Origin of the sequence: Rhizobium sp. 18055, from assembly GCF_902706285.1 — a bacterium.
Classification (GTDB): domain Bacteria; phylum Pseudomonadota; class Alphaproteobacteria; order Rhizobiales; family Rhizobiaceae; genus Rhizobium.
Genome location: NZ_CACSKD010000017.1, coordinates 56,580 through 114,250 on the forward strand (window position 1 = coordinate 56,580; position 57,671 = coordinate 114,250).

Sequence of the window (57,671 nt, forward strand, 5' to 3'; positions counted from 1 at the left end):
GGCGTCGCAGACTGTGATGATCGATACGAATGATGCGAGCCGTGGCCTGCTCACGCAGACAGTCGATGCCAGCACCTTGAACTCGACCGGATCATCGACGCCGCGCAACTACTACCTGCTCGACGCCGGCTCACTCTCCGGCTCGGCCGGCGATGAAGTCAAGCTCGACAGCGACACAACGCCGGAGCAGGTGGCGGACATGATCAGCGTCGTCGACAGTCTCCTCTCGACACTGACGGCCGCCGCCGCCGGTTTCGGTACGATGAGCGCCCGCATCAACGACCGCATCGACTACACCGCTAACATGTCGGATCTGATTGACAAGGGCGTCGGCGCATTGGTCGATACTGACATGGACGAGGCATCGGTACGCCAGACGGCGTTGCAGACACAGCAGCAGATGGGCGTCCAGGCGATTTCCATTCTCAACACCGCCGCAAGCAAAGTGCTGATCCTGTTGCAGTGATCGACCAAGCCGCGATCGAGCGCCGCTTTGCCGGCGCCCTTCATTTTCGCACAAGTTTGGCCCCCTACGGTCGAAGCAGGCAGGCGCAGTCGCGAACCGTGCCGGATGAATTGTTTGTTGCAATGATGAGGCGCGGCATGTCGCATGCTTCTGCAGATACAAGGTGGTTTGAGTGAGTGCACTGCTGTCTCGTCTGAAAGACTTCGGCGAGCCTGTCGTCGTTCCACCACCTGTTGTCGAGAGCGTCTTTTCGGAGGACTTTGGCGGCTTCGACGATATCGCGCCGGAGCCGGTCGTCGATGTGGAAGCCGAACGCCGGGACGCCAACGCGCAAGGCGAGGCCAAGGCAACGGCCGAGCTGACGGAGAAATACGAGCAGGAAGCGGAAACCGTTGCCCTGGTCCATCAGCGCGAGATCGAGGAACTTCGCAATCGCTACGAGACCGAGATCGCCGAACTGGTTGCCGCACGTATCAACGCCATATCAGCCGAAGTGGCCGATATGGTCAGCGCCACCGTGGCGCGGGCGCTGGCACCTGTCTTGACGGATATGTTGGCGCAAAAGGCTGCAGTCGATCTGGCGGCAGCTCTGCGCGAAGCAATTCTGGAGGGCGAGGCAGGCACCGTCATCGTCAAGGGGCCGACAGCGCTTTTCGAAACGCTGAAAAGCGAGCTTGGCGGGCAGGCCGGCCTTTTGCGGCACCAGGAAACCGATGACATCGATCTGTCCGTCGAGTTCGGCGACGCGGTCCTCGTAACCCGCATGTCAGCCTGGGCTGCGAGCGTGAAGAAAGTTCTGGAATGAGTGACAGCGAAAATCATCACCACGGCAAGAACGAAGTCATCATCGTCAAGCGACACGGTGGTGGTGATCACGACGGTGCGCATGGTGGCGCCTGGAAGATTGCCTATGCCGACTTCATGACGGCATTGATGGCGTTCTTCCTTGTCATGTGGCTGGTCAATGCCTCCAACGAGGAAACCAAGGCCTCCGTTGCCACCTATTTCAATCCGATCAAGCTGTCCGATGAAAAGCCGACCGAAAAGGGGCTGAAAAAGCCCGTCGATCAGGCGGAGGGCGAAGAGAAGGCGGAGAAGTCGAAGGAAAAGGAAGACAATCCAAACGAGGGCGCATCTGCGGCCAGCGGCGAGGATGAAACGTCGACTTCAGGCGACCAGAAGAACTATTCCGAGGCTGATTTCTTCGAGAACCCGTATTCGGTCCTCGCCGAGATCGCCCAGGAAGTTGGCCAGCAGGCCAATGTCAGCGCCAAGGGCGAGGGCGGTGCAGCTGATTCCGGTCCTGCGACGGGCGCCGATGGCGGCGAGGCCTATCGCGATCCTTTCGATCCCGATTTCTGGACCAAGCAGGTCGAGGTGTCGCGCGCAGACAAGACGCAACCGGACGATCCCGCGAAGCAGACCATCGAGCTAGCCAACGCCGCAGAGCAGGTGAAGCAGGATAAGGCCGACGCCAAGCTGCAGCAAGACGCCGCTGACAAGGCCGCGGATAAGGCCAAAGACAAGACAAGCGACAAGACCGCCGATAAGGATGGTATTGCGCCTGAGACCAAGACGGAAGCCGAAAAGGCAGTCGAGCAACAGCAGGAGGCGAAAGACCTCCAGCAGCAGATCGCCAAGCAGATCGGCGGCGTGGCCGGTAAGCTTGCCGAGGGCCTGACCGTGACGCCGGCCGAAGGTGGTCTGCTGGTCAGCATCTCCGATCAGGGCGATGATTCGATGTTCAACGTCGGATCCGCTGTTCCGCGCAAGGAAATGGTCATGGCCATGCAGAAGATCGGCGAAGTGCTGAAGTCAAAGGGCGGCGTCGTTGCGATACGCGGCCATACCGATGGCCGCCAGTACAAGGGCGAAAACGAGAACTGGCGTCTTTCCATGGATCGCGCTCAGGCTGCCTATTACATGATGATGCGCGGTGGGCTCGACGAGAAGCGCATCTCGCAGGTCTCCGGCTTTGCCGACCGCAAGCTCAAGGATGCAGCCGACCCGTTCAATGCGTCGAACCGACGTATCGAAATCCTCGTTCAGGCGGATCAGGGGTAATCGATGGCGCGCAGGCAGCATCGGCATATTCTGCCTCTCGTTTTGAGCCTCGCGCTGCTGGCTCCGGCTGCCTCGCGCGCCGAAGAGGCAGCCCACGCGCCGGCACCTGCGGCAGAAGCGCCCGATGCCGAGGCCCACGCCGGTGCCCATGCGCCAGCGCCTGCTCCTGCAACAACGCACACCGAGGCGGCAGCTCCGGTTGCTGTGCCGCCGGAAGATCCTGCCGACACCGCGCCCTATAAAATGTTGCGGTCGCTCCAGTTCATCCAGGATTCTGTGGTGCTGGGAGACCATTCCGCCACCGAGATGCAGCGCTTCATGCTGGGCACGATCGACACGCGCTTGCGCGTCGTTGATCCTGCCGTGTTCGATGACGACCGCAATGTCGATGCCGCGCTCATCTACGCGATGAGCGGTGGCAATCCCCAGACCCTCGAATTTCTGGTTGCGCGCGACGTCAATGGCTACTTCGACAACCGTGTCACGGACATTCTGCGCAAGTATCTGAGCGGCAAGGGTCTGCTCGTCGCCAAGACGCTGGTGGAGACCGCCGAAGAATATAAGGACAAGAAGATCGGACCCTATCTTGCGCTGGTCGGCGGCAACGTCACCATCGCCAAGAGCCCGGAGGATGCGCTGAAGCTCTACGATCTGGCCCGGTTGAACGCACCCGGGACGATCATCGAGGAGGCGGCCCTGCGCCGCTCGGTGGCCATCTGCGTCGACAAGGGCATGATCGACAAGGGCCTCGACTATTCGCAGCGCTATATCCGTCGCTTCCTGCATTCGCCCTACGCCAGCCAATTCGCCGATCTCTTCGTGAAACTGGTCGTCGAGCATGACCATGATGTGAAGCCGGATGATGTGATCGCGATCCTGTCCTTCATGGATGAGCCGCGCCAGCGTGAAATCTACCTGCGGATAGCGCGCGCTGCGGCAATATCGGGTAAGGGCGACCTTGCGCGCATGGCCGCGGCCCGTGCCCAGTCGCTCTCGGGCGACGCCAAGAACGCGTTCGGTGCGCTTGCCGACTTCTATGGTGGGATGGCGGCCATTCCGACCGACAAGATCGACACCGCCGCCCGCGACATTTCCACCATCTCGGACAAGGAGTTGTCGCCGCGCGACCAGGTGCTGCGCGCCGCTGCGCGCTCGGTGGCAGAGCAGGTGCTTCGACAACCTGACCCTGCAAGCCTGACGCAAGGCTCTGCTCATACACCTGAAGGTCAGGAAATCAGTTCTGAACAGCCTGCCGCAGGGGGAGCGGCGGAGGAGGGGGCAGCGCCCGGTGCTGCACCGGGGCCTGTTGTCGGAGAGACCGCATCTGCGCCGCAATCCAATGGAGCAGGGCAACAAAATTCCGACCCTGCATTTAGCTCATTTGTGACGTCAAGCCGCTCTCAGTTGGATGAGATCGACGGCCTTTTGAACAAAGAAAGCAATTGATATGATGGACATCAGCGTTTCGACGGGAGCTTCTCCTGCTGAAGCTGCCTCGGGTGCAAAGTCTGGCCGTCCGGCCGGCAAGGGTGGCGATTCAGATGGCGGCGGCTTCTCGGACGTTCTGAACAAGGCCGGCAGCGGCTCCGACCGGCAGCAGGCGTCAGGCGGCGACGCTCAGCAGACGTCTGCCACCGACGGCAGCGGCGAAAGCGCCGTCGTCGGCGAGGCGCCCCAGCGATCAAATCCGAAAGCGGTCATAGACGTCAGCGACAAGTCTCTGCTGGCGCAGGCCGAAGCGGACGCCAAGGCGCTCAACGCCGACAAGAACGGCCAGAAGCCGGTGAAGATCGACGTCAAGGCCACCGGCAGCAAGACGGACGACAAAGCGCCTGTTGACGATGCCAGCCCGTTGCTCGACGAACTGGACGCCCACGCCACAAAGACTGATAAGCCAGCCAAGACCGACAAGGCGGATGCAAAGCCTGCTGTCGGCGATGATAGCGCTGTGTCCGATGTCCTGAGCCTGCTCGGGCAATTGCCGGTGGACGGCGCTTCCGTCGCGGCTGCCGCAGCACTCGGCGGTCAGAAGGCCGTCGATGCGGTGCCTGTCGATCCCAAGGACAAGTCATCTGCCAAGGCCAAGTCCAAGGACCCGGTCGCAGACGTTGCCAGTGCGCTTGCCGCGACGAGGACGTCCGAAACGGATGCCGAAGTGCCAGGCATGCCGACGACAGATACAAACGAAGGCCAGACATTCAGGTTGAGCCGCGCGGATAGCCGCAGCGTCTCGATGGAAATGCACCTTGGCATCGACAAGGACGCCGACAGCGGCGGCCAGTCGAACATCGAGACTGTGACCGTTCTCGACTCCAGGCGTTACATCGGCCTTGCGACGAATACCAACTCGGCAAGCGTCACAGCCGCGATCGCCGGCGATTCGGAATGGGCGCATGCCATGCAGGCAAGCTCGTCGCTGTCGAACGCGGCAGAGCTGAGCAGCACCGGCAAGGTTGTCAACACGCTGAAGATCCAGATGAACCCGATCGAGCTTGGCCTCGTCACAGCCACGCTGCGGCTCCAGGGCGATGCCTTGAGCGTCGATCTGAAGGTTGAGACGGCGGCGGCCTTCCGGCAGCTCAAGGAAGACCACAACAAGATGCTGGAGTCGCTGCGCAGCCAGGGCTATGCCGTGGACAGCGTGACGGTCAGCATGGCGCCGACGACAAGCTCGGACGCCGGCAGCCAATCCGGCGCCCAGAGCGACTCCAGGCAGAGCTTCGCGCAAAGCCAGGGCGGCGAGGCGCGGGAGCGTCAAAATCAATCAGGTCAGCGCAGTGCCGGAGGCTTCGATGTTACGGGTGAGAGCGACGTTTCGAGCGCTTCTTCTGGCGCCTCTGGCAGCAGCGGCAATGGTGACGTTTACCTCTGACGCATTCGCGTCGGACGGCGCCTGCGAGCAGGAAATCCAGTCGGCCGCACTGAAGTATGGAATCCCGGAAGGGATACTCTACTCGGTCGGCCTGACGGAGACCGGCCGCAAGGGCTCGCTCTATCCCTATGCCTTGAACATCGAGGGCAAACCCTTCTTCCCGCCTTCGGAGCGCGATGCGCTGAAGCAGTTCGATGCGGCGCACAGATCGGGCGCAAAGCTCATCGATATCGGCTGCATGCAGATCAACCAATACTACCATGGTGAGAATTTTCGGTCGCTGGAAGAGATGTTCGACCCGCGTTCCAACGTCGAATACGCGGCGAAATTTCTGAGAAATCTGCATGACCGGCATGAGACATGGACCATGGCGGTGGCTCGATATCATGCCGGACCCAACAATGACCCGGCGCAGAAGCAGTATGTCTGCCGCGTCATCGCCAATCTGGTCGCCACCGGCTACGGCAAGTGGACTCCCAATGCGAGCAATTTCTGCCGCGGTTAACTCGCCCAAAGATAGCAAAAATAGAACAAACCATAAATGTGTCATAATGTGGCAGGAATCTGTCCCAATGTGGCCGCGCAAGTCAAAATTTAGGAAGTGTTAACTTTTCCACGAAATATTTGTGTGCATAACGGCGGATACCCACTAAATGTAGACCAAATCGGGACCCAAAGGTTAAGCAACTATTAATTCCCGCCTGTGAGTTCCTACACCTTGTCCCAGAATCGTGCGATTCGTACCCATAGGTCATCGATGTGCCACAACTGATTCGGAGGCGGACGAATGATCGTAGTGGTTGATGAGCGTGAGCTCGTGAAGGATGGCTACACTTCCCTTTTTGGTCGAGAAGGCATTCCTTCGACCGGGTTTGATCCAAGCGAATTTGGTGAATGGGTACAGACGGCTGCAGATGCGGATATCGCAGCGGTCGAAGCGTTTTTGATCGGGCAGGGACAGCACACTTTTGAGCTGCCGCGCGCCATCCGTGATCGTTCCATGGCGCCTGTTATCGCGGTCAGCGATCAGCCGTCTCTGGAAAACACGCTTGCACTTTTTGATTGCGGCGTCGATGACGTCGTGCGCAAGCCGGTTCACCCCCGCGAAATTCTCGCAAGAGCAGCGGCCATCCGCCGTCGTCTCAAGGCAATCTCGACCCATACGGACATCGGCGCCATCCGCGTCTTCTCCGATGGTCGCGACCCCGAGATCCACGGCGAAGTGTTTGCGCTTCCGCGCCGCGAGCGCCGCATCCTGGAATATCTGATCGCAAACCGCGGTCGTCGCGTCACGAAGACCCAGATCTTCAACGCCATCTACGGCATCTTCGATGAAGAAGTCGAAGAGAACGTGGTTGAGAGCCACATCTCAAAACTCCGCAAGAAGCTGCGCGCCAAACTCGGCGTCGACCCGGTCGATTCCAAGCGTTTTCTTGGCTACTGCATTGATTGGGAATAGCTTTTCGCAGTCTGTCTACTGATTTTCTGCCTGGATCAAAATCTTTCGGCAGCTTCGTCAAAGCCAGACAGCTTCACGCAAGGCCCACCAAATACTGTCAGGTCTACTAAGGGAATCGAGGTTTTCAGATGAGCATTTTCGGCAGCATGAAGACGGCAGTGTCCGGCATGAACGCACAGGCAAACCGCCTGAGCACCGTCGCCGACAACATCGCCAACGTGAACACGACGGGCTACAAGTCGGTATCGACGGCCTTCTCTTCGCTTGTTCTGCCGTCGAGCTCGGGCAACTACAACTCCGGCGGCGTGCAGACCTCTGTCCGCCAGTCGGTGTCCGCCCAGGGTGATATCTCCTACACCACCTCCGGCTACGACCTGGCAATTTCGGGCGATGGCTTCTTCATCGTTGAGAGCCCCGATGGCGTTCCTGTTCTGACCCGCGCCGGTGACTTCACCACCGATGACGAGGGCAATCTGGTCAACGGCGCCGGCTTCAAGCTGATGGGTTACTCCTACGATTCCGGCGCGCCGGCTGTCGTCGTCAACGGTTTCTCCGGTCTCGTTCCGGTCAACGTCGCCCAGTCCGGCCTGACGGCGATCGCCTCGACATCGGGCACCTTCTCGGGCAACCTGGACTCCGGCGCTGAAATCGCGACGGGCAACCTGCCCGCCGACAATGCCACGCCGATGACAGCCGACACCAAGCAGATCTCGATGGTCGGCTACGACAAGCTCGGCAACACCGTTCAATACGACTTCTACTTCACCAAGACGGCAGTCACCACGCCGCCGCCTGCAACGCCCGATCCGGCCAGCACGTGGGACGTCACCGTCTACCGTCACGCCGACGCGGCTTCGGGCAGCAGCACATCGTTCCCATATTCGAGCGCAGCTGTTGGCGGCGGTACGATGGAATTCGATGCAGAGGGCAATCTGGTCAGCGGTGATTCCCTGACGCTCACGGACCCGATCACGACCGGCGTGATCGACATGGATCTGTCGGGCTTCACCCAGCTCGCTTCCGACTTTGCCGGCAAGGGCACGCCGAACGGCCAGGCAGCCAGCCCGGTCGATAGCGTCACCATCGGCAAGGACGGCACGGTTTCCGCCATGTACGCCGACGGCACCTCCAAGGCGCTCTACCGCATTCCGCTGGCGACCGTCGCCAGCCCTGACAACCTGACGCTGATGAGCGGCAACGTTTACAGCGCCAACGGCACATCGGGCGTCACGGTCACCGGCTTTCCGCAGACCAACGGCTTCGGCACCATCCAGTCTGGCGCCATCGAAAGCTCGAACGTCGATCTCGCCGGCGAGTTGACCGAAATGATCGAATCGCAGCGCAGCTACACCGCCAATTCCAAGGTGTTCCAGACGGGGTCCGACATCATGGACGTCCTCGTCAACCTCAAGAGATAAGTAGGGTACGGGTAAGCCATGTCGCTCACTTCCGCACTGAATACCGCGCAGAGCATATTCAACAATACCGGCACGCAAAGCAGTGTCGTATCGAACAATATCTCGAATTCCAGCAACAGCGACTACGTGCGCCGTCAGGCGATCATCTCCACGTCGCTGGATGGTGCGCAGGTTGTAAAGATCAGCAGGGCACAGGAAGATGCCCTGATGCGGCAGTGGCTGAAGGCCAGCGCGCAGGACAGCGGCCAGCAGACCCTGCTGAGCGGCCTGGCCGATCTCAAGTCCATTCTCGGTGGCAACGACTACGAAACGTCGCCTGCCAACTATCTGACGACGTTTCAGGAAAAGCTGCAGGCCTTCCGGACATCGCCGAGCAGCACGATCGCGGCACAGAGCGCGGTCACCGCAGCCCAGGACGTGGCCAATTCGCTGAACGATGCGTCGAATTCCGTTCAGGCCGTTCGCCAGGACGCAGACCAGAACATCGCGACGCAGGTCTCGACGCTCAACACCTTGCTCGGCCAGTTCAAGACGGCCAACGATGCCGTCAAGGGCATTACCGCAACAGGTGGCAACCCGGCCGACGCGCTCGACGAGCGCGACAAGATCCTCAAGCAGATCTCCTCGATCGTCGGCGTCAAGACGGCCGATCGCGCCAATGGCGACATGGCGCTCTACACCACCGACGGTACTGTTGTCTTCGACACGATCCCACGCTCCGTAACGTTCGTCTCGCAGGACACCTACACGCCGCAGACCAGCGGTAACGGCGTCTACATCGACGGCGTGGCACTGCCCGGCGGCGAAGGCTCGACGAGCACCTCGCAGGGCAGTCTCCAGGCGCTGCTGCAGATCCGCGACGAAGTCGCGCCGACCATGCAGGCACAGCTTGACGAAATCGCCAAGTCGCTGGTCACGACCTTCTCGGAAACCGGCGGAGCTCCGACCACGACCGAACCCGGCCTGTTCGTCTGGAAGACCTCGACCGGTATCGACGGCACGACGCCGACGACAACGGATGTGATCAACGGCATCGCCGGAACGATCACGGTCAATACCGCGGTCATCACCAGCCAGGGCGGCGATCCGATGAAGCTGCGCGACGGCTCCATCACCGGTCTCACCAATCTGAATACCGACGGTGCCGCAGGCTTCTCCGACAATCTCGATGCACTCTACGCAGCATTGGGCTCGGCACAGACCTTTTCGTCGGATGCCGGCATCTCGTCCAACGTCAGCGTCATCAGCTACGCACAGAATTCCGTGGGTTGGCTCGAACAGTACCGCAGCGACGCAAGTACCGCCTCGGAAAACACCTCCGCGGCACTCTCGCGCTCGACGGAAGCCTATTCCAACGAGACCGGCGTCAATCTCGACGAAGAACTGACGCTGCTGCTCGACATCGAGCAGTCCTACAAGGCGGCCACGAAAATTCTCAATGCCGTCGACGAAATGTTGAAGTCATTGCTGGACATAGCGAGTTAAGCCATGAAAAGTTCATTTATTTCGAGCTCAGCCATTCAGAATGCCATGCGGTTGACGATCCGTCAGTCGCAGGCCCAGCTGGTGAAGTCTTCGTTGGAGGCCACGACGGGCGTCTACGCCGACATCGGTGCTTCGCTTGGCTCAGGCGCAGCGAAAAGCGTGAACTTCTCCTCCGAGGTGAGCCGCATCACGGCGCTGCAGAGCAGCAATTCGGTCGTGTCAGGGCGTCTCGAAGCATCCCAGCTTGGACTGGACAGCATGAAGTCGGCCGGCGACGCGCTCGTATCCAAGCTGACAGCCCTTCAGGGCAGCCAGGACAAGACCAGCATCACCGTTGCGCTTCAGTCGGCCGGTGACGCGCTCTCGTCGCTGATGGACACCGGCAACTCGATGCTCAACGGCGAGTATCTGTTCTCCGGCATCAATACCGACGTGCAGCCGCTGACCGACCAGACCACAGCTGCGACCGACGCCATCCAGACCAACCTCGAAGCCTGGGCGAGCGGCCTCGGCAAGACGACGGCCGAGCTGACCGGCGACGACATGGATACGTTCATTACCAATTTCGTCGAGCCGATGTTCTCGCAGGACACGCTCAGCGCCACATCGACGCCGCTGCCGTTCCCACCGGTCGGCGCCGCGACACCGGTGCCGCCTTTGGCCTACGTGACGCCCCCGGCGTGGAGCGACTGGTCAAGCGCATCGTACCAGAACATGACGAGCCGGATCAGCAACTCCGAAGTGATTGAATCGTCGACCAACTCGAATTCCGAAGGCATGCGCTACTTCGCGCTGGCATCGATCACCGTTTCAGCCCTGGCCGGCATGGATATCGGTGGCGACGCTCTGGCAATGACGACGTCGAAGGCAATTGCCTACGCAGCGCAGGGAACAACCGGCATCGTCACGCAGGCAAGCCAGCTCGGCCTGTCTCAGGAGCGCGTCGAAAAGGCCAACGATACGCTCGATGCCCAGTCCAGCATCATTCAGAACAAGCTTGTCGATCTCCAGGGCGTCGACCAGTCAGAAGCATCGACACTGGTCAACACACTGCAGACACAGCTTGAGACCGCTTACACGATCGTTTCAAAAATTCAGCAGTTGAGCCTCGTGAATTACCTTTGATGATCAAAGGTACGAAGTACAAGTACAAAGAAGGATGCATGAATGTATCAGTTCTCTTACGCCGAGGTCATGCAAGACTCGGTGGCCGATGCGAAGGAGCGGGAACGTCAAGTTCTCGACCGTTCCATCGAGCTTCTGACGATTGCGCGGGACAAAGAGAAGTATAGCCGCGAGGCCATCGATGCATTGTTTTACACCCGGCGGGTCTGGGTGAGCTTTGTCGAGGACCTCAAGCATCCGGACAACCAGCTTGAAATCCAGTTGCGAGCCAATCTGATATCCATTGCCATTTGGGTGTTGAAGGAAAGCGATCGGATCCGGAAACGGCAGTCTACGAACTACCAGGGCATTATTGACGTTACCACCATCATCAGGGATGGACTTAAATGAAAAGCACGCTTCGTATCTCGCTTAAGGCCGGGGAAAAGATCTTCATCAACGGTGCGGTTTTGCGCGTCGACCGTAAGGTCGCGCTGGAATTCCTGAACGATGTAACGTTCCTTCTCGAAAACCACGTTCTGCAGCCGGAGGACGCAACAACGCCTCTGCGCCAGCTCTACTTCATCGCGCAGATGATTCTGATCAACCCGGAAGGCAAGGACCAGTCGACGGCGATGTTCCGCAAGTCGGTGACCATGCTGTTGACCTGCTTCAAGAACGAAGAAGTTCTTGCCGAGCTGAAACGCATTGACGGTCTTGTTTCGACCGGCCGTGCCTTCGACGCCCTGAAGGCCATCCGCGGCCTCTATGTCATCGAGGACAACATCCTGAACAACCAGGAAATGCATCCGGCGATGGTTGAACAGATTCGCAAGGAGATTGCACCATGGCGGTAACAGCAACGACCTCGGCAACCTCCACGTCGACCACCTCGACAACATCGACGGCGGAAAAGTCGGCAACGCTGAACTACGACAACTTCCTGCAGCTGCTCATCGCCCAGATGAAAAACCAGGATCCGACCGATCCGGTGGACGCCAGCGAGCAGATGTCGCAGCTGGCCAGCTTCTCGCAGGTCGAGCAGACGATCCAGACCAACACCAAGCTGGACACGTTGCTGTCCAGCTCGAGCCTGACGCAGGCCAGCAGCTACATCGGCAAGTACATGACCAGCGCCGATGGCACGTCGGCCGGTACGATTGCATCGGTAAAAGTCTACTCGGACGGAATTATCGCGACGACCACCGATGGGAAGAGTATCCTCGTCCAGGCGGGAATCACTCTCGCGGACCAGGCGCCGGCTACGACGACCAGCAGCTGAGCGACAAGAAACTGAACGACGGTCCGGCCATGTTGGGGCGGACCGAAAGGCGATATGAGGTTGCCTGGAATGAATGAAGCTGATGCACTCGATCTGTTCCAGGCGGCGATCTGGACGGTTCTCGTTTCCGCAGGACCAGCGGTGGCCGCGGCGATGATCGTCGGCCTCGTCATTGCGCTGTTCCAGGCGCTGACCCAGGTGCAGGAAGCAACGCTGACCTTCGTTCCGAAGATCGTCGCGGTGCTCGTGACCATCGGTATTTCTGCTCCCTTCGTCGGATCGCAGATTTCGATCTTCACCAATCTGGTCTTCTCGCGCATCCAGTCCGGCTTCTGAGCCACCCTCGCGCAAGCTTCGCCGTTTAACTGTCGATTCGAATTGGCGGGCATTATGCCTGCACCTCTCATGAAGAGACGGAATCGATATGGCGCAACCACCCGCACTCCCCCTTCCGAAAGCCGGCCCGAGCCTGCGCGATGTGGGCTTTGCCCTGGGCATTATGCTCATCATCTGCGTGCTGTTCCTGCCGATCCCGCCATTTCTGATCGATATGGGACTGGCTATCTCGATCGCGCTGTCGGTTCTGATCCTGATGGTTGCGCTGTGGATCCAGAAGCCGCTCGAATTCTCGTCCTTCCCGACCGTTCTTCTGATCGCCACGATGTTGCGCCTGTCGCTCAACATCGCGACGACGCGTGTGATTCTCTCGCACGGCAACGAAGGCCATGATGCAGCCGGCGGCGTCATCGCCGGCTTCGCCAGCCTCGTCATGTCCGGCGACTTCGTGATCGGTCTGATCGTCTTCCTGATCCTGATCACCATCAACTTCATCGTCATCACCAAGGGTGCCACGCGTATCGCGGAAGTCGGCGCCCGCTTCACCCTCGATGCCATTCCCGGCAAGCAGATGTCGATCGACGCCGATCTGTCGGCCGGTATCATCGACGAACGGGAAGCCCAGCGCCGTCGCAAGGAACTCGAAGAGGAAAGCTCCTTCTTCGGTGCGATGGACGGTGCCTCCAAGTTCGTACGCGGTGACGCCATCGCCGGCTTGCTGATCACCTGCATCAACGTCTTCGGCGGCATCATCATCGGCTACTTCCGCCACGGCATGCCGATCGGCGAAGCGGCCGACGTTTTCGTCAAGCTCTCGGTCGGCGACGGTCTCGTCTCGCAGATGCCGGCCCTGATCATCTCGCTTGCCGCCGGCCTTCTGGTCTCGCGTGGCGGCACCATCGGCTCGACCGACAAGGCCGTCATCGACCAGTTGAGCGGCTATCCGCGCGCGCTGTCTGTCTCCGCGGTGCTGATGGCGGTTCTCGGCCTGATGCCGGGCCTGCCCTTCATCCCATTCATGTTCCTTGGCGGCGTGCTTGCCTTTGGCGCCTGGTTCATCCCGCGCCAGATCGACGCCGAAAACAAGGTGCTGCGCGAAGCCGAGGAAAAGAAGGTCGTTCAGAACAAGGAACTGGAAAAGGACTCCGTCAAGTCGGTCCTGCGCACCTCGGAAATCGAGCTGGCGCTCGGCAAGATGGTCTCCAGCCGCCTGCTCGGCGCCCACCAGGAGCTCGCCTTCCGTGTCGGCAAGATGCGCAAGAAGTTCGCCACCCAGTATGGCTTCGTCGTCCCCGAGATCAAGGTCACCGACGACATCGCCATCCCGGAAAAGTCCTATCAGATCCGCATCCACGGCACGACGGTGGCCTCCAATGCGCTGCGCGTCGGCGAAGTGCTTGTCGTCACCGGCTCCGGCCGCAAGCCGCGCATTCCGGGCGACGAGATCCGCGAACCGGCCTTCGGCATGCCGGCCGTCTCCGTTCTCGAAGCCTTTACCGAGGATCTGAAGCGCGAAGGCTTCCAGCCGATCGACAACGTCTCCGTCGTCCTGACGCATATGAGCGAAGTCATCCGCAACAACCTGCCCGCGCTGCTGTCCTACAAGGACCTGAAGGTTCTGATCGACCGCCTCGATCCGGAATACAAGAAGCTCGCCGACGAAATCTGCTCGTCTCACATGTCCTATTCCGGCCTGCAGGCCGTCCTGAAGCTGCTGCTCGCCGAGCGCGTCTCGATCCGCAACCTGCATCTCATCCTCGAAGCGGTCGCCGAACTCGCACCACACGTCCGCAAGACCGAGCAGATCGTCGAGCACGTTCGTGTCCGCATGTCGCAGCAGCTTTGCGGCGACCTGGCCGACAATGGCGTGCTGCGCGTGCTGCGCCTCGGCAGCAAGTGGGACCTCGCCTTCCACCAGGCGCTGAAGCGCGACAACAAGGGCGAAGTCGTCGAATTCGATATCGATCCACGCATGCTGGAAGAGTTCAGCGAGCAGGCATCGAAAGTTATCCGTGAATTCATGGACCGCGGCCTGCCTTTCGCTCTTGTCACCTCGCCGGAAACACGGTCCTATGTGCGCATGATCATCGAACGCTTGTTCGCAACGCTCCCGGTTCTCTCGCATGTGGAACTGGCCAAGGGCATCGAGATAAAGATTCTAGGCTCCATTTCATGATAACTGACCCGCAAGGGACCGTGTTGGCAATGTTTCTGATTTTCTGCAGGATCGGCGGTTGCGTGCTGACAATGCCGGGCTTTTCATCCGCCCGGGTCCCTGCGATGCTTCGGGTTTTCATGGCCGCCGCCTTGTCCCTTGCGATCATGCCGGTGCTCTGGGACACGGTCTATCCGGCGGTCCGCACCTCGAGTGCCACCTATATCGGCTTCATCTTCAGCGAATCACTGATCGGCGTGATGTTTGGAATGCTGGCCCGGCTTTACACGCTGGGCCTTCAGTTTGCCGCCAACATCGCCGCCATGATGATCGGCTATTCGCAGCCGAGTGCTGCCGACATCTTCGAAGACGGCCAGGAAAGCGCGATTTCGGGTTTCATCATCTTCGCCGGCATGATGATCCTGTTCATGATGGATTTCCATCATATCGTCTTCCGGGCGCTGATCGATTCCTACACCTCGATGCCCTTCGGCGGCGTCATGGAGATGCGCAGCACCCTCATCTCGTTCACAGACACGCTGTCATCGACCACCTTCATCATGTTGCGGCTGGCAAGCCCCTTCGTGATCTACGGGCTGCTGTTCAACGTCGCCATCGGCTTCGTCAACAAGCTTGCGCCGCAGATCCCCGTCTACTTCATCTCGACGCCCTACCTGCTCTTCGGCGGGCTCTTCCTGTTCTATTTCGCGGTGGCGGCGATGATCAGCCAGTTCGGGCAATCCTTTGCCGGCGTTTTCCTCGGTAGGTAGAACAGATGGCTGAAAAAACCCGCTCGGAGAAGCTCAAGCGCCTGGTTGCCGTTCAACGCCATCTCGAGCAGATGGCCGAGTTCGATCTTGCCGAAACGACGCGCCAGCGCGCCGAGGTGAATGAGGATATGGACAGCGTCATCCATGCGCTCGGTTCCATGGACCCGGTACACCATGCCTTTTCGCAGGGCTATGCCGATCGCTTCAATAGACTGGGGATCAAGGACAAGCAGCTGAACGGCATGCAGGAAGTCCACCAGATGCGTGTCCAGCAGGAGCGCGCCAAGGGCGATCGGCTTGAAGATGGCATGCGCGAGGCCCGGGAAGCCGAGCGTCGCGAAGCCGACGACAACGCAATCTATGATATCATCGATCAAAAATACGGTACGCCAGCCTCCAGCAAGCTTCAAAAACCATAATCGCCTCGATCTTAAATCAAGAGGATTATGACGTGGCTATTTCACCTCCGAGTGATCTGGTTCTGGATGTTGTCAAGGCTGCCGACCCGACCGAGGTCCAGGCGGCGCAGGCAAAACTGAAGGCAAACCAGGCAGCTTTCGCGGCCAATAGCCTTGCCGAAGCAGGCAACGGCTTCACCTCTGCCGTGGACATCCTCGATCGTACGTCCGGCAAGGCCGGTCTCGACGACGTGAAGAACCGCAGCACCAGCACGGAAGAGATTCCGGAAACCTATCGCAAGTTCGAAGCGATGGTCCTGCAGAATTTCATCAAGAACATGCTGCCGAGCGAAAGCGAAGAGGTCTACGGCAAGGGCGCCGCCGGCGACATCTGGAAGGGCATGATGGCCGAACAGCTCGGCAACACCATGGCCAAGGGTGACGGCATCGGCGTTGCAAAACAGCTCTATCATGATGCCTTGAAGAAGCAGGAAGGCAAGCTCGTGAACGCGGCTGCCGATCAGGATGATCGTGGCGCCGCTGTGAGCATGATCAACGAGTTCCAGCGCAAGACATTTGGTACCATCACAGCGGACAATAAATCCGCCAACGACGCCTAAGGGAATCGAGGAAAAAAATGGAAATAATCTCGAACGAATACCGAATCAAATCGGTTCTTGGACGCCTTGAAATGATCATCGACAATGAGAACACGCGCATCGGCAGCGATCCGCAGTTCGATCTCAAAGTATCGAATACGCACAAGAGCCGTTGCCTCTATGAGCTGTCGATGCTTTTCAGCGATGCAGATCCAAAGGAACTTGCAGCCTCGCATCTCGACCAGCTGCATGGCCTGAAAAAGAAGCTTGCCCTCAACGCGCGCCGTGTCGAAGCCCATCTTGAAGCCGTTCGCACGGTTGCCGATCTGCTGAAGAATGCCGTGCAGGATGCCGATGCCGATGGCACATACTCGCAAGAGCAATTCATAGCGCGTGATGCCTGATGATTAAGCTCGTTCTCACTGGCGTCTGGGTTTGCGTGATCACGCTGGCATCGGTCTACATGTCGGTACATCTGGCGACGGCGCCCGCGCCGGCTCCCGATCAATCGAAGCAAAGCTTGGTCGAGCTTGTGAAGGGCGAGTCCATTACCATCCCTGTCGTCAAGGATGGCGCGGTCGGCGGTTACTTCCTCAGCAAGATATCCTTCATGATGAACAAGGACATGATGAAGGGCACAACGCTGCCGCTCACCGAGATGACGACGGACGAACTGTTTTCGCTGCTCGTCGGCAACAAGATGATCGACATCGCCAATATGAAGGCGTTCGATCCGAATGCCTTCCGCGACATGGTCAAGAAGGATCTGAACGAGCATCTGGGCGGTGAGTACATCGATCAGGTGCTGCTGGAACAACTCGACTATCTCTCCAAGGAGGAAGTCGCAGCCAACGCTTCTGGCCAGCCGAAGAAAACCAGCAAGCCCGTCAACGTCGTGCCCCCGGCACCGGTGAAAGAGGCCGCGGCCGCCGGCGAATAGCTCTCCAGCGGCAGGGGCGGTGCATCCGGCACTGCGCCCGGGCCTCGCCCATGGTTAACGATATCCTGAAATCATCCAACGAATTCAACGGATTTTCATAAAGGTTACTTGATCGGCGCCTGTTATACCGCTCCGTAATGGGCAGACATGCGCGCTGGCTTCCGATTTGAATGCAGCGCGCGATCCCAGGCAGACCTCTGTGTGACCGGGATCGCGAAGCCATGAAGCATTATCGCCAGGAAGCGGGCATGAACCTGATCGCGAATTTCGCGGTCCTCGCCTCACGCCGCGCCATTTTCGATCTCCCTGTTTGCGATCTCGGATGGGACGATGCGCTCGTTTTCATCAATGAGCTGCTGTCCATGCCGGTCGGGCAGACATCGATTTCCTTCGTCAATGCGCACAACATGCTGCAGGCGCTGAACGACGAGGAATATCGCGAGATCCTGTCTCAGAACCTTGTTCTGCCGGATGGCATCGGCCTCAACATTGCCTCGCAGATCGCGCACGGATCACCTTTTCCTGCCAATCTCAACGGCACCGATTTCGTGCCGGCGCTGCTGACCTTCATGGAGCTGCCGCGCCGCATCGGCCTGATCGGCGGTTCCCGTGCCGTCATCGAAGCTGCCGCCGCCAACTTCCGCAGGCATACGCCCTGGCACGAATTCATCGTCATCTCCGACGGCTATTTCGACAAGCAGGACCCGTCTGTCGTGGTCAGCGAGTTGTCGCGCCAGAAACTCGACATCGTCATCGTCGGCATGGGCACCCCGTTGCAGGAAAAATGGGCTCATCAGCATATTCGCGATGATCACGCGCGGCTGGTGCTGACGGTCGGTGCCCTGTTCGATTTCGTCTCCGGCTCGGTCCCCCGCGCGCCGCATCTGGTGCGCGCAATGCGCCTCGAATGGGCCTACCGGCTGGCGCATGAGCCGAGCCGCCTCTGGCGCCGCTATGCCGTCGGCATCCCGTTGTTTCTGTATAATGTCGCACGCTACCGGTTTAGCCGTCGGGCGCAGATCATGAAGCGCTCAGAAGTCGGCACGGCACGTCAGGATTGAGCAAAAATTAACCTTTTCTTTGCCAGCAATGTTTAGGCTCGGTTAACCATACGCGAACTGCGGTGGGGTTCGACCGTACCATGCACGAGACCTGGCGATGCGCGAAAACTATCAGAGACGTCCGACCCACTCTCGGCCCTTGCCTTTTGAGGAAGAGCACGATCTGAACGGCATCGCCTTAGGTCATCCTCCCGAAGACCTGCCCTTGCCGGAAGCGGAGCTGCTGCGGATCATCGAACGCACTTTGCAGGCGCAACGCATGCCGCAGCCCGAGCCCGCTGCCGCCCCCCTTGTCAGCCGAATCGAGACCATCCTTGGCAAAAGGCTCGAGGCCGCCAATGACGGCCAGGCGCCGATTGAAGCGTCGGTCGATCGTCTCGGCATGGACGATCTGATCGACGATCTGGCAGCCGAAGAATTCCACGTCGAACCGACCTCGGATATGGCTGCCGAGACCATGTCGAAGCCCGCGCCCGCTGCTGCACCGCGCCGCCGCCGGTCACTGATGGCTGCCGGTGCTCTTTGCGCGCTCGGTGCTGCCGGCGGAATGCTGATCCCGGCCGCCCCATCCGGCTTCCGCGCCGAAAGCGTTCTGGCCGTGCAGGGTTCCCGCCAAGACCGTCCGGCGCTGGTCACCGCAGCGCGCAATGCGCTTGTCTCTCAGCGAGCGATCGCGACGGCCGTCACCGCCCTCAAGCTGGATCAAGACAGCGCGTTTGCCGGTGGCAACGCCGGCGCCTTGAATGTCGTCGTTGATCTCCTGTCCGCAAGCGGCGCCGCTGCCGATCCCGTATCAAGGGCCGAGGCATCGCTGGCCGCTGCCATTCACGCGTCGGCAGACGCGAAAGCGGGAACCGTCGATTTCAGCGTGACCACCGGCAGCGCCGCGACATCGGCGCGCATCGCATCCTATCTCGTCTCCACCGTTGCCCGCCCGGCGGCAGCAACCGGCGTGGTTGATGGTGCGGTGGAAAAGGCGAGCACAGAGGCCGACGCCGAACTCGCAGCCTTTACCCAGCAGAACGGCGAGGGCAATGTTCAGGTGGCAACCCGCCTGCAGCAGCAGGTCACCGAAGCCAATGCGGCTCTGCAGAATGCCGAGCAAAGGGTCGTCTCGGCAAAGACTGAGGCGGACCTGCTCAAGGCCGCAACGGCAGACGACGTCCTGACGGGTGCGATTGCTGCACAGATCATTTCGCCAGCGCTCGAAGACCGTCGCGGCAAATATGCCGTCGCGAAATCGACGCTCGCCCAGCTCGCCGCCAGCCTCGGCCCGCGTCATCCGCGCCTGATCGCCCAGCAGGCGGAAGTCGATGGCCTGCGCGACAGTATCGCCCAGGAACTGGGCCGGCTATCGCGCGATGCCGGCGACGAACTCAAATCGGCTGTTGCCTCCAGGCGCCAGCTTGGCGATCAGCGCAATGCCCTGATCGCGCAAAGCAGGGACACCGGCGTCGATCTCGCCAGGTTGACCGAACTGCGCGACAAGTCTGCCGCCGCGCATCGCCGGCTGGAGGATGAGATCAGCACCGGTGCAATTCCGACCGATGGGCCTCATCTTCTCGTGCTGAGCGCACCGCAGGTGGCCACCGTCGCTCCGGGACGCAGTCCCTGGTTCACGCCTGCCCTGGGCGCGCTTGCCGGTCTCGTCTTCGGCCTTGCCGGCCTCTGGCGGCGGCGCGCTGACACGGGAGAGCCCGAGACCTTCGAACCGGTGGCCTTTGCGGAACCGGTCGTCGATATGCCGCCGGAGATCGCTGTGGAGCTGCCGGTCGAGGACGCCTCCGACGAGGTGGAAATCCTGCGCGCCGAGATCGCCGCCATGCGCGATCGACTGACGTCCTACGCCGCGACGGCCTGATCGTCGTTCACCTGCGACATGATTGTTCTTGCATTTCTCGTTTCAGGCAGGATAGGGCGTGGACAGGCAAATCATGTCGAACGCCACTGACTAGAATGGCGACGCAGGTGCAGGGAGACAGTCTTGGCGACAGTAATCGACGGCAAACAGGTTGCAGCTTCGGTCATTCAAACGGTGAAGGCCGCATCCGCAGCGCTCGAAAAGCAGAGCGGCGTTCAAACCGGCCTCGCGGTCATCATCGTCGGTGACGATCCGGCCAGCCACGCCTATGTCGGCTCGAAGAGCAAGATGGCCAAGGAATGCGGCTTCAAATCCGTGCAGCACACGCTGCCGGTCGAGACGACGCAGCAAGAGCTGGCTGCACTGGTCGCCTCGCTCAACGTCGATCCATCGATCCACGGCATCCTCGTGCAGCTGCCATTGCCCAAGCACCTGAATTCCGAAGCGATCATCCAGTCGATCCTGCCGGAGAAGGACGTCGATGGTCTCCATGTCGTCAACGCCGGCAAGCTGGCGATCGGCGATCTCGAGACCGGCCTCGTCTCCTGCACTCCCGCCGGCGCCATGGTCTTCGTGCGCCGCACCCATGGGGAGGATCTCTCGGGCCTCAATGCCGTGGTCATCGGCAGGTCCAATCTGTTCGGCAAGCCGATGGCGCAGCTCCTGCTCAATTCCAACGCCACCGTGACCATCGCCCATTCCCGCACCAAGGATCTGGCAGCCGTCTGCCGCAACGCCGATATCCTTGTCGCTGCGGTTGGTCGTCCGGAAATGGTAAAGGCGGATTGGGTCAAGCCCGGCGCCACCGTCATCGACGTCGGCATCAACCGCATTGCCGCGCCTGAAAAAGGCGAGGGCAAGACCCGCTTGGTCGGCGATGTCGCCTTTGCCGAGGCCGCGGACGTCGCCAGCGTCATCACCCCGGTTCCAGGTGGCGTCGGCCCGATGACCATCGCCATGCTGATGGCGAATTCCGTCATCGCAGCACACCGCTCCGCCGGTCAGACGCCGCCGAAGTTCTGATCCTCGCGCGGTGCGGCACCTGTCGATGCCCGCACGATCAGCTCCGTCTTCCAGAGTTCCTGTTCAGGGAAGGGGCCGTCCTGCTTGACGGTCCCGATCAGCCGCTGCGCGATCCTGACGCCTGCAGCCCGCAGCGAAGACCGCGTGGTCGTCAGCGGCACGGAAAAATTCTCGGGCTTCAGATGCGGCAGCACGTCGTCATGGGCAATCAGCGAAATGTCTTCGCCGAGCTTCAATCCCGCCTGCGTCACCGCCCGGATGGCGCCGAGCGCCAGCACCGTGCTCGAACAGAGGATCGCCGTCGGCCGCTCGGGCAGCTGCAGAAAACGCTCCATGGCAAACTGCCCATGTTCGTCGGTCATCGACATGTGGCTGATACAGGCCTCGGGGAGCGTAAGCCCACGCTCGGCGAGTGCCGAGACCACGCCATTCCGGCGCCGGATCGCGAAATCGAGATGGTCCGGACCGTTCAGCAATCCAAACCTGGTGTGCCCGAGTTGCAGCAGCAGCCGCGTGGCATCGTAGAACGCGCCCTCATTGTCGATGTCGAGATAGGGATAATCCGGCTCGGTGCCGAACGAACGCCCGTGCACCAGAAATGGCATCGACAGCGATTTCAGCAACGGCAGCCGCGGATCATGCCCGCGCATATAGGCGACGAACAGCGCATCGACATTGCCGCTGATGGCCAGCCGTCGCAGGGCGCCGACCTCGTCGTCAGGATCGGCAGGCATGATGACGAAATGAAAGTCGTGGCGCACCGCCTCTTCGCCGAGCCCGGTCAGGAATTCGCCGAAGTGTACATCCGAATAATGCCCCGGCGCCGACGGCATCACCAGTCCGATCGATCCGGCCTTGCCGGTCGCCAGCCGTTGCGCAGCCTTGTTCGGCCGGTAGCCAGTTTCCTGGACGGCTCTCAAAACCCGCTCGCGCGTTGCCTCGTTGACCTCGGGGTAGCCGTTCAATGCACGGCTCACCGTCGTCTGAGACAAGCCCAGCAATTCCGATAGCTGTTTGAGATTCACCTGCTGAACTTCCTCCACACGCCTTGGAGGTCATTCTCCCAAATGGCATCCAAAGCGCTTTTAATTATGTAGCAGTTGCACCGCTTGACTCAAGAAAAATCGCTCCATATTCGAACTCAACAGTTGCTGCACCGCGATATATCGATGCTGCCATGCGGCTCCTGCGAATTGCCTTGACTCTTTTGCGCCGAAAGTGAAATGAGTTGGTTGTCAAAGCGCTTTGGAATTTCGGTTGCAAGCGTGATTCAGATTGTGATGGGAGGATGATCACATGAAAAAGTCATTTTTGATGGGCGTTGCCGTGGCAGCGCTTTTGGCAGGTGGTGCATCTGCTGCTGATTTGAAGTTTGCACCGGGCGAGGACGCCAAATTCAACTGGAAGAGCTACGACGACTTCAAGGCGGCAAATGCCGACCTGAAAGGCCAGGAGCTGACGATCTTCGGACCGTGGCGTGGCGAGGACGAAGCCTTCTTCCGCAGCATTCTTGCCTACTTCACCGAAGCGACCGGCATTGATGCCAAGTACTCGTCGTCGGAAAACTACGAGCAGCAGATCGTCATCGATACGCAGGCCGGTTCGCCGCCGAATATCGCGATCCTGCCGCAGCCGGGTCTCCTGGCCGATCTCGCCAGCAAGGGCTTCCTTGCGCCGCTCGGCGACGACAATTCCAAGTGGGTGAAGGACAATTACGGCGCCGGCGACAGCTGGGTAGGTTACGGCACCTACAAGGGCAAGGACGGCAAGGACGCCTTCTACGCCTTCCCATACAAGGCCGACGTGAAGTCGCTGGTCTGGTACGTGCCTGAAAACTTCAAGGAAGCGGGCTACAAGGTCCCGACCACGATGGAAGAGCTGAAGGCCCTGACGGATCAGATCGTCAAGGACGGCGGCGTTCCCTGGTGCATCGGTCTGGGTTCAGGCGGCGCCACCGGCTGGCCGGCAACCGACTGGATCGAAGACCTGATGCTGCGCATGCAGCCGCCCGAGGCCTACGACAAGTGGACGACGAACGCTCTGAAGTTCGACGATCCGGCCGTTGTCTCGGTGATCGAGGAATTCGGCACCTTCGCCAAGAACGAGAAGTACGTCGATGGCGGCGTCAAGGCTGTGGCCTCGACCGACTTCCGCGACAGCCCCAAGGGCCTCTTCGCCGTTCCACCGAAGTGCTACATGCACCACCAGGCATCGTTCATCCCGTCCTTCTTCCCTGAGGGAACGAAGCTCGGGCAGGACGCCGACTTCTTCTACATGCCGACCTTTGCCTCGCATCCTGAACTCGGCAAGCCGGTTCTGGGCGCTGGCACGCTTGTCACCATCGCCAAGGACTCCAAGCCTGCGCGTGCCTTCGTCGAATTCCTGAAGACGCCGATCGCACATGAAGTCTGGATGGCCCAGTCGAGCTTCCTGACCCCTTACAAGGGCGTCAACACGGCAGCTTATGCCAACGAGCAGATGAAGCGCGAAGGCGAGATCCTGACGACGGCAACGACCTTCCGGTTTGACGGTTCCGACCTGATGCCCGGCAAGATCGGTGCCGGCGCCTTCTGGACCGGCATGGTCGATTTCGTCGGCGGCAAGTCCGCTCAGGACACCGCCAAGGAAATCCAGAGCGCCTGGGACGGCATCAAGTAACATCGCCCGGACACCATGCCGCCTGATCGGGCGGCGTGGCTGCAATGCCTGGCCGGACGCTGTCACCAGCGCCGGCCATCGCTGCCTCTTGGCGGCGTGATTTCAAAAAAGACATGCGCATCAGGGGAGGGATGAATGCTTTCGCAACTGGTTTCCGCTTTGGGGGTCGTGGTCGTCGCTGTCTTCGCATGCGCGGCCTATTTCTACTTCTCGAACAAGCTGCTCGATCTGGCGCTTCCGGTGAAGGATGGCGACATCATCGCCGCCTCGAAGAACCTCAACCGCCGCTCGGTGATCCGGCCTTGGCTGTTCCTGTTTCCGGCACTCTTCCTGCTCGTCGTCTATCTCGTCTACCCCGTGATCGCGACGCTGATCCTCTCCTTCTACGATCGCTCCGGCGTCGAGTTCGTTGGCTTCAACAATTACAAATGGGCCTTCGGCGACCGAGAATTCCGCCAGTCGATCTTCAACAACATTCTCTGGCTCGCCGTCGTTCCGGCTGCCTGCACCTTCTTCGGCCTGGTGATCGCCGTGATGACCGACCGCATCTGGTGGGGCAATATCGCCAAAAGCATCGTCTTCATGCCGATGGCGATCTCCTTCGTCGGCGCTTCGGTCATCTGGAAATTCATCTACGAATATCGCGGCTCCGGCACGCAGATCGGTCTCTTGAATGCCATCGTCCAGACCTTTGGCGGCACGCCGCAGGTGTGGATCTCGGTGCCCTTCTGGAACAGCTTCTTCCTGATGGTGATCCTCATCTGGATCCAGACCGGCTTTGCCATGGTCATCCTCTCGGCAGCCCTTCGCGGCATTCCCGAGGAAACCATCGAGGCCGCCGTCATCGATGGCGCCAATGGCTGGCAGATCTTCTGGCGCATCATGGTGCCGCAGGTCTGGGGCACGATCGCCGTCGTCTGGACCACCATCACCATCCTCGTTCTCAAGGTCTTCGACATCGTGCTGACCATGACCAACGGGCAGTGGGACACGATGGTTCTCGCCAATCTGATGTTCAACTGGATGTTCAGGGGCGGCGGGGATTCCGGCCGAAGTGCCGTTATCGCCTTGATCATCATGCTCGCCGTCACGCCGATCATGGTGTGGAACGTCCGCCGCGCCAACCGCGAAATGGGAGGCAAGTGACATGACCCTGTCCCGCAGCTTCCTCAAGATCGGCCCGGCCCGTCTCTTCGTCCACTTCGCAGTCCTGGTGATCGTCATCATCTGGCTGATCCCGACGCTCGGCATCTTCGTCAGCGCCCTGCGAGACAAGGACCAGATCGTCGTCTCCGGCTGGTGGACCGCCTTCTCCGGCTCCTCGCGCACCGTCGCCGCCCGCCTCGGCGCCGCCGATCTGCAGAAGCCTGACGGCCCGGCATTCGTCATCTCAGGCAATGTGCTCGACGGCCAGGAAGGCCGCTCGATCAATGCCTTCGGCACCAAGGTCGCCCAGCCATCCGCCTACAAGGCCGGCGAAACTGCCGATCTCGGCGATGGCGTGTCGCTGCTCGTCAATGCCGACGGCAGCTACCGCTACATGAAGAACGCCGCTTTCGGCCCGGATGATGGCGGCCGCCGCGTCTACATCTCGGTCGCCACGCCCCCCGAATTCACCATGCAGAACTACAAGACGGTTCTGACGGGCGAGGGGATCGGCCAGTCCTTCATCAACTCGCTGACGGTGACGATCCCGGCCACGATCATCCCGATCCTGATCGCCGCCTTTGCCGCCTATGCGCTGAGCTGGATGGAATTCCCCGGTCGCGGTCTGTTGATCGCGCTCGTCGTCGGCCTGATCGTCGTTCCCTTGCAGATGTCGCTGATCCCGCTGCTGCGGCTCTACAATCAGGTCGGCATGCTGCTGGACACGCCGTCCAAGACCTATCCCGGCATCTGGCTGGCGCACACCGCCTTCGGCATGCCGCTCGCGATCTATCTGCTGCGCTCCTATATTGCCGGCCTTCCCAAGGAGATCATCGAATCCGCCCGCGTCGATGGCGCCAGCGAGTTCGATATCTTCACCCGCATCGTTCTGCCTCTGTCCTTCCCGGCACTCGCCTCCTTCTCGATCTTCCAGTTCCTCTGGGTGTGGAACGACCTGCTCGTCGCCATGGTCTTCCTCGGCACCGACAGGGACCACCTCGTTCTGACCGGTGCGCTGAACGCGCTGCTGGGCTCGCGTGGCGGCAACTGGGAAATCCTGACGGCCTCCGCCTTCATCACGATCATAGTACCGCTGCTCGTCTTCTTCGCCTTGCAGCGCTATCTCGTACGCGGTCTGCTCTCGGGCTCGGTCAAGGGCGGCTAAAATATCCCAAGACGCTATCAAGACAATAATCCAACAGGACCACTTATGAGCATGGCTTCTCCATCGAACCTCACGGCTGACAAAGACTGGTGGCGTGGCGCGGTGATCTACCAGATCTATCCGCGCTCTTACCAGGACTCCAATGGCGACGGCATCGGCGATCTCAAGGGCATTACCGCCCGCCTGCCGCATGTCGCAAACCTCGGCGCCGACGCCATCTGGATTTCGCCGTTCTTCACCTCGCCGATGCGCGATTTCGGATACGACGTCTCCGATTACGAAAACGTCGATTCGATCTTCGGCACGCTTGTCGATTTCGACTCACTGATTGCAGAGGCCCATCGCCTCGGCATCCGGGTGATGATCGACCTGGTCATCTCGCACTCGTCCGACCAGCATCCCTGGTTCGTCGAAAGCCGTTCCAGCAAGACCAACGCCAAGTCTGACTGGTACGTCTGGGCCGATTCCAAGCCGGATGGCACGCCGCCCAGCAACTGGTTGTCGATCTTCGGCGGCTCGGCCTGGGCGTGGGACCCGACCCGCATGCAATACTACATGCACAACTTCCTGACCTCGCAGCCGGACCTCAACCTGCACAATCCCGAAGTGCAGAATCGGCTGCTGGAAGTGGCGCGTTTCTGGCTGAAGCGCGGCGTCGATGGCTTCCGTCTCGATACCATCAACTTCTATTTCCACGACAGGGAATTGCGCGACAACCCGGCACTGGCGCCGGCGCGGCGCAACGCCTCGACGGCACCGGCCGTCAATCCCTACAATTTCCAGGAACACCTCTACGACAAGAACCGCCCGGAGAATATCGCCTTCCTGAAGCGCTTCCGGGCCGTTCTCGAAGAATTCCAGGACATCGCTGCCGTCGGCGAGGTCGGCGACAGCCAGCGCGGCCTTGAGATCGTTGGCGAATACACCGCCGGCGACGACAAGATGCATATGTGCTACGCCTTCGAATTCCTGTCGCCCGATCCGCTATCTCCGGAGCGCATCGAAGACGTGATGAACGACTTCGCCGCCGCCGCCCCCGATGGCTGGGCCTGCTGGGCGCTCTCCAACCATGACGTCATGCGCCATGTCAGCCGCTGGGGCGCGCTGGTCGCCGATCGCGATGCTTTTGCCAAGCTTTATGCATCGATGCTGTTGACCATGCGCGGCTCGGTCTGCCTTTATCAGGGCGAAGAGCTCGGCCTTACCGAGGCGGACCTCGCCTATGAAGACCTGCAGGACCCCTACGGCATCCAGTTCTGGCCGGAGTTCAAGGGCCGTGACGGCTGCCGCACGCCGATGGTCTGGGACAGCCAGGTTGCCCAGGGTGGCTTCTCGACCGTCAAGCCATGGCTGCCGGTCCCCGTCGAGCACATCCTGCGGTCAGTCAGCGTCCAGCAGGGTGATGAGAACTCGGTGCTCGAGCACTACCGCCGCTTCATCGCATTCCGCAAACAGTACCCGGCCTTTGCCAAGGGCGAGATCAAATTCATGGAGCCGCAGGGCGACATACTGATCTTCCAGCGCGATTACGGCAATGAGCGATTGATCTGCGTCTTCAACATGAGCGCGACCGAAGCCAATGCCGTTCTACCTGCCGGCGACTGGCAGGCGTTGACGGGCCATGGCTTCGTCAGCAATAACTATGGTGACAAAATCGATATACCGGCGTGGGGCGCGTATTTCGCGCGGCTCGCGTAAGGGACTTCTGGAGGAGGAGAACTCGATGACTGGACTGACGCTCAAGGACATTCGCAAATCCTATGGTTCCGTGGACGTGCTCCACGGCATCGATCTGGAGATCAAGGAGGGCGAATTCGTTGTGTTCGTCGGTCCGTCGGGCTGCGGCAAGTCGACGCTGCTGCGCATGATCGCCGGTCTCGAAAACATCACCGGCGGCGACATGTATATCGACGGCCAGTTGGTCAACGACGTGCCGCCCTCCAAGCGCGGCATCGCCATGGTGTTCCAGTCATACGCGCTCTATCCGCATATGACCGTCTACGACAACATGGCCTTCGGCATGAAGATCGCCGGCGAGAACAAGCAGGAAATCGATCGCCGCGTCCGCGCGGCCGCCGATAGCCTGCAGCTCACCGCCTATCTTGATCGCCTGCCCAAGGCGCTCTCCGGTGGCCAGCGCCAGCGCGTTGCCATCGGTCGCGCCATCTGCCGCAATCCCAAGGTCTTCCTGTTCGACGAGCCGCTCTCGAACCTCGACGCGGCGCTGCGCGTCGCCACCCGCATCGAGATCGCCCGTCTGAACGAACAGATGGCCGACACCACGATGATCTACGTCACCCACGACCAGGTCGAGGCGATGACGCTGGCAGACCGCATCGTGGTGCTGTCGGCCGGCAACATCGAACAGGTCGGAGCCCCGCTCGAACTCTATGAGCGCCCGGCCAATCTCTTCGTTGCCAAGTTCATCGGCTCACCGGCCATGAACGTCATCCCGGCCACGATCACCGCTGCCGGCGCGACCACGACGGTCACCCTGACCGGCGGCAAGTCGGTGACGCTGGATATTCCGACGGCTGTCTCCGAAAAGGGCAAGACCGCAAGCTTCGGCGTTCGCCCCGAAGATCTGCGCCTTGCCGGTGCCACCGATGACTATCTGTTCGAAGGGGAAGTCTCGATCGTCGAGGCGCTCGGCGAAGTCACGCTTCTCTACATCGAAGGCCTCGTGCCCAATGAGCCGATCATCGTCAAGCTGCCCGGCACCCACGACGTGAAGCGCGGCCAGAAGATGCATTTCTCCGCCGAGCGCTCGAAGCTGCATCTCTTCGACGCCGAGGGCCGCACCTACCGCAGGTAGGTCTATCAACTATCTTTGGGCCGTTTGAATAAAACGGCCCAGGGAGCTGCGGGTCTCACTTTCTGTTAAAGATCACTTGCTAGACTTTCCCTATTGCACATCTAGGGGAATATTTCAGTGGCGACACCTAACCCACAGTCCGGCAGACATTTTCTGAGCAAGGAAGAATCCTTCATGTACGACCGCGAAGTGCGGTTCAAGATGGAGGACACCATGAACGCCGCGCGTCTCGAATATACCGAGAAGGGCGTCATGAACATGGCATCGCGCCGCTGCGACATTATTCGCATTTCCAAGAGCAGCGCGGTTCTCGCGATTCTGACGCAGTTCAACCTGCCAAAACAGTTTTACCTTGACCTTCCCGACGCCCGCATCACCAAGATCGGCTGCATGCTGACGCGCGTGAATGCCAACAACACTGTCGAAGTCCGCTTCCTGCGGATGCTGACCGACAAGGAACTCAACAAGATCTTCGTCTACAGCACCCATCCGTCGCATCGCGACCGCGTGCTCGACATTCGCGGCTGATCTGCCGCCGTCATAGTCTTCAACGACAAAGCCCGCGAGATCGTCTCGCGGGCCTTGCTGCTTCTATCGACAGTGCGAACGCTGCGGCCTAATGGAACAGCACGCTGGCGCCGCGGTCGGACGCGCCGACGGCACGGCGGAACGGGGCGAACAGCTCGCGGCCCATGCCGAACTCGTTGTCCGAGAGATCGACGACCACGGCCTCGCGCTCGGCCATATCGGCTGCATCGACCAGCACTTCAAGCGTGCCGGCGATGGCATCGAGGCGGATCATGTCGCCTTCGCGGATGCGGGCGATCGGGCCGCCATCGACGGCCTCGGGCGTGACGTGGATCGCCGCCGGCACCTTGCCCGACGCGCCGGACATGCGGCCATCTGTGAGCAACGCCACCCGGAAGCCGCGGTCCTGCAGCACGCCAAGCGGCGGGGTCAGCTTGTGCAACTCAGGCATGCCGTTGGCCTTCGGTCCCTGGAAGCGAACCACGGCGATGAAGTCGCGGTTCAGCTTGCCGTCCTTGAAGGCGTCCTGCAGTTCCTGCTGGCTGTGGAAGATCATTGCTGGCGCCTCGATGATGTGCCGGTCGGCCTTCACCGCCGAGATCTTGATGACCGCCTTGCCGAGATTGCCGCGCAGCATCTTCAGGCCGCCATTCGCCTGGAACGGCGTCTCGATGCTGGCCAGAACCTTCGGATCGACGCTTTTCTCCGGCGCCGGCTCGCGAACGATGTTGCCGTCGTCGCCAAGCCGCGGATCGATCGTGTAGGCCTGCAGGCCATGGCCGAACACGGTGCGCACATCGTCATGCACCAGACCGTGCTTCAGCAGTTCCTTGATCAGGAAGCCCATGCCGCCGGCCGCGTGGAAATGGTTCACGTCGGCAAGCCCGTTCGGATAGACGCGGGCGAGCAGCGGCACCACTTCCGACAGCTCGGCAATATCCTGCCACGTCAGCTGGATGCCGGCCGCGCGCGCCATGGCGACGATGTGCAGCGTGTGGTTGGTCGAGCCGCCGGTGGCATGCAGGCCGACGACGCCGTTGACGATCGAGCGTTCGTCGATCATCTCGCCGGCAGGCGTAAACTCGTTGCCCTGCGCGGTGATCGCCAGCGCCCGCTTGGTCGCCTCGCGGGTGAAGGCTTCGCGCAGCGGCGTGCCGGGGTTGATGAACGATGCGCCGGGCATGTGGAAGCCCATGATCTCCATCAGCATCTGGTTCGAATTGGCGGTGCCGTAGAACGTGCAGGTGCCGGGGCCGTGATAGGACTTCGACTCGGCCTCCAGCAGCTCGGCGCGGCCGACCTTGCCTTCGGCGTAGAGCTGGCGAACGCGCGATTTCTCGTCGTTCGGCAAGCCCGTCGTCATCGGTCCTGCCGGAATGAAGATCGCCGGCAGATGGCCGAAGGACAGCGCCGCAATGACGAGACCGGGCACGATCTTGTCGCAGACGCCGAGATAGAGTGCCGCATCGAACATGTTGTGCGACAGGCCGATGCCGGCCGCCATGGCGATCAGATCGCGCGAAAACAGCGACAGCTCCATGCCGGGCTGGCCCTGCGTCACGCCATCGCACATCGCAGGCACCGCACCCGCCACCTGCGCGATGCCGCCGGCCTGGGCCGCGGCCTCACGAATGATCGCCGGATAGGTCTCGAACGGCTGATGCGCCGAAAGCATGTCGTTGTAGGAGGTGATGATGCCGAGGTTGGAAACACGGTCGCCGGCCAGTGCTTCCTTCTCGGCGGGGGAACAGACGGCGAAGCCGTGTGCCAGGTTCGCGCAGCCGAGCGAGGAGCGCATCACGCCCTTGCTCGCCGCCGCTCGTAATCGCTCGAGATAAAGCTCGCGCGATGGTTTTGACCGTTCGACGATACGGGCTGTGATTGCGGCAACGCGCGAGTGAGCGGACATGGGAGATCCTTGTCTTTTCCTGGTCTACGATTGTCTGTTCGTCGGTTCCGTGCCCTGAGGCTTACGGAGCCCAGTAGATATCGAGTGGCGAAGCGGCGCGGCGCAAAATGGCGCGGATGGGCATCTCTGCCTCGTCGCCGGCACCCTCGGCTTTCGCCAGAACATCCTTCTTGCTCTCGCCTTCGATGTGAAGGATCAGCAGCTCTGCATCCTGCAGGCTGGAGAATGTGAAGGTAAGGCGGGGCTCGCCCGCACCTTCGGCATCCATGGTCATCACACCGCGCGGCGTCGCAGGATTCAGCGCAACGGCGAGATTGCTGCCGCCGGGGAAGAACGATGCCGTGTGGCCATCGCCGCCCATGCCGAGAATGACGACGTCGAACGGATTGCCGATCTTTGATGTCGCAGCAGTCGAGAGCTTTGCGGCTTCTTCGACGGAGGCCGCAGCCTGATAGAGCGGCTGGAACGTCGCTGCCTTGGCGCTGTTCTGCAAAAGGTTGCTCGCCACCAGCAGGTGGTTGGAGCGTGGATTGTCTGCCGGCACGAAACGCTCATCGACCAGCGTGATCGTCACCTTCGCCCAGTCGATGTCGCGTGTCGACAGCTCCTGAAAGAAAGCCTTTGGCGTCGAGCCGCCGGAAACGGCAATCACTGCCGTTCCCTTTGATGCGATAGCCATCGAAAGCGATGCAGCGACCTTGTCCGCAAGGTTGCGCGCCAGTTCCGCGGCGTTGGCAAAATTGTGCATTGTCGCTGTCATCGTGCTCTACCTCAGATGTCGTCGTGCCAGGTGCGGCCGTCGCGCTCGATCAGCGCGATCGACTGGCTTGGACCCCAGGTGCCGGCAGTATAGCCCTGCACCTTCTGGCCGGTGGATTCCCAACCCTTGAGGATCGGATCGACCCACTGCCACGCCGCTTCCACTTCGTCACGGCGCATGAACAGCGTCTGGTTCGAACGGATGACGTCCATCAGCAGGCGCTCATAGGCATCGGGATTGCGAACCGAGAAGGCTTCGGCAAAGCTCATGTCGAGCGAAACGTTGCGCAGGCGCATGCCACCCGGGCCCGGGTCCTTGATCATCAGCGACTGCTTGACGCCTTCGTCAGGCTGCAGGCGGATGATCAGCTGGTTCTGGTTGATGCGCCCGGCCGACTGGTCGAAGACCGAGTGCGGGATCGGCTTGAAGGTGATGACGATTTCCGACATGCGGCCGGCAAGACGCTTACCGGTGCGGATGTAGAAGGGCACGCCGGCCCAGCGCCAGTTGCCGATCTCGGCCTTGATGGCGACGAAGGTCTCGATGTTCGAAACGCCGCCTTCGAGTTCTTCCAGATAGCCCTTGACCGGACCGGTTCCCGAGGCGCCGGCGCGATACTGGCCGCGCACGGTGTTCTGCTCGACATTCGAAGCGTCGATCGGCTTCAGCGCCCGCAGCACCTTCAGCTTCTCGTCGCGAACGGCTTCGGAATCCATCGACGACGGAACTTCCATTGCCACCAGGCAAAGCAGTTGCAGGATGTGGTTCTGCACCATGTCGCGCAACGCGCCGGCGGTGTCGTAGTAACCGGCACGACCTTCCAGACCGACGGATTCGGCGACGGTGATCTGCACGTGGTCGATATGCTGGGCATTCCACAGCGGCTCATAGAGCGCGTTGGCAAAGCGCAGAGCCATCAGGTTCTGCACGGTTTCCTTGCCGAGATAGTGGTCGATGCGGAAGATCTGCTCTTCCTTGAAGACCTTGCCGATCGTGTCGTTGAGCGATAGAGCCGAGGCCAGGTCGCGGCCGATCGGCTTTTCGACGACGATGCGGGTCGTCTTGGTGATCAGCTTGTGATCGTGGATCTTCTGCGAGATATCGCCGAAAATGCCGGGTGCGACGGCGAGGTAGAAGGCGCGAACGCGATCCTTGCCTTCGTCGAGCAGCTTCTTCAGCTGGTCCCAGCCGGCGTCGGAGCGCGCATCGACCGGCACGTAATAGAGGCGCTGGCAGAACTTGGTGACCTCGGCTTCGTCGTACTCACCCTTTTTCAGATGCTCTTTCAGGGCATCCATCGCAAACTTGCGATACTCTTCGTGGGTCAGCGCGCTTCTGGAAGCGCCGATGATGCGGGTCGGCTCGGAGAACTGGCCTTCGATCTGGCGATGGTAAAGCGCAGGCAGCAACTTGCGCTCGGCAAGGTCGCCACTGCCGCCAAAGACGACATAATCGAAAGGTTCAACGGGAATGATTTGGCTGCTCATGAGGCTATCTCTCAATCAGACTGGTTCGTGGCTTGTTTAATCTAATCGATTTAAAAAAGCCAGTGTGCGCTGCAATGAATCTGTTCGGCACTGGTTTTAGATCGAATTTGCCGCCGAGGAAATCCGCAATCTGACTAAAACTTGTCGCGCAGTGCAAACCAGGAAAGCGCCAGGAAAAGCAGCGGCGCGCGTGCTGCCGAACCACCCGGAAATGCCGGCACCTTCAGCGATTTGAAAAGCTCGAGATCTTGCGAGCCGCCGATCACGGTTTCGGCATAGAGCTTGCCGCAATAGTTGGACAGCATGACGCCATGGCCGGAATACCCACCGATCGAGGTGACGCCCGGCATGACTTCGCGCACGAACGGCTGCCGCGGCATGGTGATGCCGACCGAACCGCCCCAGGCATGGGTGATCTCGACCTTGTCCAGTGAAGGATAGATCTCCGCAATCTGGCGGCGGATATGCTCGGAGATGTCGCGCGGATTATCGGAGGTATAGGCCTCGCGCCCGCCAAACAGCAGCCGCCCGTCGATCGACTTGCGGAAATACCGCACCACGAAGCGAGAATCGGCCACAGCCTCGCCGCCGGAGATCACGTCGGGATGATAGGTCAGGGGTGCCGTGGCGCCGATGAACGAGCGGATCGGCATCACATGGCTCGCCGTCACCGGTTCGAGATTGCCGATATAGCCGTTGCAGGCAATCAGCGCCTTGTCGGCAACGATCTGTCCGCGTGCCGTATCGATCGTCACCTTGCCGCCGCTCTGGCGAATGGCGGTGGCCTTGGTCATCTCATAGACCTGCGCACCGGCATTCGACGCCACCCGCGCCAGCCCGATCAGGAGCTTCAGCGGATGGATATGCCCGGTGCCGGTATCGCGGACGCCGCAGAAATAGCGCTTCGACCCGAGCCGCTCCTGCGTCTCCGCCTTGTCCATGAACTGGGCATGCTTGTAGTCATAGCGGCTGGCGGCAATCTCGGCATTGTCGCGGTAGTCCCGCTCGTATCCCGGCTTGTGCGCGACATTCATTTGGCCCGGCATGAAATCGATATCGATCTGGTGCTCGGTGGCAAAGTCCAGCAGATGCTGCTTGGCGCCCTCGGCCAGATCGAACAGCGCTTTCGACCGGGTGTAGCCGATCTGCTCTTCGAGCTCCTCCGGCCACGAGCGCTGCCCGGTGCCGAGCTGGCCGCCATTGCGCCCCGAAGCGCCGTCGCCGAAACGGCATGCCTCGATCAGGACCACCGAAACGCCGGCCTTCGCCAGATTGTAGGCCGCCTGCAGACCCGTATAGCCGCCGCCGATGATGGCGACGTCGCATGTCGTCGATCCGTCGAGCTCAGGGTAGAGAGGCCGCTCGCCCGCTGTCGCCTGATACCAGGAAAGGCCGGGCGCGATCGGGCTCTGCCACGTCTCTTGCGATGTCATGGCCGCCTCCTCACACGTTCAGCAGGAGGAATTCGCGCTCCCAGGGGCTGATCACCTGCATGAAGGTCTCGAACTCGCCGCGCTTGACGCCGGCATAAAGCCCGATGAATTCGCGGCCGAAGATCTCTTCGAAAGCCGGCTCGGCTTCCATCAGGGCCACGGCTTCCAGCAGCCCGCGCGGCAGGTCGATCGATCCTTCATTGGCCGAATCCTCGGTCGGCGCCGTCGGCTCGATTTCCTTCGTGATCCCGAGCAAGCCGCAGGCAAGCGATGCCGCCAGTGCCAGATACGGATTGGCATCCGAACTCGGCAGCCGGTTTTCGACGCGGCGTGCCTGCGGATCGGACACCGGCACGCGGAACGCCGTGGTGCGGTTGTCGTAGCCCCAGGCATTGTTGACAGGGCAGGACATGTCGGGCGTCAGGCGGCGGTAGGAGTTCACGTAGGGCGCCAGCATGCACAGCACGCTCGGCACGTATTTCTGCATGCCGCCGATGAAGTGGAAGAACTCCTTGGACGGCGATCCATCAGGATTGGAGAACACGTTCTTGCCGGTGTCCTCGTGGATCACCGACTGGTGGATATGCATCGCCGATCCGGCCTGGCCCTGCATCGGCTTGGCCATGAAGGTGGCATAGATGCCGTGCTTCATGGCCGCTTCGCGAATGGTCCGCTTGAACAGGAACACCTGGTCGGCAAGCTCGATCGGGTTGCCGTGGCGAAGGTTGATTTCCAGCTGCGCCGGCCCCTCCTCGTGGATCAGCGTGTCGATCTCCAGACCCTGCTTTTCCGAGAAGTGGTAGATGTCGTCGATCAACTCGTCGAACTCGTTGATGCCGGCGATCGAATAGCCCTGGCCACCCAGGATGGCGCGGCCGGATCTGCCCTTCGGCGGGTGCAGCGGATAGTCCGGGTCGTCGTTCTTGGCGACCAGATAGAACTCGATTTCAGGCGCCACGATCGGCTTCCAGCCGCGGTCGTGATAGAGCTTCATCACCCGCTTCAGCACGTTGCGCGGCGTGTAGGGCACCTCCTCGCCATCGACGCTGACGATATCGCAGATCACCTGCGCCGTCGGATCGGTTTCCCACGGCACGACCGAGAGTGTCGAAAGGTCCGGCACCAGCTTCAGGTCGCTGTCGCGCGGCTCGTAGCGGAAGCTTTCGGTTTCCTCCGGATATTCGCCCGAAATCGTATGCCGGTAGATGGCAGACGGCAGGGCCAGTGAGGTGTTCGAGGTGAATTTCGAACTCGGCATCATCTTGCCGCGCGGCACGCCGGCAAGATCAGGCGTGATGCATTCGATGTCTTCGATGCCGCGTGCCCGCAAGAACTGCGCTGCTTCCTTCCAGGATGCCACGCCACGCAGAGATCCCGGGTCAGGAGGGGATTTCTTCGAGGAAGGCACATTCTTGGCAGGCTTCAGCGTCGTCTTTTTTGGGGACATGACACACCGGTTTACGTTGATCTTGCAGCTATAATAGCCGGAGTTTGGCAATTGGCGAGAGGGAGACACGTTGACTTTCGCCCATTGATGGAAAAAGAAGGCGCCTTTCAGTGAAGGAACAGGCTGTGCAGCGAAAAAGCGATGTGATCGTCATAGGCGCTGGCGCAGCCGGCATGATGTGCGCCATTCGTGCCGCAGGCGGTGGTCGTCAGGTGATCGTTCTCGATCACGCCAGGACCCCCGGCGACAAGATCCGCATCTCCGGCGGCGGCCGCTGCAACTTCACCAACATCCACGCCAGCCCGAAGAATTTTCTCTCGGCCAACCCGCATTTCAGCAAGTCGGCGCTGGCCCGCTTCACGCCATCGGATTTCGTCGCCATGGTCGATCGCCACAGGATTGCCTGGCATGAGAAGACACTGGGCCAGCTGTTTTGCGACGACAGCGCCAAGGACATCATCCGCATGCTGCTGGACGAGATGGAAGCGGCGGGCGCCAAGCTGCACCTGCGTACCGAAATCATCGATGTCGAAAAGACCGAGACCGGGTTTCGTGTGGCCACCTCGGAAGGCGACTATCACTGCACCGCGCTGGTGATTGCCACCGGCGGCAAGTCGATCCCGAAAATGGGCGCCACCGGCTTTGCCTATCGCATCGCCGAACAGTTCGGCCTGCCGATGATCGAAACCCGCCCTGGCCTGGTGCCGCTGACGCTGGATCAGGGGCTGCTCGAAAGTGTTGCACCGCTTTCCGGCATCGCCGCCCCCGCGGAACTCCGCCACGGCAAGACCGCCTTTCGCGAAGCGCTGCTTTTCACCCACCGCGGTCTCAGTGGCCCGGCCATCCTGCAGATCTCGTCCTATTGGCGCGAAGGCGACGAGATCACCGTCGATATCGAGCCCGACATCGATCTGATGGCGCATCTGAAGGCCGCCAAGCAGGCCAACGGTCGCCAATCGGCGCAGACAGCACTTGGCGAAGTGCTGCCGAAGCGGCTTGCCCAATATCTGGTCGAACGCGCCGCCGTGACGGGCAATATGGCCGACATGTCGGACAAGGTGCTGACACGGCTGGTCGATGCCGCGCAGAGCTGGAAGCTCAAGCCATCGGGCTCGGAAGGGTATCGCACGGCCGAAGTCACGCTCGGCGGCATCGATACGGCAGCCCTCGATTCGAGGACCATGCAGGCAAAGACCGTGCCCGGTCTCTATTTCATCGGCGAATGCGTCGATGTGACCGGCTGGCTCGGCGGCTATAATTTCCAGTGGGCCTGGGCATCCGGCTTTGCCGCGGGCGAAGCTCTGCAGGGCAATGATTCTTTGTAGGGATGAAACCAGTCGGAGGATTCAAGAGTTCTTAAGCAGGGTGCGCCATCCTGTCTCAATGACGTGCTCAAAAGCGCTACCTAAATAAGGCTTTACCAGCAGATTTTTTTGTTGGATTGTTGTGTCAGAGAGAAGTGAGGTTCTGCAGATGAACAAGAACACACGACGCGCCCGCGCCATTGCAATCGCTGAGGCCAAGCCCGACAGCCGGGTGATTGCTATCCGCTATTTCGTGACTGTAGTGAGTGCTTCGGCGGCCGTGATGGCGCTCATCCTGGCGAGGGTGCTCTAAAGCACCTTCCGCAGCGGTGGAAAGATCGCTTGTGGCGCGTTGCCTGCGCCTGGAGCTTGTGCATGTGTGCCGAGCGTGCCTGTGTGCCGCGCATCTATTGGTACCGAGCGCCTTCGCCTAAAGTTTCCGCTACATAAGCTTATCCAAAAATTAACGCATCTTCTGCAAAGCTATGGACGATTTATGGGCGCCTCGGTTTTGTGAGGCGGCTAGGCAATGATTGCCGTCCGGGCTTCTGCTCGCGATACCCCATTGTTCCAAAATGTTTCGATGCACTCAGCCGATGCGCGATGACGCCGTCGGTGGGAGGAGTGGTGTATGGAAGGCCGGAACCCCCATGTTTATTGACAGGATTCTTTCCCGTTTTAGAATCAAGACCAAGGTCCTGATTTTTGTTTTGCCCTTTGTTGTCAGCATTTCCGCGGTTGGCTTTACCGGCCTTTATGCGTCCGGCCTGCTGCAGGGCCGTATGGAGATCTCCAACAGCGTGCTTCAGTCGCTGAGCGGGTTCAAGGACCTCTTCGGCTCGATGGACGATTTCCTGCGCACCACCAATGAACAGGCGCGCGACAAGCTCTATGCCGATGTCGCCACCCAGCAGACAACGCTGAACGCGACGCTGAAGCAGATCGGTGACAATGCCGGCCGCGACAATCTGCAGGCCGCAACCGATGGCACCTCGGGCATATCGGGCACCGTGGGCAAGCTCTGGACCCTGCACGAGCAGGAAGTGGCTCTCCGCAAGTCCATCGACGAAGCCCAGAAGGTGATGATTTCGAGCCGCTTCAACGTCAATTACGACGCCCAGCAGCTGCAGGAAAACATTCGCAACGACGAAGGCAATGCGACGGCAACCTTGCGCGCCGCCGATCGCCTCCTGAAGGGCGGCGATACGCTGGCAACCGTGATGGCCGATTTCGGCAAGGCGCAGGCCCCCGCTGACAAGCTCAAGGTCGTCACCGACGCGCTCCCCGGGATCATCAAGGCGCAGCGCCTGATCGAGATTTCTGTTCCGCAGAACCAGAAGAGCATGCTTCAGTCGCTGACGCAGACGATCAGCGACGTCAAGGCGCAGGCGACTGCCGCCGATGCCGGCACCGACGAGGCGATTGCCAACCTTGGTCGCCTGGTTTCCCGTTTCCGACAGATGTCGACCTACACCCAGCTCACGGCAACGCAGATGATGCGCGCTGCAACGACGACCTTCGTCGAGCTCGACAGCCGTATCGCCCAGACCAACTCCGTTCTGGAAGACACGCGCCGCCTGGAGAGCGCGATCTATTCGCTGCAGCTCGTCCTCGGCGAATTCGCTGCCAAGCCGGTCAAGGACAACCGCGTTCGCCTGCACCAGGAAATCGCCACGCTCGGCACCAACCTGAATACGCTGCTCGCCAGCGCCAAGGGCATGAATTTTGCCGAAGACATCGTCGCTGCCATGGCACCGGCACTTGCCTCGATGGACAAGGATGCGCAGAGCCTGGTCGATACCATAGAACAGCGCGTTACCGACTATGCCTCTGCCCGCCAGCAACTGAATGCCGTCTGGGGCCAGCTTACCGCCTTTGCCGAACTGCAGAAGCAGACCGCCGGTGCCGAACGCACCCAGGCCAACGGCATCTCGGTCCTCACCACCGGTCTCGGCATCCTCCTGTCGGTCGTCGGCGGCATCGCGCTTGTCCTGACGTTGCAACGCCCGATCGGTCAGATCACCGCCGCCATGCGCCGGATCGCCGATGGCGCGCTCGATACCAGCATCTCGGGCGAACAACGCTTTGACGAAATCGGCGACATGGCCCGCGCACTCGGCATCTTCAAGGAAAATGCCATCTCCAAGATCCGCATCGAGGAGCAGAGCGACGAAGAGCGCGCTGCCTCCGAGCATGAGCGCCAGCGCAACGATGCCGAAAAACGCGAGATGGACCGTCAGATCGAATTCGCGGTCAACTCGCTCGCATCCGGTCTCGAGCGCATGTCGCAGGGCGATATCTCGACCACCATCGACACGCCGTTCATCGGTCGCCTCGAGCAGCTTCGCCAGGACTTCAACGGTTCTATGCTGAACCTGCAGGCAACCATGGGCCAGATCCGCGACAACGTCGAGATGATCCAGGGCAACGGCAACCAGATGGCCCAGTCCGCCGAAGATCTCGCCAAGCGCACCGAACACCAGGCCGCCTCTCTGGAAGAGACAGCCGCTGCCGTGGACCAGATCACCGTCACTGTCCGCTCGTCGGCCGAGCGCGCCAAGGAGGCCGATCAGGTCGTTCGCCAGGCCAAGCGCAGCGCCGATGACTCGGCCACCGTCGTCAACAACGCCATCGACGCGATGACCCGCATCGAGGACGCGTCGCGCCAGATCGAACAGATCATCGGCGTCATCGACGAAATCGCCTTCCAGACCAACCTTCTGGCGCTCAACGCCGGTATCGAGGCGGCGCGCGCCGGTGAAGCCGGCAAGGGCTTCGCGGTGGTCGCCATGGAAGTCCGCGAACTCGCCCAGCGCTCCGCAGCGGCTGCACAGGAGATCAAGGGCCTGATCAACAAGTCGACCAACGAGGTCAGTTCCGGTTCGCAGTTCGTCCAGCAGACCGGCACGGTGCTGGCCAGGATCAGCACGCAGATCGTCGCCATCAGCGAACATGTCGAAGTGATCGCCCGCGCCAGCCACGATCAGTCCAGCGCGCTGCAGGAAGTCAACGCGACCGTCAACCAGATGGATCAGATGACCCAGCAGAACGCCGCAATGGTCGAGGAGACGACGGCCGCCAGCCGTGAACTGGCAACCGAAGCGGATGCGCTTCTGAGCCTCGTCAGGCAGTTCAAGATCGACAGCGACGTGCAAGCCAGGCTGCACCGCGCCGCCTGATCGACCCCACTGAAAAAGATGGCTCCGCGACGGAGCCATCTGCACATCCGGCAAATAAGCCGGCATGCAGGAAATCACCCATGCATTCTTGCCGTTACGGATATGACATCAGTCAATTTGGAAAATTTTTCTTAAAGCTTTTCCATTAGCTTGACCTGATTGTTCCGTGAGGGTGTTCCTATGCTTCGTTTATTCTCAGCGTCTATTGTCCGGCAGATCGTCGCGATTACACTTGCACTGTTGGTCTTCAGTACGGCTGCGATTGTTTCTGCGACTTACTACAATCTTAGCGCGTATGTCATGACCAGCGCGGTCACCGACGCCAAGGATGCCAGCCGGGCCATGGCCGTGCTTTATGCGGCCGGTGATCAGGCTGCGAAGATTGACGTCCGGAACAACGAGCTGACGGCCATCACCGAAGACAAGCTGCCGGCTCTTGGCGATCATGCCCTTGTCGATCGCACCGCAGCATCCATCGCCGGTTACGCGACGGTGTTCGAACGCCAGGGCAACGACTATGTCCGCGTCTCGACCAATGTGAAAAAGGAAAACGGCGAACGCGCCGTTGGCACCAAGCTCGCTGCCGATCATCCCGCCCAGGCCGCCCTTGCAAACGGCACGGCCTATTACGGCCCCGCCGATTTGTTCGGCAAGAAGTTCATGACTGGTTATTTCCCGGTCAAAAGCGCTGCCGGTTCGACGATCGGTGTCATGTTCATCGGCATCCCGATGGAGGTCTATTACAGCAGCCTGCAGACATTGCTGACCCTGGTTGTCGGCGTTGGCCTCGCTGTCCTGCTGATCGTCGGCGTCATTGCCTATTTCGCCATCCGCGCCACGGTCCGCCCGCTTGAGGCTCTGACCGCAGCCATCAACACCATCTCGTCCGGCAACCTTGATGCGCCGGTTCCCTGCGTCGACAAGCAGAACGAGTTCGGCGCAATCGGCCGTGCTCTGGCACTGTTCCAGGATGGCGCCCGTGCGCAGCTGAGCCTGGAAACCCAGGCCGCCGAACAACGCGCCTTGAGCGATGCCGAGCGTAATCGCAACGATGCCGACAAGCGCACGCTGGACGGCCAGATCGATTTCGCTGTCAACCAGCTCGCAGCCGGCCTCGGCCGCCTATCGCAGGGTGATGTCTCACAGACGATCGAAACGCCTTTTGTCGGCCGGCTCGAACAGCTTCGCGTCGATTTCAACGCATCGCTGGAGCGTCTGCAGGACACCCTGTCGCGCATTCGCGACAATGCCTCTTCGATCCACCACAATTCCGGTTCGATGCTGTCGTCCGCCGACGAACTCTCCAAGCGCACCGAGGCACAGGCTGCAAGCCTCGAAGAAACGGCCGCTGCCGTCGAGGAAATCACGGTAACCGTGCGCTCGTCGGCCGAACGTGCCCGCGAGGCCAACAACGCCGTCATCGTCACCAAGAAGACGGCCGACAGCTCCGGCACCGTGGTCAGCGATACCGTCGCCGCCATGGATCGGATCGAGCAAGCCTCCAAGCAGATCGAGCAGATCATCGAAGTCATCGACGACATCGCCTTCCAGACCAACCTGCTGGCGCTGAATGCCGGCATCGAGGCCGCGCGCGCCGGTGAAGCCGGCAAGGGCTTTGCGGTCGTCGCCCAGGAAGTTCGCGAACTGGCCCAGCGCTCGGCCGATGCCGCTCGCGAAATCAAGGGCCTGATCGAGAAGTCGACCAGGGAAGTCGCGGCAGGCTCCAGCCTCGTGCAGAAGACCGGGTCGGTCCTCGCCTCGATCAGCCACGAGATCATCGCGATCAGCAAGCATGTTGAAACGATCGCCACCGCCAGCCAGGACCAGTCCGCGGCCCTGCAGGAAGTCAACGGTTCCGTCAACGCGATGGACCAGATGACCCAGAAGAATGCCGCCATGGTCGAAGAAACCACCGAGCAGAGCCGTCAATTGGCCAACGAAGCCGATGCGCTCATGACGCTGATCCAGCAGTTCCGCATCGATGCGTCTCCGGCCGCAGGCCATGGCCGGATGCGCAACGCCGCCTGATTGGCATCTCCACCGTTTTCAAAGTCGAAGGGTCGCGCACGTCGCGGCCCTTTTTCGTTGGACGGTACGCCAGCAGGCGGGCTGCAAGACGCTCGATCCGCGACGTCCCGAAGCTCCTATAGAACTCGTCCTCCGCACGCGCCGACCGATGATCGCAACGTTGAGCGCCAAGCTCCAGCAGCTTGGTAAAGGCCAGCAATTCAATCATGACGATGTCCTTCCTGTAAGATCAAGACATCGACTTTTTATGCCCCAAAAATCGCTTCATAAACGGACGAAATCCCACTATGTTTTTCATTCATGAAAAGCACCCAATGGGATTCCTTCCAGCTCTTCCTGCAGGTCGCGCGCCTCGGCGGGCTGACCGGTGCCAGTGCGGCGAGCGCGCTCAGCCCTGCCACCATCGGCCGCCGCATGCTCGATCTTGAACAGGAGATCGGACGCACGCTGTTTTCCCGCAGCCAGACCGGCTACCGGCTGACGCCCGATGGCCAGGCGCTGCTCGATCATCTCCAGGAGATGGAGGTCGCCGCCCGCAAGGTGGATGCCTGGCGACAGGCCGGCAGTGTCGGTGCAACGGTCAGGGTCGCCGTCGGCACCTGGGTTGCCTGGCTGATGGCCGAGAACTTCGCCGCCATCCGCATGCCGGGCGATAATTTTGCCGTATCGCTGACGATCGGCGAGGCGCGGCCCACGCTCAACTACCGGGAAATCGATATCGCCATGCGTGCCTTCGAACCCGAGGAGAGCAATCTGGCTGCCCGGCTGCTGGGGGAGGTGGCCTATGCCGTCTACGCCAGGCGCAATGCCGGCGAGCAGGAAGAGCGCTGGCTCGCCGTCGGCGAGGAGGATGCGATCTCCAGTTATCTGCGCTGGCCGCATCGGAACGCTGCGGGCTCGATCGTCGTCACCGTGAACCGCCCGCGCTCACTGCCGGATCTGCTGCGCGCCGGCGCCGGCAAGGCGGTGCTGCCCTGCTTCGTCGGCGATCTCGATCCCGATCTGCAGCGCATCGGGCCGGAACTGCCGGAGCTGCGTCATCGCCAGTGGATCGTCATGAACAACGAGGATCGCCACCGCAGGGAAATCCGCACGGTGGCCGATCGCATGACGAAGCTGCTGAAAAGCTACGGCGATCTGTTCGCCGGCAAGCGCCCCAGCCGCAGTTGAGGCAAAGGGCAGCGCCCGAAGACGCCGCCCCCTTCGCAGATCAGTTGCGCCCGGCAACGATGACGGGGATGAGCAGGTCGCCCCAGTTCCCGTCACCGCCGTGGTGTCGTGCCGAGCGCACGATCTCGATCGAGACACCGGCATCGACCGCCTTCATGACCGATTGGTTCAGCCGATGCAGATCATTGGCGAGCATGCGGATCATGCTCTGCTGATCCGGCGTCATGCTGGTGGATTGTTCCTCGGCGCGTTCCTTGACGCGTGCAAGCGTAGGCATGGTCATCTCCTCCTTTGTTTGGTCGGGTGTGTCGTCATTCGGCTGCCGGCTTGAACTGCGCGTGCTCGGTCGAACCTCGCATCGCCACCGTCGAGGACCGCCCGCCGGTGATCGCCATCGACACGGCATCGAAATAACCGGTGCCGACTTCGCGCTGATGCTTGGTCGCGGTGTAGCCATTGACCTCGGCGGCAAACTCCGCCTGCTGCAGCTCCGAATAGGCGGCCATCTGCCGGTCCTTGTAGCCGCGGGCAAGCTCGTACATGCCGAAGTTCAGCTGGTGGAAACCGGCAAGCGTAATGAACTGGAACTTGTAGCCCATCGCCCCGAGCTCGCGCTGGAACCTGGCGATCGTTGCGTCGTCGAGGTTCTTTTTCCAGTTGAACGATGGCGAGCAGTTGTAGGCGAGCAGCTTTCCCGGATGCACCTTGTGCACGCCCTCGGCAAACCGCCGCGCCTGCGCCAGATCCGGCTTCGACGTTTCGCACCAGATCAGGTCGCAATGCGGCGCATAGGCGACAGCGCGCGCAATGCACGGCTCCAGCCCGTTGCGCACCTGGTAGAAGCCCTCGACGGTGCGCCCGGCATCGCAATCGACGAACGGCTGGTCGCGCTCGTCGATGTCTGAGGTCAGCAGCTTGGCGGCTTCCGCATCCGTGCGGGCAATCACCAGCGTCTGGACGCCCATGACATCGGCCGCCAGCCGCGCCGCATCGAGATTGCGGATATGGGCCGCCGTCGGGATCAGCACCTTGCCGCCGAGATGGCCGCATTTCTTTTCCGACGCCAGCTGGTCCTCGAAATGCACGCCTGCGACACCCGCCTCGATATAGGCTTTCATGATCTCGAAGGCATTCAGCGGTCCACCGAAGCCCGCTTCCGCATCGGCAACGATCGGCGCGAACCATGTCTCGACCGAAAGCCCCTTGTCCTCCGAGGTCTCGATCTGGTCGGCGCGCTGCAGTGTGCGGTTGATGCGCTTGGCAAGCTCCGGCCCGGCATTGGCGGGGTAGAGCGACTGGTCGGGATACATTGCCGATGCCGTGTTGGAATCTGCCGCCACCTGCCAGCCGGAGAGGTAGATCGCCTTCAGCCCGGCGCGCACCATCTGCATCGCCTGATTGCCGGACAGCGCCCCCAGCGCATTGGTGAACTCGTCCTGATGCAGCAGCTGCCACAGCCGGTTGGCGCCCATTTCCGCCAGCGTGTAGCGAAGCTCCACCGATCCGCGCAGCCGCCTGACATCGGCCGCCGAATATGGCCGCACGATGCCATCGAAGCGCTCTGCGGGAATGTTGCGGTGGAGCGTGTCAAACTCTGTCATGTGTTCCTCCATCATGATCCGGTTGCCGATTGGCTGATTGACAGGATTTACAAAATGGGAAGAAATGGCCAGAGTTATCGTGGAAAGCGCGCCGTAAAACGGGTCGTGATGCAAATACTTTGACAGGTTGGTGCAGTAAATTTGTCAATTTTTGTAAAAGCCTGCGCGGATCTATTCTGTAAAGGATTGTCAAATGGCTGAACGCAAGATATTCGCCGGCCCCAAGGTTCGCCGTATCCGCAACGGCCTCGGCGTCACCCAGACGGCGATGGCCGAGGCCCTGGAGATTTCTCCCTCCTATCTCAACCTGATCGAGCGCAACCAGCGGCCGCTGACGGTGCAGCTGCTGCTGAAGCTTGCCGCCGTCTACAAGGTCGATCTCGAAGAACTGCGCACAGAGAGCGGTGGCAGCCTCGGCCAGTTGAAGGAGGTCTTTGCCGATCCATTGCTGTCGGGGGAATTGCCGGGCGATCAGGAACTGGTCGAAGTTGCCGAAGCCGCTCCCAATGCCGCAAGCGGTGTCATCAAGCTCTATCGCGCCTATCGCGAGCAGGCCGCGCGCCTCTCCGATCTGACGATGCTGAGCAGCGGCGAGGGGCAAGCGCCGCTTTCCGGCGCACGCCTTCCAGCCGACGAGGTGCGCGACGTGCTGGAGCGCCGCTCAGCCTATTTCCCCGAGATCGAGCAGGCAGCCGAAGCCTTCCTGCGTCAGCTTTCCGATCCCCGCGATCCGGCCGCCGCCTTCAAGGAGTGGCTGCGGGCCGAACGCGGCATCGGCGTCCGCGTTCTTCCCGTTCACGTCATGCCCGATCTGCGCCGCCGCTTCGACCGCCACTCGATGCGCCTGTTCATCTCCGAGCGGTTGTCAGCGGCAGATCAGGCGCAGGAGATTGCCATCGAAGTGTCGACACTGGCGCTGCGGGAGCCGATCCTGTCCGAACTGGAAGGCCTCTCGCTCTCGACACCGGAAGCCAAGCGCATCGCCCGCTTCGAGCTTGCCCGCCATGCTGCCCTTGCCCTCACCATGCCTTACGCGGCCTTTCTCGCCGCCGCGCAGGCCGTGTCCTACGACATCGACATCCTCCGCGCCCGCTTCAACGTCTCCTTCGCCCAGGCAGCCACACGTCTCACCATGCTGCAACGTCCGGGTGCCCTGGCGATCCCGTTTTTCGCGATGGAGATCGATGCCGCCGGCCACCGGCTGCGGCGGGTCGGCGGGCAGGGGTTCCCGCATCGGCGTTTCGGCGGCGGCTGTCCCAAGCTCAATGTCCACGTCGCCTTCCTGCAGCCCGGGCAGATCCTGGCCGAAATGGTCGAGATGCCGGATGATGCCCGATACCTCACCATATCGAGAACGCTGGAGGGGCCGAATGCCCCGTTCGGCGAGCGCGTCCGCCGCACCGCGCTGCTGATCGGTTGTGATGCGGCGGCGGGCGAAAACACGGTTTACGGCAAGGCGGTGTCAGTGCATCAGGCGATCCCTGTCGGCTCGGGCTGTCGGCTCTGCGAGCGGCGCGGCTGTCTGTCGCGCGCCGAGCCACCGGTCACCCGGCCATTGGGACTGGATGAGATGGTAGCGGGTCTGAGCAGCTTCGATGTCTAGTCCTGACCAAATCCCGAACTTTGCGAAATCGAAGTCTTGGCGAAATACCAGTCTTGGCGAAATCATTGAGAGTGCAGGATTTTGCGCTTGTCGGCTCTGGAAATCCTTTCTAGTCTGCAACCAAAACCAGAGGGAAGGGCGTCCGCGGAAAACGAGGCCCGAACAAAAAACAGGAGATAGCATGAGGTCAACTCTCGCAAGGCTTGCAGCCACCGCGCTCGTGGCTGGGCTTTCGGCTACGCCGTCGATCGCCGAGGATCGCGTCGTCAACGTCTACAACTGGTCCGATTATATCGACAGTTCCATCCTCGAGGACTTCACCAAGGAAACCGGCATCAAGGTCGTTTACGACACCTTCGATTCCAACGAGACGCTGGAAGCCAAGCTTTTGGCCGGCGGCACCGGCTACGACGTCGTCGTGCCGACCGTTTCCTTCATGCAGCGCCAGATCGCTGCCGGCGTCTACCAGAAGCTCGACAAGTCGAAGCTGCCGAACCTTTCCAACATGTGGGACGTGGTCACCAAGGGCGTCGCCTCCTTCGACCCCGGCAACGAATACAGCGTCGACTACATGTGGGGCACCACAGGCATCGGCTACAACATCGACAAGGTGAAGGCCGCCCTCGGCTCCGACGAGAAGCCCAACTGGGATGTCCTGTTCGATCCGGCAAAGGCTGCCAAGCTCAAGGATTGCGGCATCTACATGCTGGATTCCCCGACCGACGTCATTCCGTCGGTTCTGGCCTATCTCGACCTGAACCCCAACAGCACCGACGCCGCCGATCTCAAGAAGGCGCAGGGCGTGCTGATGGCCATTCGCCCCTTCGTGCGCAAGTTCCACTCGTCGGAATACATCAGCGCGCTTGCCAATGGTGACATCTGCATCGCGCTCGGCTTCTCCGGCGATGTCTTCCAGGCACGCGACCGTGCAACGGAAGCCAATGCCGGGGTCAAGATCGGCTACTCCGTGCCGTCGCAGGGTGCGCAGATCTTCTTCGACGTCTTCGGTATCCCAGCCGATGCGCCGCATGTGGCCGAAGCGCATGAATTCATCAACTACATGATGAAGCCCGAAGTCGCCGCCAAGGCATCGAATTACGTGTTCTACGCCAACGGCAACAAGGCATCGCAGCCGCTGCTCGACAAGGAAGTGATCGACGACACGGCGATCTACCCGACGCCCGACGTCATGGCGAAACTCTTCACCGTTCCGCCGCTCGACGCCAAAGCGCAGCGCGTGGTGACGCGACTGTGGACCACGGTCGTCACCGGTCAGTAAAACGCACTGATCTGCCCGAACCGCGAGGTTCGGGCATTTCTTTTAGGCGCGCATAGGTCAGCTACGTTTTTCGGGGAAAAATCATGAAGTCACTCGGCAATATTCGCCGTTCCTTTGCGCCTTGGACCGATCCGGCTGCCAAGCCGTTCATCTCAGTCAACAACGTCACCAAGCGCTTTGGCGATTTTACCGCCGTCGATGACCTCTCCCTGAATATCTACCACCGCGAGTTCTTCGCCCTGCTCGGCGCGTCCGGCTGCGGCAAGTCCACGCTGCTGCGTATGCTGGCCGGTTTCGAGCAGCCGACCGCGGGCGAGATCGTTCTCGATGGCACCGATCTGGCCGGAACCCCGCCCTACAAGCGGCCTGTCAACATGATGTTCCAGTCCTACGCGCTGTTCCCGCATATGACGGTCGAAAAGAACATCGCCTTCGGCCTGCGCCAGGACGGCATGACCAAGGACGAGATCGGCGAGCGCGTTTTGCAGATGCTGAAGATGGTGAAGCTGGAAAAGTTCGCCGCCCGCAAGCCGAACCAGCTGTCCGGCGGTCAGCGCCAGCGCGTGGCACTCGCCCGTTCGCTCGCCAAGCGCCCCAAGGTGCTGCTGCTCGATGAGCCGCTCGGCGCGCTCGACAAGAAGCTGCGCGAGGAAACCCAGTTCGAGCTGATGGACCTGCAGCAGAACCTCGGCCTCACCTTCGTCGTCGTCACCCACGACCAGGAAGAGGCAATGACCATGGCCGATCGCATTGCGGTGATGAGCCACGGCAAGGTCGTCCAGGTGGCGACGCCTGCCGAAATCTACGAGGCGCCGAACTCCCGCTTCGTGGCCGATTTCATCGGCGACGTGAACATCTTCGACGGCAAGGTCACGGCTTCCAATGCCGGCAGCCTCGAGATCGCCATCGATAGCGACCTCACTATCAGGGTCTCCGGCGCCGAGCCATTGCCGGTCGGCAGCGCTGCAGGCTTCGCCATCCGCCCGGAAAAGCTGCGCGTCAGCCGCACGCCGCCGGCCAATCCCGGTATCAACGCCGCATCCGGCGAGCTCTGGGACATCGCCTATCTCGGCGACATGACGGTCTTCCATGTGAAGTTGAAGAGCGGTGCTGTGGTCAAGGCGTCGTCGCTGAATGCGCAGCGCTCCGTCGAAGATCCCTTCGTCTATGACCAGGAAGTCTGGGTCACCTTCGCCGAGGATGCCGGCGTCGTGCTGAAGGATTGACGCCATGGGCAAGCTCGGATCGTCAGTCTACAACCGCCTCGTCATCATCATCCCCTATGTCTGGCTGCTGCTGTTCTTCCTGGCGCCGTTCTTCATCGTCTTCCGCATCTCCCTGTCATCGACGGCGATCGCCATGCCGCCCTACGATCCGGCTTTCTCCTTTGCCGATAGCTGGGCCGACACCTGGGAGAAGATCGCCAGCTTCTCATTCGACAATTACCACTACCTGATCGACGACCCGCTCTATTTCAACGCCTACCTCTCCAGCGTCATCATCGCCGGCATCTCGACGCTGCTGACGCTGCTGATCGCCTATCCGGTTGCCTATGGCATGGCCAATGCCCCGCGCAGCATCCGGCCGACGCTGCTGATGCTGGTCATCCTGCCGTTCTGGACCAGCTTCCTGATCCGCGTCTACGCCTGGATCGCCATCCTCAAGCCCGAGGGCCTGCTGAACCAGCTGCTGCTGTCGCTGAACATCATCGATAGCCCGCTGATCATCCTCAACACCAACATCGCCGTCTATATCGGCATCGTCTATTCCTACCTGCCGTTCATGGTGCTGCCGCTTTACTCCTCGCTGGAGAAGATGGACGGCACGCTGATCGAGGCGGCGCAGGATCTCGGCTGCCCGCCGATCACCGCCTTCTGGCGCGTCACCTTCCCGCTATCGCTGCCGGGCGTCGTCGCCGGCTGCATGCTGGTGTTCATTCCTGCCGTCGGCGAGTTCGTCATCCCCGATCTGCTCGGCGGATCGCAGACGCTGATGATCGGCAAGACGCTGTGGAACGAGTTCAATTCCAACCGCGACTGGCCGGTATCGTCAGCGGTAGCGACCATCCTGCTGCTGATCCTGGTGATCCCGATCGTCTTCTTCCAGAATGTGCAGGCCAAAGCCGATGAGCAGGGGAAGTAGACCATGATGAAATGGACACGCTTCAACGTCGCCTCCGTCGCCGTCGGCTTTGCCTTCCTCTATCTGCCGATCGTGTTGCTGGTGATCTTTTCGTTCAACGAATCGAAGCTCGTCACCGTCTGGGGCGGCTTCTCGACCAAGTGGTACGTCTCGCTCTTCCATAACCAGGCGCTGCTCGATGCCGCCTGGGTGACACTCAGGGTCGGCGTTCTCTCGGCCACGGCTGCAACGATCCTGGGAACGCTCGCGGCGATCACGCTGGTGCGCTACACCAAGTTCCGCGGACGCATGCTGTTCTCCGGCATGGTCTACGCGCCGCTGGTCATGCCTGAAGTCATCACCGGCCTGTCGCTGCTGCTGCTGTTCGTGGCGATCGGCTTCGACCGCGGCTTCTGGACCATCACCTTGGCGCATACGACGCTCACCATGTGCTTCGTCGCCGTCGTCGTGCAGTCGCGCCTGTTGAGTTTCGACCGCTCGATCGAGGAGGCCGCGCTCGATCTCGGCTCCCCGCCGGTGCGCACCTTCTTCGAGATCACCCTGCCGATCATCGCCCCCGCAGTGCTGTCCGGCTGGATCCTCGCCTTCACCCTGTCGCTGGATGACCTCGTCATCGCCAGCTTCACTTCGGGTCCCGGCGCCACCACGCTGCCGATGAAGATCTATAGCCAGGTCCGCCTCGGCGTCACGCCGGAGATCAACGCGGTCTGTACCATCCTGATCGCCATCGTCGCGGTCGGCGTAGTTGCCACGTCGATCATCACCAAGCGGCGCGAGATCCAACGCGAACGCGACGAGCGGGCGGCTGCCAACGCGCCCTGATCATTTGGTCGTGCCTGGCGGCTGATTGCCCGGCAGGGCCGACAGCACCGGATCGGGCCAGGAGCCGCCGACGAAGAACGGCAGTGCCGGGTAGGCCGCATCATTGGCCGGGTCGGTTGCGGCGATCTTGCCTGACAGAGCCAGACCGCTGGATTTGTAGGGAATGACGCCGGAGAGCGTGATCGTCTCCGCAGGACCTTCGATCCGTCCACCCCGTATCTGCGCCGCCCCGTTGTCGAGATCGGCGGCGATGTCGAAGCTGTCGAACGCAAAGGCACGATGCGACACGGCGTTCAGCGCAAAGAAATCCGTCTTGGCGGCCTCGCTGCGCACGGCCTCCGTATCGAAGCCCGGCAGCGAACCGGATTTCGCACGAAAACGGATGTTGCCGGTCACGTCAGCCGGCCCCGCTTTCCAGATCGGAAGGCTGGTGCGCACGGCGAGGTCGAGCGATCCGGTCGCAAGCGGCAACGGACCCTTCAGATCGAGCCGCTCGACCAGACCGGCAAAGTCGGCGCCCCGGATCGACATCTGCAGCTTGCCGCCACCATCGAAGTCGCCGCGGGTGGTTTCGATATGTGCCGTCAGTGCGCCGCCCTCGAACTGGCTGTCGCCGATGTCGAACCGCGCCTCGTTGCTGGATACGATGATGCTGGCGCCGACATTGGACAGCCTGAAGGGCGTCAGATCGGCTTCTTTCGCCGAGAGCCTGAGATCGAGATCCAGCGCCTGCAGCGGTCCACCCTCGGGCGGTCCATTGTCTTCGCCGGCGACAAGCCGAACCACGAAGGCGTCGAACAGCGACTTGAAATTGATCTGGTCGAAGGCGAGCGTTCCCCCGAGCTTCGCCCGCTTGCCCGGCGCAAAGGTAATATCCATCGCGCCGCTGGCGCTGGCGCCGTTCATGCCGAGGCTGACATTGTCGAAGCGGAAACCGTTGGCGGCCGACATCACGTTGCTGTCGATGTCGAACGCCTGCAGCGTCGCGACGTCGGGCAGCGATCGTCCCGCCCAAGTCAGCAAGGCCGGCAGATCCGGGATGCCCACAGACATGCTGCCCTGCAGGTTGAACAGGTGGGCGATGTTCGCCACGCCATCAAATTTCGCCGTCACCAGCTTCGAGGTCAACGCAGCCTTTAGCGGCGCGTTCTTGCCGCCGAACGTCAGCAGCGGGCTGCGCGAGAAGAAATCCAGCTTGAGATCCAGGCCGTTGGTTCTGGCGATCAAGACCGCGCCGATCGGGCTCGACAGCTTCGGCCAGCCGATATCCGCGGTCACGCCATCGAAGCGATAGGTCTTGCCGCTGGCAACGTCGCTGACATTCAGTGTCCCGTCTTCGACCGTGATCGTGCCGATATCCGCATCGAGCGCAGTCGCCAGTGTCTCCTCGCCATTCTGGTCCTTGGCGCCGGCAATCGCCTGTGCCAGCAGGCCGTCATTCGTCCAGTCGATGGTGCCGTTGCGCTCGCGGGTGAGCAGCAGGTTGGGGCGCAGAATATGGAATTCGTGGAAGCTTGCCTTGCCTCTGAAGGCATCGATCAGGCTGAACTCGGCCGAGATGCTTTCGATGGTGCCGAGCAGCTTGTTGTCGCTGCTCTTCTGGCGCACTGCAATCTTGTTGATGGTGATCCGCGGAGTCGGCCAGAACTCGATGACCGGCCGGCCGGTGATTTCGGCATTGTAACCGGTCCATCGCGACAGCGAGTCCTCGATGCCGGATCGAACCAGTCCGGTTGAAATCACATAGGGCCCGGCCACGCGCAGCGAAACGAAGACGGCCAGGCCAACCAGCAGCGAGATCGTCGCAACGCGTGCAACGCTGGGCAGCCAGCGGGAAACGGGCCTGATTTTTATCCGCCGCGGCGGTTGTCGGGACGTACCCATGAGTTTCGCCAGTCTTTCGACATTTGCCCGTTAATCCACTGAAATTCCGGATATATCAAATGCCGGGCGGTTGCAATTGGATAGCCCGCACTCCGCTTGGCCACCACCTTTATCCGGCGTCATGGCATGTTATATAAGTAGACAACAAGAGGAGTTCTGCATGCGTGACGATAAGCCACTCTGGATCCCTTCGCGAACCTCGGTTGAAGCCAGTCCGATCTTTGCGTTGATGCAGAAGTGCAACCACGACTTCGGCCTTTCCATGTCCGATTATGGTGAGCTGCACGCATGGTCCGTTGCCGACCGGGAAAAGTTCTGGACGGCAGTCTGGGAATTCTGCGAGGTCAAGGGCGATCGTGGTGCCCGTGTGCTTGTCGATGGCGATGTCATGCTCGATGCCCGGTTCTTTCCCGATGCCACGCTGAACTTTGCCGAAAATCTGCTGTCAGGCGAGGGCGCCGGTGACGCGATCATTTTCCGCGGCGAGGACAAGGTGCACGACCGCTGGAGCTGGGACAGGCTTCGCGATCTCGTCTCCAGACTGCAGCAGGCAATGCGCGCCCAGGGCATCGGCCCCGGCGACCGCATTGCCGCGATGATGCCGAACATGCCCGAGACCGTCGCTTTCATGCTGGCAGCCGCGTCCATCGGCGCAATCTGGTCCTCCGGTTCCCCCGATTTCGGCGAACAGGGCGTGCTCGACCGCTTCGGCCAGATCGAACCGAAGCTGTTCATCGCCTGCGATGCCTATTGGTATGGCGGCAAGCTGCAGGATGTCACGGCCAAGGTGACGGCCGTCGCAGGCAGCCTCGGCGTCCCCGCTGTCATCGTTCACTATGCCGGCGATGCCAAAGCGGCCGCCGGCGCCACAGCCGGTGCGAAAACGATGGACGATTTCATTGCGCCCCATGCCGCGCGCCCGGTCGAGTTCCTCCGCCTGCCGTTCGCCCACCCGCTCTACATCCTGTTTTCGTCTGGCACCACGGGCGTTCCCAAATGCATCGTCCATTCGGCCGGCGGCACGCTGCTGCAGCATCTGAAGGAGCATCGGCTGCATTGTGGTCTCGAACGAGGCGACAGGCTGTTTTACTTCACCACCTGCGGCTGGATGATGTGGAACTGGCTGGTATCGGGTCTCGCCGTCGGGGCCACGCTATGCCTCTACGACGGGTCGCCGTTTTCGCCTGATGGCAATGTGCTGTTCGACTATGCCGAGGCCGAAAAATTCGCCGTCTTCGGCACCTCGGCAAAATATATCGATGCTGTCCGCAAGAGCGGCCTGACGCCGCGCACCTCACATGATCTCGCAAGCCTGCGCCTGATGACCTCGACCGGTTCGCCGCTGTCACCTGAAGGGTTCACCTTCGTCTACGAGGGCATCAAGCCGGACGTGCAACTCGCCTCGATCTCCGGCGGCACCGATATCGTCTCCTGCTTCGTGCTTGGAAATCCGATGCAGCCGGTCTGGCGCGGCGAGATCCAGGGGCCGGGGCTTGGCCTTGCCATGGATGTCTGGGACGATGACGGCCGGCCGGTGCGACAGGAAAAGGGCGAACTGGTCTGCACCAGGGCGTTCCCCTCCATGCCCGTGATGTTCTGGAACGATCCCGATGGCGCCAAGTATCGCGCGGCCTATTTCGAGCGCTTCGACAATGTCTGGTGCCACGGCGATTTCGCCGAGTGGACGGAGCACGACGGCATCGTCATCCACGGCCGCTCGGACGCGACGCTGAACCCCGGCGGGGTGCGCATCGGCACTGCGGAGATCTACAATCAGGTCGAGCAGATGCAGGAAGTCGCCGAGGCGCTCTGTATCGGCCAGGAGTGGGACGACGATGTGCGCGTCGTTCTCTTCGTCCGCCTTGCCGCTGGCGTGACATTGACAGACGAGTTGGTCAAATCAATCAAAACGCGAATCCGCAGCGGGGCGTCGCCGCGCCATGTCCCGGCCAAGATCATTTCCGTCTCCGATATTCCGCGAACAAAGTCCGGAAAGATCGTCGAACTTGCCGTTCGCGAAATTGTGCATGGTCGGCCGGTCAAGAACAAGGAAGCACTGGCAAATCCGGAAGCTCTTGATTTGTTTCAAGGAATTTCGGAATTGCGCAGCTAGTTCATTAAAGTCCTAGTGAAACTACGATCTTTTACCTCCGATAGATCGTAGCCTCAGGCAAGCCTTTGTTAAGAAAGGCTCGTCAAAGGTTAATGTAACTTGGGGCTGCATATGAACAAGGCAGCTTGGAGCTTCCGCTCCCGCAACATGATGTTACATCGCCTAAGCCCTTGTTGAACAGCACCCTAACTATCAGGCAGCCTCCGGGCTGCCTTTTTTCGGTCAGCCTGCCAGAACCCGCTGCGACGGAAAGGCGATCTCGACGAGCGTGCCTTCGTTCGGCGTCGAGCTGATGGCAAAGATCGCCCGGTTGGCATCGACCATCGCCTTGGTCAGCGGCAGGCCCAGCCCGGTGCCTTCGCCACGATGGCGCGATTGCGTCGAAACCTGCCGGAACGGCTTCATCGCCTGATCGAGCTCGCTGCGGGTCATGCCGACGCCGGTATCGCGGATGCGCAGCACCACGCTGCCATTCGCCTCATAGGAGGTCGATACCACGATCTGTCCACCGGATGGTGTGAAGCGGATGGCGTTGGAGAGGATGTTCAGCGCTATCTGCTTGATCGAGCGCAGATCGGCAACCACTTCGGGAACCGCATGCGACAGCGCCGTGCGGATGATCACCCGCTGGCTGTTTGCCTGTGGCTGCAGCAGCGCGACGGCTTCCGAGATTGCCTCATTGAGGCTGATCGCGTCGAAATCGAGGTCCATCTCGCCGGCTTCGATCTTCGAAATATCGAGCAGATCGTTGACGATATCGAGCACATGCCGGCCCGAACGGCCGATGTCGTTGGCATATTCCACATAGCGCGGATGGCCGATCGGCCCGAAGCGTTCGCCCGCCATCATGTCGGAGAAGCCGATGATGGCGTTGAGCGGCGTGCGGATCTCGTGGCTGACGCGGGCAAGGAAATCGGTCTTGTGGGCATTGGCCGTCTCGGCCGCACTCTTGGCGCCGCGCAATTCGTCTTCGGTCCGCTTCCACTGGGTGATGTCGCGAATGACGGCGCAGTAGCCGCTGGAGGAGGTCAGGTGGCCGAGCGTCATGAACAGCGGCACGAACCCGCCAGCCGCCTCGCGGCCGATCACCTCGCGCCCGTCATTCAGCACGCTGGCGACGCCGTGGCCGGAAATGCCGCTCAGATAATCGAGCACCGCCTTCTGGCTTTCATGCGCAAACAGCATGACGAACGGCTTGCCGCGCGTGTCCTCGTCGTCATAGTTGAACAAGGCGCTGGCAGACCGGTTCATCGAGCGGATGTCGCCGTCTGTGCCGATCACCACGACGCCATCGGTGGCGGTCTCCAGGATCGAGCGCAATTCCTCGACCTCGACCTGCAGCTTGGCAACCTTCTCGACCATCCGGTCGGCCGCACGGCCATCAACGGGCGGAGCGACGTCGGCGACGGGTGCCGGCCGGTCCTTGGCGACAGGCATCAGCGCCAGCATCAGTGCGGTCGTGTCTTCCCAGCGGATCGACTGCAGGCGCGCCGAGACCGGCACCAGGTCGTCATCCATGGTCACCAACATCATCCCGTCGTGCCGGCCGTCATTGCCTTCCAGTTCGCTGCGCTGAAGCAGCGCATCGATACCGCCGACATCGACCAGATCCTGCAGCGACCGGTAGCCGGTCAGCCGCATGAATTCAGGATTGGCATGGATCAACTGGTCGCCCGCATGAATAAGCACGGCGACAGGCAGCTGGTCGATCATGCCGGCCGAGAAACCATCGGTCATCTTCACCCGCGGCGGAATGAAGCTCGCGAGGATGTCCATCTGGCTGACGGTCTCTTCAAGACCTTCGGTTACGTCGCCATTATCATTATCATTATCATTATCATTGTCATTGTCATTGTCATTGTCGTTGTTGGCGGGCGGTGGCAGGTCGGCCTCGGCTGTGGCCGG

The 57,671-nt window shown here is 61.1% G+C and carries 50 protein-coding genes (2 of these 50 cut by a window edge); 40 read left to right on the top strand and 10 right to left on the bottom strand.

The annotated features are described in order from the left end of the window. The 23 genes from GVL52_RS23595 to folD all read left to right on the top strand — a co-directional run. Window positions 1-466 carry the end of a flagellin gene (locus GVL52_RS23595; RefSeq protein WP_160011596.1) on the top strand. 500 nt of this gene lie to the left of the window's left edge, so 466 of the gene's 966 nt are visible here — the last part of the coding sequence; its start codon lies beyond the left edge, outside the window; it ends in the stop codon at window positions 464-466. A gap of 172 nt (window positions 467-638) precedes the next feature. After that, a complete protein-coding gene (locus GVL52_RS23600) occupies window positions 639-1,271 on the top strand; it encodes a hypothetical protein (RefSeq protein ID WP_160011598.1) in 633 nt (210 codons plus the stop codon). Then, window positions 1,268-2,530 (top strand): MotB family protein, encoded by a 1,263-nt coding sequence (locus GVL52_RS23605; protein ID WP_160011600.1) that lies wholly within the window; start codon window positions 1,268-1,270, stop codon window positions 2,528-2,530. Before GVL52_RS23600 ends, GVL52_RS23605 begins: the two co-directional genes overlap by 4 nt. A gap of 3 nt (window positions 2,531-2,533) precedes the next feature. Further along, complete coding sequence (gene motC / locus GVL52_RS23610) at window positions 2,534-3,976, top strand: chemotaxis protein MotC (RefSeq protein WP_160011602.1); 1,443 nt, start codon at window positions 2,534-2,536, stop codon at window positions 3,974-3,976. Window position 3,977: 1 nt separating this feature from the next. After that, on the top strand, window positions 3,978-5,402 hold the full coding sequence (locus tag GVL52_RS23615) for a flagellar hook-length control protein FliK (RefSeq protein ID WP_160011604.1): 1,425 nt from the start codon (window positions 3,978-3,980) through the stop codon (window positions 5,400-5,402). Beyond that, complete coding sequence (locus GVL52_RS23620; RefSeq protein WP_160011606.1) at window positions 5,323-5,907, top strand: lytic transglycosylase domain-containing protein; 585 nt, start codon at window positions 5,323-5,325, stop codon at window positions 5,905-5,907. The genes GVL52_RS23615 and GVL52_RS23620 overlap by 80 nt, the downstream gene beginning before the upstream one ends. Window positions 5,908-6,189: 282 nt before the next feature. Then, window positions 6,190-6,861, top strand: a complete 672-nt coding sequence (locus tag GVL52_RS23625) for a response regulator transcription factor (RefSeq protein ID WP_160011608.1) — start codon at window positions 6,190-6,192, stop codon at window positions 6,859-6,861. Between the two features lie 128 nt (window positions 6,862-6,989). Then, window positions 6,990-8,279, top strand: a complete 1,290-nt coding sequence (locus GVL52_RS23630) for a flagellar hook protein FlgE (RefSeq protein WP_160011610.1) — start codon at window positions 6,990-6,992, stop codon at window positions 8,277-8,279. An 18-nt stretch (window positions 8,280-8,297) separates the two neighbouring features. Beyond that, window positions 8,298-9,764, top strand: a complete 1,467-nt coding sequence (flgK, locus tag GVL52_RS23635) for a flagellar hook-associated protein FlgK (protein ID WP_160011612.1) — start codon at window positions 8,298-8,300, stop codon at window positions 9,762-9,764. A gap of 3 nt (window positions 9,765-9,767) precedes the next feature. Continuing rightward, the gene (locus GVL52_RS23640) at window positions 9,768-10,889 is read left to right on the top strand and encodes a flagellar hook-associated family protein (protein WP_160011614.1); all 1,122 of its coding nucleotides are present in this window, start codon (window positions 9,768-9,770) and stop codon (window positions 10,887-10,889) included. A gap of 42 nt (window positions 10,890-10,931) precedes the next feature. Next, complete coding sequence (gene flaF, locus GVL52_RS23645) at window positions 10,932-11,279, top strand: flagellar biosynthesis regulator FlaF (RefSeq protein ID WP_160011616.1); 348 nt, start codon at window positions 10,932-10,934, stop codon at window positions 11,277-11,279. Beyond that, window positions 11,276-11,725 carry a flagellar biosynthesis repressor FlbT gene (flbT, locus tag GVL52_RS23650; RefSeq protein ID WP_018898450.1) on the top strand — a complete coding sequence of 150 codons (450 nt, stop codon included), beginning with the start codon at window positions 11,276-11,278 and terminating at the stop codon, window positions 11,723-11,725. The genes flaF and flbT overlap by 4 nt, the downstream gene beginning before the upstream one ends. After that, window positions 11,716-12,150 carry a flagellar hook assembly protein FlgD gene (flgD, locus tag GVL52_RS23655; RefSeq protein ID WP_160011618.1) on the top strand — a complete coding sequence of 145 codons (435 nt, stop codon included), beginning with the start codon at window positions 11,716-11,718 and terminating at the stop codon, window positions 12,148-12,150. The genes flbT and flgD overlap by 10 nt, the downstream gene beginning before the upstream one ends. A 69-nt stretch (window positions 12,151-12,219) precedes the next feature. Continuing rightward, complete coding sequence (gene fliQ / locus GVL52_RS23660; protein WP_018898452.1) at window positions 12,220-12,486, top strand: flagellar biosynthesis protein FliQ; 267 nt, start codon at window positions 12,220-12,222, stop codon at window positions 12,484-12,486. An 88-nt stretch (window positions 12,487-12,574) separates the two neighbouring features. Further along, complete coding sequence (gene flhA / locus GVL52_RS23665; RefSeq protein ID WP_160011620.1) at window positions 12,575-14,662, top strand: flagellar biosynthesis protein FlhA; 2,088 nt, start codon at window positions 12,575-12,577, stop codon at window positions 14,660-14,662. Further along, complete coding sequence (gene fliR / locus GVL52_RS23670) at window positions 14,659-15,411, top strand: flagellar biosynthetic protein FliR (protein ID WP_160011622.1); 753 nt, start codon at window positions 14,659-14,661, stop codon at window positions 15,409-15,411. The genes flhA and fliR overlap by 4 nt, the downstream gene beginning before the upstream one ends. 5 nt (window positions 15,412-15,416) lie before the next feature. After that, window positions 15,417-15,830, top strand: coding sequence for a hypothetical protein (locus tag GVL52_RS23675; protein ID WP_160011624.1), 414 nt, complete (start codon window positions 15,417-15,419; stop codon window positions 15,828-15,830). Window positions 15,831-15,862: 32 nt separating this feature from the next. After that, window positions 15,863-16,429, top strand: a complete 567-nt coding sequence (locus GVL52_RS23680; RefSeq protein WP_160011626.1) for a rod-binding protein — start codon at window positions 15,863-15,865, stop codon at window positions 16,427-16,429. 17 nt (window positions 16,430-16,446) lie between these two features. Next, entirely contained in the window at window positions 16,447-16,812 is a 366-nt protein-coding gene (locus GVL52_RS23685; protein WP_160011628.1) for a hypothetical protein, read from the top strand. Next, window positions 16,812-17,348, top strand: a complete 537-nt coding sequence (locus tag GVL52_RS23690) for a hypothetical protein (RefSeq protein WP_160011630.1) — start codon at window positions 16,812-16,814, stop codon at window positions 17,346-17,348. The genes GVL52_RS23685 and GVL52_RS23690 overlap by 1 nt, the downstream gene beginning before the upstream one ends. Before the next feature lie 248 nt (window positions 17,349-17,596). Continuing rightward, window positions 17,597-18,409, top strand: a complete 813-nt coding sequence (locus GVL52_RS23695; protein WP_160011684.1) for a WecB/TagA/CpsF family glycosyltransferase — start codon at window positions 17,597-17,599, stop codon at window positions 18,407-18,409. A gap of 97 nt (window positions 18,410-18,506) precedes the next feature. Further along, window positions 18,507-20,270: a succinoglycan biosynthesis protein gene (locus tag GVL52_RS23700; protein ID WP_160011632.1), complete on the top strand. Its 1,764-nt coding sequence runs from the start codon at window positions 18,507-18,509 to the stop codon at window positions 20,268-20,270. A 123-nt stretch (window positions 20,271-20,393) separates the two neighbouring features. After that, window positions 20,394-21,293 carry a bifunctional methylenetetrahydrofolate dehydrogenase/methenyltetrahydrofolate cyclohydrolase FolD gene (folD, locus tag GVL52_RS23705; protein WP_160011634.1) on the top strand — a complete coding sequence of 300 codons (900 nt, stop codon included), beginning with the start codon at window positions 20,394-20,396 and terminating at the stop codon, window positions 21,291-21,293. Here the strand turns inward: folD and GVL52_RS23710 are convergent. Further along, window positions 21,272-22,318 (bottom strand): LacI family DNA-binding transcriptional regulator, encoded by a 1,047-nt coding sequence (locus GVL52_RS23710; RefSeq protein WP_160011636.1) that lies wholly within the window; start codon window positions 22,316-22,318, stop codon window positions 21,272-21,274. The two genes, folD and GVL52_RS23710, sit on opposite strands and share 22 nt — an antisense overlap. A gap of 271 nt (window positions 22,319-22,589) precedes the next feature. On the opposite strand from GVL52_RS23710, the gene GVL52_RS23715 reads away from it, so the two are divergent. The 6 genes from GVL52_RS23715 to GVL52_RS23740 all read left to right on the top strand — a co-directional run bounded on the left by GVL52_RS23715 (window position 22,590) and on the right by GVL52_RS23740 (window position 29,605). Then, entirely contained in the window at window positions 22,590-23,951 is a 1,362-nt protein-coding gene (locus tag GVL52_RS23715) for an ABC transporter substrate-binding protein (RefSeq protein ID WP_160011638.1), read from the top strand. A 135-nt stretch (window positions 23,952-24,086) separates the two neighbouring features. Beyond that, entirely contained in the window at window positions 24,087-25,097 is a 1,011-nt protein-coding gene (locus GVL52_RS23720) for a carbohydrate ABC transporter permease (RefSeq protein WP_160011640.1), read from the top strand. A gap of 1 nt (window position 25,098) precedes the next feature. Next, window positions 25,099-26,262, top strand: coding sequence for a carbohydrate ABC transporter permease (locus GVL52_RS23725; protein ID WP_160011642.1), 1,164 nt, complete (start codon window positions 25,099-25,101; stop codon window positions 26,260-26,262). 45 nt (window positions 26,263-26,307) lie between these two features. Further along, window positions 26,308-27,960: an alpha-glucosidase gene (locus GVL52_RS23730; protein ID WP_160011644.1), complete on the top strand. Its 1,653-nt coding sequence runs from the start codon at window positions 26,308-26,310 to the stop codon at window positions 27,958-27,960. A gap of 25 nt (window positions 27,961-27,985) precedes the next feature. Next, a complete protein-coding gene (locus GVL52_RS23735; RefSeq protein ID WP_160011646.1) occupies window positions 27,986-29,077 on the top strand; it encodes an ABC transporter ATP-binding protein in 1,092 nt (363 codons plus the stop codon). Window positions 29,078-29,251: 174 nt separating this feature from the next. Next, window positions 29,252-29,605 (top strand): hypothetical protein, encoded by a 354-nt coding sequence (locus GVL52_RS23740; RefSeq protein ID WP_160011648.1) that lies wholly within the window; start codon window positions 29,252-29,254, stop codon window positions 29,603-29,605. 88 nt (window positions 29,606-29,693) lie between these two features. Here the strand turns inward: GVL52_RS23740 and edd are convergent, their stop codons facing one another. From edd to GVL52_RS23765, 5 genes are all read right to left on the bottom strand, one after another. Continuing rightward, window positions 29,694-31,514, bottom strand: coding sequence for a phosphogluconate dehydratase (gene edd, locus GVL52_RS23745; protein WP_160011650.1), 1,821 nt, complete (start codon window positions 31,512-31,514; stop codon window positions 29,694-29,696). A gap of 61 nt (window positions 31,515-31,575) precedes the next feature. Continuing rightward, a complete protein-coding gene (gene pgl / locus GVL52_RS23750; RefSeq protein WP_160011652.1) occupies window positions 31,576-32,274 on the bottom strand; it encodes a 6-phosphogluconolactonase in 699 nt (232 codons plus the stop codon). 11 nt (window positions 32,275-32,285) lie between these two features. Further along, window positions 32,286-33,761 carry a glucose-6-phosphate dehydrogenase gene (gene zwf / locus GVL52_RS23755; RefSeq protein ID WP_160011654.1) on the bottom strand — a complete coding sequence of 492 codons (1,476 nt, stop codon included), beginning with the start codon at window positions 33,759-33,761 and terminating at the stop codon, window positions 32,286-32,288. A 134-nt stretch (window positions 33,762-33,895) separates the two neighbouring features. After that, window positions 33,896-35,194, bottom strand: coding sequence for an FAD-binding oxidoreductase (locus tag GVL52_RS23760; protein ID WP_160011656.1), 1,299 nt, complete (start codon window positions 35,192-35,194; stop codon window positions 33,896-33,898). A gap of 10 nt (window positions 35,195-35,204) precedes the next feature. After that, window positions 35,205-36,641, bottom strand: a complete 1,437-nt coding sequence (locus GVL52_RS23765) for a glutamine synthetase family protein (RefSeq protein WP_160011658.1) — start codon at window positions 36,639-36,641, stop codon at window positions 35,205-35,207. A gap of 173 nt (window positions 36,642-36,814) precedes the next feature. Here GVL52_RS23765 and GVL52_RS23770 point away from each other — a divergent pair, with 173 nt between their 5' ends. The 5 genes from GVL52_RS23770 to GVL52_RS23785 all read left to right on the top strand — a co-directional run bounded on the left by GVL52_RS23770 (window position 36,815) and on the right by GVL52_RS23785 (window position 44,322). Continuing rightward, window positions 36,815-37,966, top strand: coding sequence for an NAD(P)/FAD-dependent oxidoreductase (locus tag GVL52_RS23770; RefSeq protein WP_244619262.1), 1,152 nt, complete (start codon window positions 36,815-36,817; stop codon window positions 37,964-37,966). Window positions 37,967-38,114: 148 nt separating this feature from the next. Beyond that, window positions 38,115-38,258 carry a hypothetical protein gene (locus GVL52_RS30490; protein WP_200847886.1) on the top strand — a complete coding sequence of 48 codons (144 nt, stop codon included), beginning with the start codon at window positions 38,115-38,117 and terminating at the stop codon, window positions 38,256-38,258. A gap of 337 nt (window positions 38,259-38,595) precedes the next feature. Further along, on the top strand, window positions 38,596-41,124 hold the full coding sequence (locus tag GVL52_RS23775; RefSeq protein WP_160011662.1) for a HAMP domain-containing methyl-accepting chemotaxis protein: 2,529 nt from the start codon (window positions 38,596-38,598) through the stop codon (window positions 41,122-41,124). Between the two features lie 180 nt (window positions 41,125-41,304). Beyond that, window positions 41,305-43,152: a methyl-accepting chemotaxis protein gene (locus GVL52_RS23780; protein ID WP_160011663.1), complete on the top strand. Its 1,848-nt coding sequence runs from the start codon at window positions 41,305-41,307 to the stop codon at window positions 43,150-43,152. A 300-nt stretch (window positions 43,153-43,452) separates the two neighbouring features. Next, on the top strand, window positions 43,453-44,322 hold the full coding sequence (locus GVL52_RS23785) for a LysR family transcriptional regulator (protein WP_160011664.1): 870 nt from the start codon (window positions 43,453-43,455) through the stop codon (window positions 44,320-44,322). Window positions 44,323-44,362: 40 nt separating this feature from the next. Here the strand turns inward: GVL52_RS23785 and GVL52_RS23790 are convergent, their stop codons facing one another. After that, window positions 44,363-44,599, bottom strand: a complete 237-nt coding sequence (locus GVL52_RS23790; protein WP_160011665.1) for a hypothetical protein — start codon at window positions 44,597-44,599, stop codon at window positions 44,363-44,365. Between the two features lie 34 nt (window positions 44,600-44,633). Further along, window positions 44,634-45,923, bottom strand: coding sequence for an isocitrate lyase (aceA, locus tag GVL52_RS23795; protein ID WP_160011666.1), 1,290 nt, complete (start codon window positions 45,921-45,923; stop codon window positions 44,634-44,636). Between the two features lie 193 nt (window positions 45,924-46,116). Between aceA and GVL52_RS23800 the strand changes: the two genes are divergently transcribed. From GVL52_RS23800 to GVL52_RS23820, 5 genes are all read left to right on the top strand, one after another. Beyond that, window positions 46,117-47,526, top strand: coding sequence for a short-chain fatty acyl-CoA regulator family protein (locus GVL52_RS23800; RefSeq protein WP_160011667.1), 1,410 nt, complete (start codon window positions 46,117-46,119; stop codon window positions 47,524-47,526). 181 nt (window positions 47,527-47,707) lie between these two features. Beyond that, a complete protein-coding gene (locus tag GVL52_RS23805; RefSeq protein ID WP_160011668.1) occupies window positions 47,708-48,805 on the top strand; it encodes a polyamine ABC transporter substrate-binding protein in 1,098 nt (365 codons plus the stop codon). Window positions 48,806-48,888: 83 nt separating this feature from the next. Beyond that, window positions 48,889-50,031 (top strand): ABC transporter ATP-binding protein, encoded by a 1,143-nt coding sequence (locus GVL52_RS23810; protein WP_160011669.1) that lies wholly within the window; start codon window positions 48,889-48,891, stop codon window positions 50,029-50,031. A gap of 4 nt (window positions 50,032-50,035) precedes the next feature. Then, entirely contained in the window at window positions 50,036-50,947 is a 912-nt protein-coding gene (locus tag GVL52_RS23815) for an ABC transporter permease subunit (RefSeq protein ID WP_160011670.1), read from the top strand. A gap of 3 nt (window positions 50,948-50,950) precedes the next feature. After that, window positions 50,951-51,769, top strand: a complete 819-nt coding sequence (locus GVL52_RS23820) for an ABC transporter permease (RefSeq protein ID WP_160011671.1) — start codon at window positions 50,951-50,953, stop codon at window positions 51,767-51,769. Here GVL52_RS23820 and GVL52_RS23825 read toward each other — a convergent pair whose 3' ends face one another. Beyond that, window positions 51,770-53,653: an AsmA-like C-terminal region-containing protein gene (locus GVL52_RS23825; protein ID WP_160011672.1), complete on the bottom strand. Its 1,884-nt coding sequence runs from the start codon at window positions 53,651-53,653 to the stop codon at window positions 51,770-51,772. A gap of 160 nt (window positions 53,654-53,813) precedes the next feature. Between GVL52_RS23825 and GVL52_RS23830 the strand changes: the two genes are divergently transcribed. Beyond that, complete coding sequence (locus GVL52_RS23830; protein WP_160011673.1) at window positions 53,814-55,766, top strand: acetoacetate--CoA ligase; 1,953 nt, start codon at window positions 53,814-53,816, stop codon at window positions 55,764-55,766. A gap of 222 nt (window positions 55,767-55,988) precedes the next feature. Here GVL52_RS23830 and GVL52_RS23835 read toward each other — a convergent pair whose 3' ends face one another. Beyond that, window positions 55,989-57,671: the final stretch of an ATP-binding protein gene (locus tag GVL52_RS23835; RefSeq protein WP_160011674.1), read on the bottom strand. 2,400 nt of this gene lie beyond the right edge of the window; the window shows 1,683 of its 4,083 coding nt (coding positions 2,401-4,083); its start codon lies beyond the right edge, outside the window — the gene reads right to left on this strand; it ends in the stop codon at window positions 55,989-55,991.

What these genes read in the sequence shown, in the direction of transcription:
- GVL52_RS23810 (WP_160011669.1), top strand. Translation starts at nt 48,889, where the DNA reads ATGAAGTCACTCGGCAATATTCGCCGTTCCTTTGCGCCTTGGACCGAT.
- GVL52_RS23675 (WP_160011624.1), top strand. Translation starts at nt 15,417, where the DNA reads ATGGCTGAAAAAACCCGCTCGGAGAAGCTCAAGCGCCTGGTTGCCGTT.
- GVL52_RS23700 (WP_160011632.1), top strand. Translation starts at nt 18,507, where the DNA reads ATGCGCGAAAACTATCAGAGACGTCCGACCCACTCTCGGCCCTTGCCT.
- fliR (WP_160011622.1), top strand. Translation starts at nt 14,659, where the DNA reads ATGATAACTGACCCGCAAGGGACCGTGTTGGCAATGTTTCTGATTTTC.
- flbT (WP_018898450.1), top strand. Translation starts at nt 11,276, where the DNA reads ATGAAAAGCACGCTTCGTATCTCGCTTAAGGCCGGGGAAAAGATCTTC.
- flhA (WP_160011620.1), top strand. Translation starts at nt 12,575, where the DNA reads ATGGCGCAACCACCCGCACTCCCCCTTCCGAAAGCCGGCCCGAGCCTG.
- GVL52_RS23785 (WP_160011664.1), top strand. Translation starts at nt 43,453, where the DNA reads ATGAAAAGCACCCAATGGGATTCCTTCCAGCTCTTCCTGCAGGTCGCG.
- GVL52_RS23615 (WP_160011604.1), top strand. Translation starts at nt 3,978, where the DNA reads ATGATGGACATCAGCGTTTCGACGGGAGCTTCTCCTGCTGAAGCTGCC.
- GVL52_RS23820 (WP_160011671.1), top strand. Translation starts at nt 50,951, where the DNA reads ATGATGAAATGGACACGCTTCAACGTCGCCTCCGTCGCCGTCGGCTTT.
- GVL52_RS23730 (WP_160011644.1), top strand. Translation starts at nt 26,308, where the DNA reads ATGAGCATGGCTTCTCCATCGAACCTCACGGCTGACAAAGACTGGTGG.
- GVL52_RS30490 (WP_200847886.1), top strand. Translation starts at nt 38,115, where the DNA reads ATGAACAAGAACACACGACGCGCCCGCGCCATTGCAATCGCTGAGGCC.
- GVL52_RS23620 (WP_160011606.1), top strand. Translation starts at nt 5,323, where the DNA reads ATGTTACGGGTGAGAGCGACGTTTCGAGCGCTTCTTCTGGCGCCTCTG.
- GVL52_RS23790 (WP_160011665.1), bottom strand. Translation starts at nt 44,599, where the DNA reads ATGCCTACGCTTGCACGCGTCAAGGAACGCGCCGAGGAACAATCCACC.
- GVL52_RS23695 (WP_160011684.1), top strand. Translation starts at nt 17,597, where the DNA reads ATGAACCTGATCGCGAATTTCGCGGTCCTCGCCTCACGCCGCGCCATT.
- flaF (WP_160011616.1), top strand. Translation starts at nt 10,932, where the DNA reads ATGTATCAGTTCTCTTACGCCGAGGTCATGCAAGACTCGGTGGCCGAT.
- GVL52_RS23725 (WP_160011642.1), top strand. Translation starts at nt 25,099, where the DNA reads ATGACCCTGTCCCGCAGCTTCCTCAAGATCGGCCCGGCCCGTCTCTTC.
- GVL52_RS23815 (WP_160011670.1), top strand. Translation starts at nt 50,036, where the DNA reads ATGGGCAAGCTCGGATCGTCAGTCTACAACCGCCTCGTCATCATCATC.
- GVL52_RS23715 (WP_160011638.1), top strand. Translation starts at nt 22,590, where the DNA reads ATGAAAAAGTCATTTTTGATGGGCGTTGCCGTGGCAGCGCTTTTGGCA.
- aceA (WP_160011666.1), bottom strand. Translation starts at nt 45,923, where the DNA reads ATGACAGAGTTTGACACGCTCCACCGCAACATTCCCGCAGAGCGCTTC.
- fliQ (WP_018898452.1), top strand. Translation starts at nt 12,220, where the DNA reads ATGAATGAAGCTGATGCACTCGATCTGTTCCAGGCGGCGATCTGGACG.
- GVL52_RS23830 (WP_160011673.1), top strand. Translation starts at nt 53,814, where the DNA reads ATGCGTGACGATAAGCCACTCTGGATCCCTTCGCGAACCTCGGTTGAA.
- flgK (WP_160011612.1), top strand. Translation starts at nt 8,298, where the DNA reads ATGTCGCTCACTTCCGCACTGAATACCGCGCAGAGCATATTCAACAAT.
- GVL52_RS23625 (WP_160011608.1), top strand. Translation starts at nt 6,190, where the DNA reads ATGATCGTAGTGGTTGATGAGCGTGAGCTCGTGAAGGATGGCTACACT.
- GVL52_RS23640 (WP_160011614.1), top strand. Translation starts at nt 9,768, where the DNA reads ATGAAAAGTTCATTTATTTCGAGCTCAGCCATTCAGAATGCCATGCGG.
- GVL52_RS23760 (WP_160011656.1), bottom strand. Translation starts at nt 35,194, where the DNA reads ATGACATCGCAAGAGACGTGGCAGAGCCCGATCGCGCCCGGCCTTTCC.
- GVL52_RS23605 (WP_160011600.1), top strand. Translation starts at nt 1,268, where the DNA reads ATGAGTGACAGCGAAAATCATCACCACGGCAAGAACGAAGTCATCATC.
- GVL52_RS23735 (WP_160011646.1), top strand. Translation starts at nt 27,986, where the DNA reads ATGACTGGACTGACGCTCAAGGACATTCGCAAATCCTATGGTTCCGTG.
- GVL52_RS23825 (WP_160011672.1), bottom strand. Translation starts at nt 53,653, where the DNA reads ATGGGTACGTCCCGACAACCGCCGCGGCGGATAAAAATCAGGCCCGTT.
- GVL52_RS23720 (WP_160011640.1), top strand. Translation starts at nt 24,087, where the DNA reads ATGCTTTCGCAACTGGTTTCCGCTTTGGGGGTCGTGGTCGTCGCTGTC.
- GVL52_RS23740 (WP_160011648.1), top strand. Translation starts at nt 29,252, where the DNA reads ATGTACGACCGCGAAGTGCGGTTCAAGATGGAGGACACCATGAACGCC.
- GVL52_RS23770 (WP_244619262.1), top strand. Translation starts at nt 36,815, where the DNA reads ATGATGTGCGCCATTCGTGCCGCAGGCGGTGGTCGTCAGGTGATCGTT.
- GVL52_RS23630 (WP_160011610.1), top strand. Translation starts at nt 6,990, where the DNA reads ATGAGCATTTTCGGCAGCATGAAGACGGCAGTGTCCGGCATGAACGCA.
- GVL52_RS23800 (WP_160011667.1), top strand. Translation starts at nt 46,117, where the DNA reads ATGGCTGAACGCAAGATATTCGCCGGCCCCAAGGTTCGCCGTATCCGC.
- GVL52_RS23685 (WP_160011628.1), top strand. Translation starts at nt 16,447, where the DNA reads ATGGAAATAATCTCGAACGAATACCGAATCAAATCGGTTCTTGGACGC.
- GVL52_RS23690 (WP_160011630.1), top strand. Translation starts at nt 16,812, where the DNA reads ATGATTAAGCTCGTTCTCACTGGCGTCTGGGTTTGCGTGATCACGCTG.
- GVL52_RS23805 (WP_160011668.1), top strand. Translation starts at nt 47,708, where the DNA reads ATGAGGTCAACTCTCGCAAGGCTTGCAGCCACCGCGCTCGTGGCTGGG.
- GVL52_RS23780 (WP_160011663.1), top strand. Translation starts at nt 41,305, where the DNA reads ATGCTTCGTTTATTCTCAGCGTCTATTGTCCGGCAGATCGTCGCGATT.
- motC (WP_160011602.1), top strand. Translation starts at nt 2,534, where the DNA reads ATGGCGCGCAGGCAGCATCGGCATATTCTGCCTCTCGTTTTGAGCCTC.
- zwf (WP_160011654.1), bottom strand. Translation starts at nt 33,761, where the DNA reads ATGAGCAGCCAAATCATTCCCGTTGAACCTTTCGATTATGTCGTCTTT.
- pgl (WP_160011652.1), bottom strand. Translation starts at nt 32,274, where the DNA reads ATGACAGCGACAATGCACAATTTTGCCAACGCCGCGGAACTGGCGCGC.
- flgD (WP_160011618.1), top strand. Translation starts at nt 11,716, where the DNA reads ATGGCGGTAACAGCAACGACCTCGGCAACCTCCACGTCGACCACCTCG.
- GVL52_RS23775 (WP_160011662.1), top strand. Translation starts at nt 38,596, where the DNA reads ATGTTTATTGACAGGATTCTTTCCCGTTTTAGAATCAAGACCAAGGTC.
- edd (WP_160011650.1), bottom strand. Translation starts at nt 31,514, where the DNA reads ATGTCCGCTCACTCGCGCGTTGCCGCAATCACAGCCCGTATCGTCGAA.
- GVL52_RS23765 (WP_160011658.1), bottom strand. Translation starts at nt 36,641, where the DNA reads ATGTCCCCAAAAAAGACGACGCTGAAGCCTGCCAAGAATGTGCCTTCC.